58 protein-coding genes, 1 pseudogene and 1 riboswitch (2 of these 60 cut by a window edge) are annotated in these 57,671 nt (G+C 39.7%); of the genes and pseudogenes, 22 read left to right on the forward strand and 37 right to left on the reverse strand.

What is annotated here, in order from left to right; genetic code table 11:
• Window positions 1–1,629 carry the final stretch of an exodeoxyribonuclease V subunit beta gene (recB, locus tag R3X26_RS10035; protein WP_317717168.1) on the forward strand. The gene continues 2,052 nt to the left of window position 1, outside the view, so only the last 1,629 of its 3,681 coding nucleotides appear in the window; its start codon lies off the left edge, out of view; its stop codon occupies window positions 1,627–1,629.
• On the forward strand, window positions 1,619–3,559 hold the full coding sequence (recD, locus tag R3X26_RS10040; RefSeq protein ID WP_317717169.1) for an exodeoxyribonuclease V subunit alpha: 1,941 nt from the start codon (window positions 1,619–1,621) through the stop codon (window positions 3,557–3,559). The genes recB and recD overlap by 11 nt, the downstream gene beginning before the upstream one ends.
• 30 nt (window positions 3,560–3,589) lie before the next feature.
• Here the strand turns inward: recD and R3X26_RS10045 are convergent, their stop codons facing one another.
• Window positions 3,590–3,769 (reverse strand): hypothetical protein, encoded by a 180-nt coding sequence (locus R3X26_RS10045; protein ID WP_317717170.1) that lies wholly within the window; start codon window positions 3,767–3,769, stop codon window positions 3,590–3,592.
• Window positions 3,770–3,948: 179 nt separating this feature from the next.
• A complete protein-coding gene (argA, locus tag R3X26_RS10050; RefSeq protein ID WP_317717171.1) occupies window positions 3,949–5,286 on the reverse strand; it encodes an amino-acid N-acetyltransferase in 1,338 nt (445 codons plus the stop codon).
• 159 nt (window positions 5,287–5,445) lie between these two features.
• Between argA and R3X26_RS10055 the strand changes: the two genes are divergently transcribed.
• The 4 genes from R3X26_RS10055 to csdE all read left to right on the forward strand — a co-directional run bounded on the left by R3X26_RS10055 (window position 5,446) and on the right by csdE (window position 8,611).
• Entirely contained in the window at window positions 5,446–5,889 is a 444-nt protein-coding gene (locus tag R3X26_RS10055; RefSeq protein ID WP_317717172.1) for a DUF2850 domain-containing protein, read from the forward strand.
• Window positions 5,890–6,006: 117 nt separating this feature from the next.
• The gene (mltA, locus tag R3X26_RS10060; protein WP_317717229.1) at window positions 6,007–7,116 is read left to right on the forward strand and encodes a murein transglycosylase A; all 1,110 of its coding nucleotides are present in this window, start codon (window positions 6,007–6,009) and stop codon (window positions 7,114–7,116) included.
• A 141-nt stretch (window positions 7,117–7,257) separates the two neighbouring features.
• Window positions 7,258–8,064 (forward strand): tRNA cyclic N6-threonylcarbamoyladenosine(37) synthase TcdA, encoded by an 807-nt coding sequence (gene tcdA, locus R3X26_RS10065; RefSeq protein WP_317717173.1) that lies wholly within the window; start codon window positions 7,258–7,260, stop codon window positions 8,062–8,064.
• A gap of 115 nt (window positions 8,065–8,179) precedes the next feature.
• Complete coding sequence (csdE, locus tag R3X26_RS10070) at window positions 8,180–8,611, forward strand: cysteine desulfurase sulfur acceptor subunit CsdE (protein WP_317717174.1); 432 nt, start codon at window positions 8,180–8,182, stop codon at window positions 8,609–8,611.
• A 68-nt stretch (window positions 8,612–8,679) separates the two neighbouring features.
• Here the strand turns inward: csdE and csdA are convergent, their stop codons facing one another.
• From csdA to R3X26_RS10110, 8 genes are all read right to left on the reverse strand, one after another.
• Window positions 8,680–9,882, reverse strand: coding sequence for a cysteine desulfurase CsdA (gene csdA / locus R3X26_RS10075; RefSeq protein WP_317717175.1), 1,203 nt, complete (start codon window positions 9,880–9,882; stop codon window positions 8,680–8,682).
• On the reverse strand, window positions 9,875–10,540 hold the full coding sequence (locus R3X26_RS10080) for a DJ-1 family glyoxalase III (protein WP_317717176.1): 666 nt from the start codon (window positions 10,538–10,540) through the stop codon (window positions 9,875–9,877). The genes csdA and R3X26_RS10080 overlap by 8 nt, the downstream gene beginning before the upstream one ends.
• A 2-nt stretch (window positions 10,541–10,542) precedes the next feature.
• Entirely contained in the window at window positions 10,543–11,475 is a 933-nt protein-coding gene (gene panE, locus R3X26_RS10085; RefSeq protein ID WP_317717177.1) for a 2-dehydropantoate 2-reductase, read from the reverse strand.
• Window positions 11,476–11,579: 104 nt separating this feature from the next.
• On the reverse strand, window positions 11,580–12,389 hold the full coding sequence (locus R3X26_RS10090) for an outer membrane protein OmpK (RefSeq protein WP_317717178.1): 810 nt from the start codon (window positions 12,387–12,389) through the stop codon (window positions 11,580–11,582).
• Window positions 12,390–12,947: 558 nt separating this feature from the next.
• Window positions 12,948–14,297, reverse strand: a complete 1,350-nt coding sequence (locus R3X26_RS10095; RefSeq protein WP_317717179.1) for an AmpG family muropeptide MFS transporter — start codon at window positions 14,295–14,297, stop codon at window positions 12,948–12,950.
• Window positions 14,298–14,408: 111 nt separating this feature from the next.
• Window positions 14,409–14,954 (reverse strand): peptidylprolyl isomerase, encoded by a 546-nt coding sequence (locus R3X26_RS10100; RefSeq protein WP_317717180.1) that lies wholly within the window; start codon window positions 14,952–14,954, stop codon window positions 14,409–14,411.
• A complete protein-coding gene (locus tag R3X26_RS10105) occupies window positions 14,954–15,526 on the reverse strand; it encodes a YajG family lipoprotein (RefSeq protein WP_317717181.1) in 573 nt (190 codons plus the stop codon). Before R3X26_RS10105 ends, R3X26_RS10100 begins: the two co-directional genes overlap by 1 nt.
• Before the next feature lie 72 nt (window positions 15,527–15,598).
• Window positions 15,599–16,738, reverse strand: a complete 1,140-nt coding sequence (locus R3X26_RS10110) for a methyltransferase (RefSeq protein ID WP_317717182.1) — start codon at window positions 16,736–16,738, stop codon at window positions 15,599–15,601.
• 457 nt (window positions 16,739–17,195) lie between these two features.
• On the opposite strand from R3X26_RS10110, the gene R3X26_RS10115 reads away from it, so the two are divergent.
• The 13 genes from R3X26_RS10115 (at window position 17,196) to R3X26_RS10175 (ending at window position 31,027) form a co-directional block, all read left to right on the forward strand.
• Window positions 17,196–17,507, forward strand: coding sequence for a BolA/IbaG family iron-sulfur metabolism protein (locus tag R3X26_RS10115; RefSeq protein WP_317717183.1), 312 nt, complete (start codon window positions 17,196–17,198; stop codon window positions 17,505–17,507).
• Between the two features lie 394 nt (window positions 17,508–17,901).
• Window positions 17,902–19,242 (forward strand): Na(+)-translocating NADH-quinone reductase subunit A, encoded by a 1,341-nt coding sequence (locus tag R3X26_RS10120; protein WP_317717230.1) that lies wholly within the window; start codon window positions 17,902–17,904, stop codon window positions 19,240–19,242.
• Window positions 19,243–19,245: 3 nt separating this feature from the next.
• Entirely contained in the window at window positions 19,246–20,487 is a 1,242-nt protein-coding gene (locus R3X26_RS10125) for an NADH:ubiquinone reductase (Na(+)-transporting) subunit B (protein ID WP_317717184.1), read from the forward strand.
• On the forward strand, window positions 20,477–21,250 hold the full coding sequence (locus R3X26_RS10130) for a Na(+)-translocating NADH-quinone reductase subunit C (RefSeq protein ID WP_317717185.1): 774 nt from the start codon (window positions 20,477–20,479) through the stop codon (window positions 21,248–21,250). The genes R3X26_RS10125 and R3X26_RS10130 overlap by 11 nt, the downstream gene beginning before the upstream one ends.
• A gap of 20 nt (window positions 21,251–21,270) precedes the next feature.
• Entirely contained in the window at window positions 21,271–21,885 is a 615-nt protein-coding gene (locus R3X26_RS10135) for an NADH:ubiquinone reductase (Na(+)-transporting) subunit D (RefSeq protein ID WP_411572409.1), read from the forward strand.
• Between the two features lie 7 nt (window positions 21,886–21,892).
• Complete coding sequence (nqrE, locus tag R3X26_RS10140; RefSeq protein ID WP_317717187.1) at window positions 21,893–22,489, forward strand: NADH:ubiquinone reductase (Na(+)-transporting) subunit E; 597 nt, start codon at window positions 21,893–21,895, stop codon at window positions 22,487–22,489.
• A 35-nt stretch (window positions 22,490–22,524) separates the two neighbouring features.
• Window positions 22,525–23,751: an NADH:ubiquinone reductase (Na(+)-transporting) subunit F gene (gene nqrF, locus R3X26_RS10145; protein WP_317717188.1), complete on the forward strand. Its 1,227-nt coding sequence runs from the start codon at window positions 22,525–22,527 to the stop codon at window positions 23,749–23,751.
• A 366-nt stretch (window positions 23,752–24,117) separates the two neighbouring features.
• Window positions 24,118–25,083, forward strand: a complete 966-nt coding sequence (locus R3X26_RS10150) for an FAD:protein FMN transferase (RefSeq protein ID WP_411572410.1) — start codon at window positions 24,118–24,120, stop codon at window positions 25,081–25,083.
• Window positions 25,084–25,103: 20 nt separating this feature from the next.
• Window positions 25,104–25,337, forward strand: a complete 234-nt coding sequence (gene nqrM / locus R3X26_RS10155) for a (Na+)-NQR maturation NqrM (RefSeq protein WP_317717189.1) — start codon at window positions 25,104–25,106, stop codon at window positions 25,335–25,337.
• Window positions 25,338–25,469: 132 nt separating this feature from the next.
• Complete coding sequence (amt, locus tag R3X26_RS10160; protein WP_317717190.1) at window positions 25,470–28,508, forward strand: ammonium transporter; 3,039 nt, start codon at window positions 25,470–25,472, stop codon at window positions 28,506–28,508.
• A gap of 132 nt (window positions 28,509–28,640) precedes the next feature.
• Window positions 28,641–29,729, forward strand: coding sequence for a DNA polymerase IV (gene dinB, locus R3X26_RS10165; protein WP_317717191.1), 1,089 nt, complete (start codon window positions 28,641–28,643; stop codon window positions 29,727–29,729).
• Entirely contained in the window at window positions 29,729–30,211 is a 483-nt protein-coding gene (locus R3X26_RS10170) for a GreA/GreB family elongation factor (protein WP_317717192.1), read from the forward strand. The genes dinB and R3X26_RS10170 overlap by 1 nt, the downstream gene beginning before the upstream one ends.
• Window positions 30,212–30,277: 66 nt before the next feature.
• Entirely contained in the window at window positions 30,278–31,027 is a 750-nt protein-coding gene (locus tag R3X26_RS10175) for a DUF2884 family protein (RefSeq protein ID WP_317717193.1), read from the forward strand.
• A 149-nt stretch (window positions 31,028–31,176) separates the two neighbouring features.
• Here the strand turns inward: R3X26_RS10175 and R3X26_RS10180 are convergent, their stop codons facing one another.
• From R3X26_RS10180 to metN, 12 genes and pseudogenes are all read right to left on the reverse strand, one after another.
• Window positions 31,177–31,368, reverse strand: coding sequence for a DUF4250 domain-containing protein (locus tag R3X26_RS10180; protein ID WP_317717194.1), 192 nt, complete (start codon window positions 31,366–31,368; stop codon window positions 31,177–31,179).
• A gap of 2 nt (window positions 31,369–31,370) precedes the next feature.
• The gene (locus R3X26_RS10185; protein WP_317717195.1) at window positions 31,371–31,574 is read right to left on the reverse strand and encodes a YaeP family protein; all 204 of its coding nucleotides are present in this window, start codon (window positions 31,572–31,574) and stop codon (window positions 31,371–31,373) included.
• A 237-nt stretch (window positions 31,575–31,811) separates the two neighbouring features.
• Window positions 31,812–33,527 carry a proline--tRNA ligase gene (locus R3X26_RS10190; RefSeq protein ID WP_317717196.1) on the reverse strand — a complete coding sequence of 572 codons (1,716 nt, stop codon included), beginning with the start codon at window positions 33,525–33,527 and terminating at the stop codon, window positions 31,812–31,814.
• Window positions 33,528–33,591: 64 nt separating this feature from the next.
• On the reverse strand, window positions 33,592–34,290 hold the full coding sequence (gene tsaA, locus R3X26_RS10195) for a tRNA (N6-threonylcarbamoyladenosine(37)-N6)-methyltransferase TrmO (RefSeq protein ID WP_317717197.1): 699 nt from the start codon (window positions 34,288–34,290) through the stop codon (window positions 33,592–33,594).
• Between the two features lie 166 nt (window positions 34,291–34,456).
• Entirely contained in the window at window positions 34,457–35,116 is a 660-nt protein-coding gene (gene tenA / locus R3X26_RS10200) for a thiaminase II (protein ID WP_317717198.1), read from the reverse strand.
• Between the two features lie 55 nt (window positions 35,117–35,171).
• A complete protein-coding gene (locus tag R3X26_RS10205) occupies window positions 35,172–36,134 on the reverse strand; it encodes an ABC transporter substrate-binding protein (protein ID WP_317717199.1) in 963 nt (320 codons plus the stop codon).
• A 47-nt stretch (window positions 36,135–36,181) separates the two neighbouring features.
• Window positions 36,182–36,883: pseudogene (locus R3X26_RS10210) on the reverse strand (ABC transporter permease); the annotation flags it as partial.
• Between the two features lie 127 nt (window positions 36,884–37,010).
• A complete protein-coding gene (locus R3X26_RS10215; RefSeq protein WP_317717201.1) occupies window positions 37,011–37,763 on the reverse strand; it encodes an ABC transporter ATP-binding protein in 753 nt (250 codons plus the stop codon).
• Entirely contained in the window at window positions 37,756–38,628 is an 873-nt protein-coding gene (gene thiD / locus R3X26_RS10220) for a bifunctional hydroxymethylpyrimidine kinase/phosphomethylpyrimidine kinase (RefSeq protein ID WP_317717202.1), read from the reverse strand. Before thiD ends, R3X26_RS10215 begins: the two co-directional genes overlap by 8 nt.
• Before the next feature lie 84 nt (window positions 38,629–38,712).
• Window positions 38,713–38,823, reverse strand: a riboswitch (TPP riboswitch).
• 233 nt (window positions 38,824–39,056) lie between these two features.
• A complete protein-coding gene (gene metQ / locus R3X26_RS10225; RefSeq protein ID WP_317717203.1) occupies window positions 39,057–39,866 on the reverse strand; it encodes a methionine ABC transporter substrate-binding lipoprotein MetQ in 810 nt (269 codons plus the stop codon).
• A 30-nt stretch (window positions 39,867–39,896) separates the two neighbouring features.
• Entirely contained in the window at window positions 39,897–40,574 is a 678-nt protein-coding gene (locus R3X26_RS10230) for a methionine ABC transporter permease (protein ID WP_317717204.1), read from the reverse strand.
• Window positions 40,564–41,598, reverse strand: coding sequence for a methionine ABC transporter ATP-binding protein MetN (metN, locus tag R3X26_RS10235; protein ID WP_317717205.1), 1,035 nt, complete (start codon window positions 41,596–41,598; stop codon window positions 40,564–40,566). Before metN ends, R3X26_RS10230 begins: the two co-directional genes overlap by 11 nt.
• A 307-nt stretch (window positions 41,599–41,905) precedes the next feature.
• Here metN and gmhB point away from each other — a divergent pair, with 307 nt between their 5' ends.
• On the forward strand, window positions 41,906–42,472 hold the full coding sequence (gene gmhB / locus R3X26_RS10240) for a D-glycero-beta-D-manno-heptose 1,7-bisphosphate 7-phosphatase (protein WP_317717232.1): 567 nt from the start codon (window positions 41,906–41,908) through the stop codon (window positions 42,470–42,472).
• A gap of 80 nt (window positions 42,473–42,552) precedes the next feature.
• Complete coding sequence (locus tag R3X26_RS10245; protein WP_317717206.1) at window positions 42,553–42,852, forward strand: MliC family protein; 300 nt, start codon at window positions 42,553–42,555, stop codon at window positions 42,850–42,852.
• A gap of 43 nt (window positions 42,853–42,895) precedes the next feature.
• Here the strand turns inward: R3X26_RS10245 and R3X26_RS10250 are convergent, their stop codons facing one another.
• Entirely contained in the window at window positions 42,896–44,047 is a 1,152-nt protein-coding gene (locus R3X26_RS10250; RefSeq protein ID WP_317717207.1) for an amidohydrolase, read from the reverse strand.
• 120 nt (window positions 44,048–44,167) lie between these two features.
• Window positions 44,168–44,767, reverse strand: a complete 600-nt coding sequence (locus R3X26_RS10255) for a YitT family protein (protein WP_317717208.1) — start codon at window positions 44,765–44,767, stop codon at window positions 44,168–44,170.
• Between the two features lie 348 nt (window positions 44,768–45,115).
• Here R3X26_RS10255 and glyA point away from each other — a divergent pair, with 348 nt between their 5' ends.
• On the forward strand, window positions 45,116–46,366 hold the full coding sequence (gene glyA, locus R3X26_RS10260) for a serine hydroxymethyltransferase (RefSeq protein ID WP_317717209.1): 1,251 nt from the start codon (window positions 45,116–45,118) through the stop codon (window positions 46,364–46,366).
• A 91-nt stretch (window positions 46,367–46,457) separates the two neighbouring features.
• On the opposite strand, the gene R3X26_RS10265 is transcribed toward glyA, so the two are convergent.
• From R3X26_RS10265 to leuS, 13 genes are all read right to left on the reverse strand, one after another.
• Window positions 46,458–46,784 (reverse strand): hypothetical protein, encoded by a 327-nt coding sequence (locus R3X26_RS10265; RefSeq protein ID WP_317717210.1) that lies wholly within the window; start codon window positions 46,782–46,784, stop codon window positions 46,458–46,460.
• 250 nt (window positions 46,785–47,034) lie between these two features.
• Complete coding sequence (gene lipA, locus R3X26_RS10270; protein ID WP_317717211.1) at window positions 47,035–48,000, reverse strand: lipoyl synthase; 966 nt, start codon at window positions 47,998–48,000, stop codon at window positions 47,035–47,037.
• Entirely contained in the window at window positions 47,997–48,647 is a 651-nt protein-coding gene (lipB, locus tag R3X26_RS10275; RefSeq protein WP_317717233.1) for a lipoyl(octanoyl) transferase LipB, read from the reverse strand. Before lipB ends, lipA begins: the two co-directional genes overlap by 4 nt.
• A 195-nt stretch (window positions 48,648–48,842) precedes the next feature.
• On the reverse strand, window positions 48,843–49,112 hold the full coding sequence (ybeD, locus tag R3X26_RS10280; RefSeq protein WP_317717212.1) for a DUF493 family protein YbeD: 270 nt from the start codon (window positions 49,110–49,112) through the stop codon (window positions 48,843–48,845).
• Window positions 49,113–49,285: 173 nt separating this feature from the next.
• Window positions 49,286–50,452 (reverse strand): serine hydrolase, encoded by a 1,167-nt coding sequence (locus tag R3X26_RS10285; RefSeq protein ID WP_411572411.1) that lies wholly within the window; start codon window positions 50,450–50,452, stop codon window positions 49,286–49,288.
• A 167-nt stretch (window positions 50,453–50,619) separates the two neighbouring features.
• On the reverse strand, window positions 50,620–51,405 hold the full coding sequence (locus R3X26_RS10290; protein ID WP_317717214.1) for a septal ring lytic transglycosylase RlpA family protein: 786 nt from the start codon (window positions 51,403–51,405) through the stop codon (window positions 50,620–50,622).
• Complete coding sequence (gene rodA, locus R3X26_RS10295) at window positions 51,405–52,526, reverse strand: rod shape-determining protein RodA (RefSeq protein WP_317717215.1); 1,122 nt, start codon at window positions 52,524–52,526, stop codon at window positions 51,405–51,407. Before rodA ends, R3X26_RS10290 begins: the two co-directional genes overlap by 1 nt.
• Before the next feature lie 2 nt (window positions 52,527–52,528).
• A complete protein-coding gene (gene mrdA, locus R3X26_RS10300) occupies window positions 52,529–54,412 on the reverse strand; it encodes a penicillin-binding protein 2 (RefSeq protein WP_317717216.1) in 1,884 nt (627 codons plus the stop codon).
• Between the two features lie 6 nt (window positions 54,413–54,418).
• Window positions 54,419–54,889 carry a 23S rRNA (pseudouridine(1915)-N(3))-methyltransferase RlmH gene (gene rlmH / locus R3X26_RS10305; RefSeq protein ID WP_317717234.1) on the reverse strand — a complete coding sequence of 157 codons (471 nt, stop codon included), beginning with the start codon at window positions 54,887–54,889 and terminating at the stop codon, window positions 54,419–54,421.
• 2 nt (window positions 54,890–54,891) lie between these two features.
• A complete protein-coding gene (gene rsfS / locus R3X26_RS10310) occupies window positions 54,892–55,209 on the reverse strand; it encodes a ribosome silencing factor (RefSeq protein ID WP_317717217.1) in 318 nt (105 codons plus the stop codon).
• Between the two features lie 53 nt (window positions 55,210–55,262).
• Window positions 55,263–56,300: a DNA polymerase III subunit delta gene (gene holA / locus R3X26_RS10315; protein ID WP_317717218.1), complete on the reverse strand. Its 1,038-nt coding sequence runs from the start codon at window positions 56,298–56,300 to the stop codon at window positions 55,263–55,265.
• A 43-nt stretch (window positions 56,301–56,343) separates the two neighbouring features.
• Window positions 56,344–56,889: an LPS assembly lipoprotein LptE gene (lptE, locus tag R3X26_RS10320; protein ID WP_317717235.1), complete on the reverse strand. Its 546-nt coding sequence runs from the start codon at window positions 56,887–56,889 to the stop codon at window positions 56,344–56,346.
• Window positions 56,890–57,048: 159 nt separating this feature from the next.
• On the reverse strand, window positions 57,049–57,671 hold the 3' portion of the coding sequence (gene leuS / locus R3X26_RS10325) for a leucine--tRNA ligase (RefSeq protein WP_317717219.1). It continues 1,951 nt past the right edge of the window; only the last 623 of its 2,574 coding nucleotides appear in the window; the start codon falls outside the window, past its right edge; its stop codon occupies window positions 57,049–57,051.

A 57,671-nucleotide genomic window follows, 5' to 3' on the forward strand; every position in this document is an offset into this window, starting at 1 on the left:
GACTTTTTACATCTCGGCGAATTGTTACAACAAGCCAGTCTTACTCTCGATAGCGATCATGCCTTGATTCGTTGGTTTGCCGAAGCCATCCAACAAGGCAAAAGTGGTATTGGGGCGGTTGATGATGAAATCCAAAGATTAGAATCAGAAAGAAATTTAGTACAGATAGTAACTATTCATAAATCCAAAGGGCTTGAATATGATTTAGTTTTCCTGCCTTTTATCTCAACCTATCGGGAATCTAAAAGTGGCCAGTTCTACGATGATTCACAACAGAAAACCGTTCTAGACCTGAAATTAGAGGCGGAATCTATCCGGTTATCGGATGAAGAACGTTTAGCAGAAGACTTACGTTTACTGTATGTCGCCGTGACTCGTGCGGTTTACGGTTGCTTTATTGGCGTAGCGCCTTTGCGAAGAGGGAAAGCTAAAATAGAGCCGACCAGCGCTCATCTGAATTCAGTAGGATACTTGTTGAAAGACGGGCAGTCACTGACTTGTACGCAATTAGAGAGTGAAATAATTAGGCAAGAATCTCAATGTTCTCAAGCAGTAACCGTTAGTTATATTAATGAAGAGAGTACTAATGACGAGAACATGTCAAAGGGTGAGTTTTTGAATAGCAGTGATAATAATATGCCAACAGCAGGGTATTTAGATCATAGTGAGCCAAAAGAACATGATGATCTAAATGCGCGTGATATGACCATTGAGATAGATAAAAACTGGTGGATAACCAGCTATTCAAGCCTCGCGAAGCAGGGGCATGCTGCGACAAGTGCTCACACTGCACTAGACATTGAAATTCAATCGATGGGACTTGATATCGATTCGGCCCAAGATACAGAGCAAGTTGTGGTTGAAGAGCCAGAGCCGAGTATATTCACATTTCCTCGTGGAGCGAGGCCTGGTACGTTTTTACATACTATTTTTGAACAGATTGATTTTACCTTGTCGGCAGGCAGTCCTCAAACCACCCAAATCATTGCTGATTTATTGCAGTCTCATCAATACGAGGATAAGTGGTTACCGATACTGCAACGTTTAGTTGATAATGTACTGTCTACACCATTAGACGGACAGAACTTGATACTTAACAACAAAGATAGTTCATCTAAGTTGGTAGAAATGGAGTTTTTATTGCCTATTGAGCATCTCTCTTCGTTTTTGTTTAATCGTTTAAATAGTCACTATGATCCACTGTCGAAACAAGCAGCCTCGCTTGGTTTTGGTGACGTCAATGGAATGCTTAAAGGTTTCATTGATTTAGTGTTTGAACATCAAGGTAAATACTATGTACTGGATTGGAAATCAAACCATTTAGGTGATGATCCACAACAGTACACTGCTGACGCATTAGAACAGGCAATGATAGAACATCGCTACGATTTCCAGTATCAAATATATGCTTTAGCCTTACATCGGTTCTTACGTAATCGAGTGGTTAATTACCAATATGAGACTCATTTTGGTGGCGTATATTACTTATTTCTTCGTGGTATAGATGGTACTCAAAATCAAAATAAATCCGCTAATGGCATCTTTTTTAACCGACCAGATAAAGCGTTCTTAAATAAGTTTGATCAATTGATAGATGGCAAGTCAGTCGAGGTTAGCAATGCTGAATAAAGTAGAGTGGTTACAAGAAACAAGTGGCATCCGATTGCTTGATGTACAATTTGCTCGTTTTATTGCTTCTATTGAAGCTAATTCACCTAACGACGTTGGTTTCATTGCCGGTTTATTAAGTTATGAGCTGTCTAAAGGGCACATCTGTATCAAACTCAGTGACTTTAATCCAGCTCACATTCTTGGCCTTTACGGACAAACTGCAGACATTTTGTTGGCTGAATGTGCCAAGGTTAACTGGCATCAAATTTTGACTGGTGCCTCTTCTATTGGTGATGAAATAGATAGCCAACAGCCATTGATTTTTGATGGAGAAAGATTGTACCTGCAAAGGTATTGGTACTATGAATGCTTTTTGGCAGACAAACTCAATAACTTAGCAGAACCAATGCCGTTTTCAGTTGAAGAGAAACAAACGCTCGCCGAAACGTTAGATCGCCTTTTTCCAACAGAGGCAGATCAAGTAAAGGAAGTCAATTGGCAAAAGGTTGCGGTTGGGGTGGCATTATCGCGTAAACTTTCGGTTATCTCTGGTGGACCCGGTACAGGCAAAACGACCACCGTAGTAAAATTGCTTTCTGCCTTGATTGAACAAGGTTTGCAAAAAGGACAAATACCTAAAATTAAGCTGGTTGCTCCTACAGGGAAAGCAGCGGCAAGATTAACCGAGTCTATTGGTGGCGCAGTGGATAGTTTAGTCAACAATGAGCAAACCAAATTATTAATGCCCACTAGTGCGAGTACCATCCATCGGTTATTAGGTGCGATGCCAGATCACGCTGAATTTCGTCATAATCAAACTAATCCATTGCATCTTGATTTACTGGTGGTCGATGAGGCATCGATGGTTGATTTACCTCTAATGGCAAAATTACTCGATGCGTTGCCAAAACAAGCTCGGTTGATACTTTTAGGTGACAAAGATCAGTTAGCCTCTGTTGAAGCTGGGGCAGTCTTAGGGGATATATGTGCTTTTATTGATGGTGGATATAGTGCAAAACAAGCTTCTTTATTAGCTGAACTTACTGGATTTGATCCTGCTTGGTTGTCCGCAAAGGCCTCATCTTCTATACAAGACAGTGCTACAAGCAGTCGTTTGTCAGAGTGTTTATGTCTGTTGAGAAAAAGCTATCGTTTCAACGAAAATTCAGGAATAGGCGTGCTTGCTAAAGCTATCAATCAATCTGATATTCCTGCGCTAATATCGGTATTGGACTCTGATTATCAGGATGTGATTCATCATCAGTTAACCACAGATAGTTATCTCGAGATGATTGATTTTCTTGTCGCAGAGTATAGCAACTATCTCACTTGCGTTAACAAGGTGGTAAACGATGATTCTGAACACATTACTCAACATGCTAGAAAGGCATTATCTCTATTTTCTCAATGTCGATTATTGTGTGCCGTTAGAGAAGGTAAGTTTGGTTTATCTGGATTAAACCAACAAATAGAAATCGGTTTGAAGCAAGCTCGACTGATTAATACTAGTGACGAATTATGGTATCTGGGACGGCCTATTATGATTAGCCGCAATGATCATGCGTTAGGGTTATTTAATGGTGATATTGGTATTACCATGTTGGTAACAGAGACTGATAAAATGGGCGAACAACGTCGTTATTTAAAAGTGTTTTTTGAACTCCCTGATGGCAGTGTTAAAGCTGTGTTGCCAAGTCGGATACCAGAACATGATACGGCTTATGCTATGACTATTCATAAGTCTCAAGGGAGTGAGTTTCCTACAACGGTAATGGTTTTGCCTAATCAACATTCTAGTATTTTAAGTAAAGAACTGATTTATACAGGAGTCACTCGGGCAAAAAATAAGCTTATCGTTTTTGCAGATAGTAAAGTAATGATAAAAGGGGCGAAAACAAAAACGCAAAGACTAAGCGGTTTGAAGAGTAGGTTGGCTAAGACCACCTAATGTTATTAGGTGGTCTTTTATTACGCTGTTTTACAAAACAGTTTCTGAAAAAGAAACGTTTTTAATACCATGTCTTCTCTGACAGTGGAAAATCATTTTCTTGACATTGTCGTCTACGGGAAACACACAATGTACATTTAATCCATTAAGAAAATTATTTTCGGCCATATCAATAAAGCTTTGGGCCGAATTACATATGATAGTTTTCATAAAAATACTCAAGTTAGATAATCTTTCAATTTTTAACTATTTTATCGTTAAAAATTGATTCCTTGAGCCATCTGACTAGCGCATAATATCAGCGTTATAAGTAAATGAAAACTAACCACGCTTGAAAAAATACAGAACATTCGACTTTAATTATAAGTTATTGTTTGTCTGAGTGAAATTTATACATCTAATAACAGTATTTTTGAGCGTCTTTGGAAGTTGTACAAATTTTGTTTGCCCATTGGCAACTGCGATACGCCAACTTCTTGAAAGCCTTGTTCTCTAAACCAATGCAAGCTATGGGTTGTAAGGACAAATATTTTTTCTATTCCCACACGGCGAGAGTATTGCTTCATCTGATTGAGTAAATCTAGGCCTCTATTACCATCTCGGTAATCAGGATGTATTGCAACACACGCCATTTCAGCCATTTTTTCTTCAAAATATGGGTAAAGTGCTGCGCATCCTATTACTAGGCCATCTTTTTCGATTAAGGTAAATTGATGAATTTCTTGCTCGAGTTGTTCTCGTGATCGGCGAACGAGGACTCCTTGCTCTTCCAGTGGCCTAATTAGCTCTAAAATTCCGCCAATGTCGTCGATTTCTGCTCTTCTAATTTGTTCAGCACTGGCCATTACCACTTGTGTTCCAATACCATCTAAAGAGAACAGTTCCTGTATCAATGCTCCATCAATGTTGTAACTTATCAAATGGCTTCGATTAACTCCTGCTCGGCATGCCGAAATAGATCCTCGAAGAAAACGCAAAGTACCCGAGCTATTATCGAGCGCATGATTATTGTTTGATTCTAATTGCTGTAAAATATTTTCAGCACTATTTGGAAATAACTCCGCAATGACATTGTCATCTTGGTCTTTGATTCCTTGTTCCGAGCAAAAGCCTATCAATTTATCTGCTTTGAGACGAATCGCTACTTGGGTAGCAACTTCTTCGGATAATAGGTTAAAACACTCGCCAGTAACAGAACTGGCAACCGGCCCCATCAATACAATGGAACCTTGATCGAGTACTTGATTAATCGCTTCTGTATCAATTCTTCTTACTTTGCCACTATGACAGTAATCAATACCATCATCTATGCCAAGAGGTTGTGCAATCACAAAGTTACCGCTAACCACATTAAGTTGAGTACCAGCCATAGGAGTATTGTTTAAGCTCATCGATAAACGAGCCGTAATCGCTAGTTGTAGCTGCCCTGCTGCCTGCATTACTAATCCAAGCGTTGACGTCTCGGTGATCCTTATCCCTTTGTGATAAGGGGTAGTGAGGCTATTAGCGTCGAGAATTCGATTGATTTGAGGTCTTGCACCATGAACAAGCACTATTTTTGCGCCCAGGCTATGAAGCAATGCAATATCATTAATTATATTAGTAAAATTTGCAGCATCTACGGCCTCTCCACCGAGCATTATCACCATCGTTTTACCTCGATGAGCGTTAACATACGGAGTGGATTGTCGGAAACCTTTAACTAAAGCGGTGTTACGCATCTTCATAGTAAAATATTTGTTGAATTATTATATGAATATAATGAATTAAAATTCAAATTTGAGCAAATGTTTTTTCCGGTCATTTGAAATTTTAAGGGTTGTTATCGCCCTTAGCGCGTGTATATGGTTTAATATTTATTATCAGAGCGTAAATTTGTAGGAAGTATGTCTGAGCCAACAAATAAGTCATTGACAAAAGAACAGGTCAGAGTGAAAAGAACCGTAATTGTGGTCGTGGTTCTTTTGTTGTTATTTATCTCCGTAATAGCAAGTGTATTAGTGGCTCGTTCTTTTGAAAATCAACAGTTAATAAGCAAAATATATGGGATTTGGGAGGAGCAGAATGTACCACCCTATGCGCAAGAGATATTTGAAGTTCGAAAAGATGCCATTTATGTTGAGAATAGAATTGTTGATACAAACTATACGTTCGATGGCAATAGATTAAAGTATATATATCAAGGCCAAACGTATGAATATAAAGTTTTAGATAAAAATGTGACCGAAATGAAGAGAATGAGCCCTTCATACTATGACAGTATTTTTTACATTCGTGGTAAGGTCATTCCCAATAAATCAGCTAATGATTCTACTGATTTATATAAATAAGTTATTTTTAAGCACGCTAATGTTAGGTAATAAGCTGTTTATTCAGTGAATATCTTCTCTCAACTAACAACTAATGGAATGTTTTAAGTGCCTTTAAGCAATAAACTCATCAATAATATCCGTACTACTTTGTTCATTTTTTGCTTTTCTATTTTAGTAGGATGTAGCCAATCAACCAGCCTGGCTCAACAATATAACGGCGAGACTTTCACTTCTAATTTAAATCAAGTGGATAGTATTTACTCTAATAAGCCCCGTGATTTTTCTAATTTTTATGAACAAGCAGAACAGGTTATCTCTCATTCTCCTTCAATGGCAAAGCGCTATCAAGGGTTGTATGACCAACTGAACAATTGGGTTATTCAAAGTGGTGAACCAACAGATCTTGCAAATTATGGCATTGAAATAGCACAACTAGGTGGAGGAGATAAAAAAGGCAACGTTCTGTTTACTGGCTATTTTTCTCCAGTGATAGAGTTACGCCATCAAGCAGATAACCGATTTAAATACCCGTTATACGGTTTACCTGAATGCAGTGATGACTGTCCGACTAGAAGCCAAATTTATAACGGTGCTTTAGAGGGGTTAGGTTTAGAGTTAGGTTATGCTGAAAATATGATTGACCCTTTTATCATGGAAGTACAAGGCAGTGGTTTTGTTCATTTTGCAGATGATAATACCTTGCAATATTTTGGCTATGCAGGAAAGAACAACAAAGAATATGTCAGCATAGGACGTTTGCTTATTGAATCGGGACAAGTCAAACGAGAAGATATGTCTTTAAGGGCAATAAAAAATTGGGTTATGCAAAATGATGATGTCAAAGTACAACATTTATTGCAGCAAAATCCTTCGTTTGTGTTCTTTGAGCCGAAACAGGACTTGGCAGTTATGGGAGCCGCTGGTATCCCCTTATTACCAATGGCTTCAGTTGCAGGAGATAAAAACCTATTTCCTATGGGGACGCCTATTTTAGCTGAAGTTCCATTGCTTAATGCTGATGGAACCTGGAGTGGAGCACATGCTTTACGCTTGTTAATTGTGCTAGATACGGGCGGAGCAGTGAAAGAAAATCATTTAGATTTATATCATGGAATGGGACCGAGAGCAGGCACAGAGGCCGGACATTACAAACATTTTGGTCGAGTGTGGAAGCTAGGCTTAACTGGAGAGCCTACCGCGTCACCTTGGCTTACTTCTAGTAATTATCAAGCGACCTCGAATTGACAGTCGCTTCTCAATAATAGCAACTTATAATTAATAGCAATCAAGCGAATTTATTTAACGCTAAATCAATCTAGACTTTTGTTGCAAGAGTGCGTATAAAACGCACTCTTTCATTTTCAATACAGTTTCGGAATCGACATTATGAATGATCTTAATTCTCCAGCGTCAGAAAACTATGAGCAACGTTTTGGCGGGACTCGTCGACTGTACGGCCACCAACAAGTGGAGATTTTGAGAGCGGCGCATGTATGCGTTGTAGGCATTGGTGGCGTTGGTTCGTGGGCTGTAGAAGCATTAGCTCGTACTGGAGTCGGTGAGCTAACATTAATTGATATGGATGATGTGTGTGTCACTAATATCAATCGTCAAATTCACGCGATTTCTGGTACAGTTGGGCAAAGTAAAGTTGAGGTTATGCAGCAACGGGTTAAATTGATTAATCCAGAGTGCAAAGTGAATATTATCGACGATTTTATTACGGTTGGTAATGTAGCAGAACACATCACCAAACAATACGATTATGTCTTGGATGCTATCGATAGCGTTAAACCCAAAACCGCTCTTTTAGCGTATTGTAAAAGTAATAAAATAAAAGTAATTACTACTGGTGGTGCTGGTGGTCAAACTGACCCTACTCAAATACAGGTGGCAGATTTAGCTCGGACAATTCAAGATCCTCTAGCTAAGAAGATCAAAGACAATTTGCGTCGCTTTTATAATTACAGTAAGAATCCACAAAGAAAATTTGGAATAGACTGCGTATTTTCGACCGAACAACTAAAATACCCTCAAGTGGATGGTAGTGTTTGTACAACAAAAGCAACAGCAGAAGGCCCTAAACGTATGGATTGTGCGACAGGATTTGGCGCTGCAACGGTCGTGACTGCTACTTTTGGTTTTGTTGCTGTGTCTAGAATTATTGAAAAACTGATTGCTAAACACAGCTAACCATACTGACATTTATTATCTGCTAGCTACCGTAATACAAGCCTATTTATTTTTAGTGATAAACCCCTATTTATTTATAAAAATATAAAGTTACCGAGTGCAAAAAAGGAAGCATATGAATTTCCCCAGTTCGCCATTTACTAATGAAATAACAACCGTTGATATCATTGCAACCATGCAAGATTGTAAAGGCTGGGAAGATAAATATCGTCAGGTTATTCAATGGGGTAAAGCATTACCTAAAATGCCAGATGACTTAAAAAGTAATCAAGTGTTAGTGACCGGTTGTGAGAGTGAAGTATGGCTGCTTGGTGAGAAAATAGACGGTAAATGGTTTTTTTGTGCCGATTCTGATGCGCGTATTGTTCGAGGGCTTATCGCGTTAGTCATGGCTGTGTTTGATGGTTGTTCTAGCGAAGAGATTACCGCTTTTGATGTTGATACTTATTTTGAGCAACTCGGTTTAGTTCAGCACTTAAGCCCTTCACGAGGAAATGGCTTAAAAGCGATTATTGACACGATTAAACAGCGAGTATTAATTAATTAAATTAGGCTGCTTTAGCCTAATTTATCGTTTTTAATCTGATTGACGGATAGCTTCAACTTACTTATCGCTTACAAGATACTCACTGCTTTATTGACTGCATCGACCAGTCTTTTTACATCGTCTAATGTATTGTAAATTGCGAAAGAGACTCTTATTGTTCCCTTCACTTTCAACGCATCCATGAATGGGTGAGCACAGTGATGTCCTGCTCGAACGGCTATACCTTGTTGGTCAAGTAAGGTCGCGATATCTTGATGATGCACACCGGGCATGACAAAGCTGATTAAGTTACTGTTTTTTTGAAAACCAACTATTTGAATACCCTCTATGTCAATGAGTGCGTTATAAGCGGTTTGTTGTAACAAATGTAGATGCTGTTCTACTTCTTCATTACAAAATTGAGTTAACCACTTGATTGCGTAGGCAAGCGCAATTGCGCCAGAGATATTGGGGGTTCCGGCTTCAAATTTCCCCGGTAATTCCGCATAACTGGTGCCAGAAAAAGAGACTTTGTTAACCATTTTTCCACCACCGTGCCAAGGTGGCATCATATTGAGTAGATCTAATTTTCCGTACAGTACACCAATTCCAGTTGGAGCATAAAGCTTGTGTCCCGAAAATAAGTAAAAATCGGCATCTAACTGCTTCATATCAACAGGTTCATGAACAATGCCTTGTGCGCCGTCGATGACGACTACTGAGTCAAATTTATGTGCTGATGCGATAATATGTTCAATAGGATTGCGTGTACCAGTGACGTTACTAATATGGGCGACGGCGACAATTTTTACTCTGTTATTCAGTAATTGATGAAACGCCTGCATATCGAGAGTGCAGTCCTTTTTCATCGGAATTTTAATGACTTCCGCACCGGTTTGTTCAGCGACGATTTGCCATGGAACAATATTAGCGTGATGCTCCATTTCGCTGACCAGTATTTGGTCTCCGGCTTGTAGAACGGATTTTGCGTAAGTTTGTGCAATAAGATTAATGGCTTCGGTTGCACCGCGTGTCCATATGATTTCTTTTTGACAAGATGCATTGATAAAGTGCTTGACCGTTTCTCGTGCGGTTTCAAATTCACTAGTGGCGTTAGCAGTGAGGCTATGGCTGCCTCTATGCACGTTGGCATTCTGTTTTTGATAATAATGTTGAATGCAGTCGATAACCGCTTGGGGTTTTTGTGTGGTTGCAGCACTATCTAAATACACCAGTGAACTATCTGTATTAAGAGCGGGAAATTGCTGTTTTACTTGTTGTGCATTAAACATCGTTTTTACCCAATATCGAATAGTGAAGGGTGGGTAATGTTACCATTGGTTCAGCGACCGTCCATGCATGAGCTTTACCTGATATTTGAATAATGATTTCCATGGCAAATTCAAGTGCAGAGCCCGGACCTTGGCTGGTAATGAGCTTATTATTTATGTCTATGGTGACTCTTTTTTCGCGCCAATTTTGGGCTGGTATCTGATCTTTAAATGCAGGGTGACCGGTCATTATCGCTTCTGGATAAATCTGATGAGTTTGTAAGACCAGTGCCGGAGCCGCACAAATAGCCGCCATCCATCTGCCGTCATATTTTTGTTGTTTAATCATTTCTATTAACACGGTGCTCTGCTTAAATACTTCACTCCCTTCAACGCCACCTGGCACTGCTATTACATCAAACTCTTCATCTGCAATATCAACTAATCTACAATCTGCGGTTAAGGTTACGCCTCTAGAAGCTTGCATTGTTAAATTACCTGCAAAATCCGCGCTAGCAACGGTTACTTGATAGCCCGCTCTAACCATCATATCAATGATAGTCACAGCCTCCATCTCTTCGGAACCCGGAGCAATAGGGACTAACACTTTATGTTTTAAGGTGTTTTTTTGCAAACCTGTCTGTTGCAAAGAATTTGTGTCTAAAGTATTCGAGGGCATAGTTAACTCCACGATTGTTCGATGGTTTTGATTCTACTGTATAGATCTTGGTTTGCTGGTACGTTGATCTGGTGTTGCCGAGCAGTTCGGCACAGATAACCGTTAATATAGTCGATTTCTGTTCTACGTTGGTGAACAATATCTTGCTGCATGGAAGAATGATTATTAGCGGTTGCTTTTACAACGTTTATTACGCGATCAAATAAATTTTGTTCTGTCATAACGATTTTTTCTGCCTGCATTACTGCACATAGTTCCGCTACGATGGTTTGGATTTGCGCTGTATATTGATAGTTCAGTAAAGCACCATTTAGACACTGATGTAATGCGGTTAGTGGGTTAATAACGCAATTTATAGCGAGTTTATGCCATAAGGCAGTTTGAATCGAGCCTGTCCATGACGCAGACGCTAAAGCGTGATCAAATACATCGGCTAAAAAATGACATTGCTTACCTAATAAGTTATTTCCTCCCAACATCGTCATACCTACCCCTGTATGGAGTACTTGATCGTTTGAAGGCTTATAAGCCCCGTGAGTGGTGGTTGCAACAACAATAGGGTGTCTATCGACTTGTTCAGGGAGTTCATCAACTGCTCCCATGCCATTATGCATAAATACTAAAATGGTTTCTGGTATTAAATGGTCAAGTATAGGCGTTAAAGCTTGTTCTACCTGCCATGCTTTAACGGTGATCAAAATTAAGTCAGACGCTTTTAGCTGAGCAAGGTTGTTGGTAAAAAACTCATTACATGCCTGCTTATTCTTTTCGAGGTATTTACTGGTACTGGCTATTTCATTGTCTTCAAACAAAGTGAGCGTTAATGATGATGTGTTTGAATGGCGTAGCCACAGTGAAACATTATGCCCTGCATTAGCTAAATGATGAGCCCATAACGAGCCAATGGCTCCCGCACCTAGTATCGTAATATTCAAAGCAGCCACATTAAAATGAAAGTTTGGCTAAGAATAGCGATAGTCGTTAATGATTCCAAATAAAAAAGGCGCAAAAGTGCCTTTTGAAAGTTAAACTGGTTACATTAAAACTTGTATGTAGCCGAAATGTAATGACCAGCACCAGTTGATTTAAAAGAACTGGTGTCTTTAATGCCATAAATATCTTTGTATAGTTTTAGTCCGTAGCCTATTGCATAGCGATCAGAATGCCAATAGATACCATTGAACATTGCTCCACCATTGCTTGCCGTTGAGCCAAATTTATTTCCATCAGCATCATCCATAGCAAATTGATAGTCAATATAACCTTGATATGAAATAAATGAACCATTTTCAAAGAAGTGGAACGGTTTAAACCAGTTAGTAGAAATCTGGAAGCCATTCCAATCTTTTGCGTTATTGTTATAGTATCCGTAAAGGTTTAAGCCTATTTTTCCAAGCCATGGAACCATCACATCAGAGCCAATACCGACCTTGCTATTGTTCACGCCAAAAGTACTTTCGGCATCACCTGACCATTCAAACAAGGTAGCAAAGTAAAGCTCTTGTACTGGGCCAAAAGAAAGATCTTTTTCTAATAAGCCGTCTAAAGACATACGAGGAGCTAGTTTCATAAATGATTTAGCAGCACCCGCTTTGTCACTATCAGAACTTGTGGTTAAGTTGAAAATATCAACGTATCCGTAGAGATCGAAGATTCCTGAACGTCCGCCAAACTCCATCTCTAAATAGTCATGAGTGGATTCTCCTGGCAGTTCTTCGAATGCTCCCATTAGATTAAATTGCATCCATTTGTAATCATTTTTGTGTGTATCGCCATCTGTATAATCGGCAGCGATTGAAGGTGTAGATGTTGCTGCCAGTAATGCAAGAGTAATAAGTGATTTACGCATAAGTAGACTCTCTGTTGTAAAATAAATTAGTTGGTTTATTTGTATTGGTTGTTGTTCTACAGAAAATACTAGCGACAATGCTCGCAATAAAATATGGGGCATAATGCAAGGCGACATATTTAATGTGATCTAGTTCTCATTTATGATTGATTTTTTTAATTGATGTTATCTTTTTGTTTTTATTTCATTATTTTTTCATTTTTATGTGATTCGTATCACTATAAATTTTTTGTTTTCGTTTATTCGATTGTGCTCACTATATTAATATGAATTATTATTTTGTTTATAAACAAGTACTAATTTTGATAGTATTGTCATTAATGGTTTTTAGAATTTATTTATAAGTTATTGTAATATATTGAATATCAAGTTTTATTTTTATAATTTTGATGTGGATAGAGGGTTAATGGCTTATGTACTTTGAATGAAAAATTAGAAAAACCGTCTTTTACTCTAAAATCAAAGTATGGCTGTCTAGAAGTACAAACGCCCGATGGAGTTCATCGAGCGTTTAATCAAAGCTAAAATTTATAGTGGAGTTGTCCCAATCTCGATTAATTAATCAGTTCGGTTTTTAGCTTTCTCTAAAAGTCGATTGAAATAATGTCGTAGTGAATAAAGCATGATTAGACTTGGGATAACCATGAGTGCGGTAATTACAAAGAACAGTGACCAATTATCTAAATAGTCAACCAATTCTCCGCTAAAAGAGGCGAGCGTAGTTCGACCAAAGTTACCTAGAGATGCTAATAAAGCGTATTGTGTGGCAGAAAAAGCTTGACCAGTTAATACTGTTAGAAAAGAGACAAAAGCAACAGTTGAAAAAGCAGTGGTGAAGTTGTCTACAATAATGGTGGCTAAGAAGAGGTGTTCGCTAGGACCAACACTGGCGATCCAAGCAAACATTAAATTACTCGATGCCATTGCGACTCCACCAATCATTAAGCCACGTACAATACCGAACTTAACGTTGAACATACTACCAACAAGGGTGAAGAAAATAGTTACCCACCATCCTATGAGCTTTGAATATTGGCCTATTTGTTCGTTACTGAATCCAACTTCTTTATAGAACGTAATTGACATCCTGCCTAGAAATGCTTCACCTATTTTAAAAAGAAACACAAATAATAGAAGTGTAATAGCAACTTGCACACCATTACGTTTGAAGAAATCTGCAAATGGTTCAATAACCGTTACACTTATCCAAGTAGCTAAATGGGATTTGACGACTTTGTTGTATTTATGTTCGGCAATTTGTTGAAGTTCATCTCGGCGAGTAACAGGTTCGCCGACCAGAAGAGTAAATATAATTAGAATAGCCATAATTCCAGCCATGCCATAATACACACCGTTCCAACCAATCGAGTCTGCATTAATAAAGGCTAAGTAACCCGGTAAAGAGTAACCTGTCCACCATCCAATCACTGCCATTGCAGAGGCTTGTGGAAGTTTGTGTGCTTCGGATTTTGGAAAAGTATCAATTCTGTAAGCGTCAATGGCAATATCTTGTGTTGCCGAAGCGGTAGCAATACCTAACGCTACCATAGAGGTAAACACCAAGTCAGTTGCAGGGTTTACTCCTGCAATGATAACAGTACCGATCAGAATGATACATTGGCATAAAAAAATCCAACTGCGTCGCTGACCTAGCTGATTATGCAGTAGCGGTAATTTAACTCTATCGATTAATGGGGCCCACAAAAAATTAATGGCATATACCGCAAATACAGAACCAAAGTAACCGATTGCCGCACGAGTTAGCCCTGCATCTTTTAACCATCCGGACATGTTAGAGCCAATTAATACCCAAGGAAAACCACTTGAGCAACCTAACATCATCACCCATAACAGCCGTCTATCTAAGTAGCTTTTGAGTGTTTTAGCCCAAGTCATTTGATTGTCCATGTAACTATCCTTGTTAGCCAAAAAAGAAGGGAATACCTTGTTAGTCTAAAATAACGGAACGCATCGTTGGTTTAAAAATTAGACCAGAGGGATTTGTTCCGTTTTTATAGGTTATTCTTGTACCGTCATTTTATTGATCACGATAGCCGTCACAGGTACATCATGATAACTTCCTAGCGATGCAGTTTGCTGTGTTGCCATTTTTTCAACAATGTCAAAACCTTGTGTTACTTTGCCAAATACAGCATAGCCTGCATTCTCTTGGGTTTTGTTCAGAAAATCGTTGTTAGCATAATTGATGAAAAATTGACGAGTAGCAGAATCAGGGTTTTGTGTTCTTGCCATAGCAATCGTTGCTTTGTTGTTTTTTAGGCCGTTGTAGGCTTCATTTTTAATCGGTGCAACGGTTGAGACTCTATTCATGTTAGTATCAAAACCACCACCTTGAGCCATAAAACCAGGGATCACACGATGGAAAACGGTTCCTTCGTAACTACCATCTTGTACATAGTTTAAAAAATTGTCTGTTGTAATTGGAGCATTGTCTGAATCTAATTCGATAGTAAAGTTACCCAGAGACGTTTCTACTTTCACGTTTGGGGCCGCAAATACAGTAAAGCTGGCTAAGCAGAGTAGGCTATATATAATTTTTCGCATTAAAAATGCTCCTTCATATAATTTTTGAGTTCATTGTCATTGGCAATTTCATTTAATACTAAGTTAGTTACATCGTTGGCAATTTGTTCTATTTGAGCATCAGAAGCACTAAAGGTACCCGTTTTGGTTGCTGAGCCGTTAAATGTTTTTACCAGTTTTCCTGTCGGGGTTTCAGCGCTAATTTCAAGCCGAATATTGGCATCCATTTCATAAGAAGTAACGCTGTGTTTTACGTTGACCAATAAGTGCTGGATCTCAAGTTTTACACTGTTATCACTATTGATTGTATTACGATAACCTTGGGAGCTTAATTGCTCTAATAGCGCATTTTCTAGTGTTATTCTAACGTTTTGTTTCGCGTGAATAGGTTGGATATTATTTCTACCACTATCAACTAACGCAACGTACTGCGCAGACCGAACATCTTTACTGTCTAATGAATACATTAGATTATCGACAATTCTATTTTGGCTAGTTGTGGTGTGAGGTTCGAAGTTAATTTGAGGTTCTTTTGGAGTAGAAGAACAGGCAGCCAATAGTAGTATTGATGCAGTGAAAAACAGTTTTTTCATAAATAATGTCCCTTTAAATGCTATGCAATTGAAGATAGTGGTTACAATACGCCATTTCACCATCTTAAGTAATTACTTAGTTGCTTGTAAAATAACAAATTTGTTATTTCTGGCTATTTGGGTAACTTTTGAACGACCAAATAGTCTTGATAGTTTCTCATCGTAGCCTAGGTGACTATTTCCGATAACTATTAATTTTCCATTTGGCCAGAGAACATGCTTTGCATCACAAAACATTTGCCATGCTATGTGGTCAGTAATGGCGTTGTTTTGATGAAAGGGTGGATTACAAACAACCAAATCGGCACTGTCGTTGGTAAAACCATCTAAACAGTTATTGGCAATAAATTGACAATTTTCAATGTTAGAGCGTTCTCTAGTGACATTAATTTTTGCTGATTCTAGAGCCATATAACTTTCATCAACGCAAGTCAGTTTCGCTGAAGGATTAAGCTGAGATAGCTTGACTGATAACACGCCATTGCCACAACCCAAGTCAATAACATGTTGATAACTATCATCGCCTGGTAGGTGACGTAACATAAATCGCGCGCCAAGATCGAGACTTTCTCCAGAGTAAGTATTAGGGTGATTTTTGAGAAAGAAATTTTCTCCCTCTACTGGCCACTCTTTAATTGGGTCAATCGAAGCTATTTCAGTACTGTTTGGTTCGCTAAACACTAAACGGTGTTTTTTCCACGCTAACGAGGTCTTGGTGCCACCGAGATACTTAGTAAACAGTTTTAATGTTGAAGTATGAATTTCTTTCGCCTTATTGACCCCAACAACAGGACAATTCGCCGTTAACTGATTCCTTAATTGATGTAACTGCCATATTAGTAAACGGTTATTTTTAGGCAACTTAAGTAAGACGAGATCGATGTTATTGGGGAATTGATCCGTTGCGTTGATAAGAGTAATGTTTTCAACTTTATTTTCTATGGCATTTTGTAGAGTGGCTTGATGAGAAATGAAAGAGTCACTGATCATAGTTACGTTATGACGAGCAGAAAACCAACAGGATAACGCACCAAAGCTATCATTAATTATGAGGATGTTTTTTCCTGCTTCTAGCATTAAATCCTCTACGTAATTAATAACATATTCATCACCTGCGTCCCATGCTTGTAGGGTCTCATTTGCGCGTTTTGGAAATCGGTGTAGTGATAACTTTCTATCTCTCAGAGATAAGCAACTATTAACTTCGTTCATTAGGGTATTAACCAATTGTTTGCCAGTACTTGTTGTTGGTGAGTTCTTTGTTTATCAGTCGAATTTTGGCAACTACGCTGTTTTCAGTATAGACTTTACAACTATGACTTATAAGAATACAGTTCAATAAGTTGTGCCAAAATAGTCCAATCAACGACCACTTAGCAAGTGGTGTGGTGATTGATGAATTTCTGATTTGAATGAAGTAATATTATCGCAGATGGCGAGATAAGTTGCTATTATTCAGGCTTATAATAATTATGTTACACCTTATCTTTGGTCTAAATTTAACCTTTGTTATTTTAGAACGATTAAGTTGGCAGCAATCTAATCGTTTTTTGTGAGCTTGAGGTTAGGATATAACTCCTATTAGGTATTAATGTATCACTGGCAGATAAAGTATTATGGAAGTCCTTACTGGGCTTGCTAACTTAATTAGAGCACCAAGAGAACCACTATGCTTCAAGAATCAATCGAAACTAAATTGCATAACGCTTTTTCTCCGAAACATTTGCAAGTGCTTAATGAAAGCTATATGCATAATGTTCCTCCCGGATCTGAAAGCCATTTTAAAGTCGTGATTGTCAGCCAAGAATTTGAAGGGTTACGTCTAATTGCAAGACATCGAAAAGTTAATCAAATCTTAGCGGAAGAATTGCAAGGCAATTTGCACGCTTTATCTATTCATACTTATACGGAATCTGAATGGTCTGCGGAAAACGGTTTTGTTCCTGCTACTCCAGACTGTTTAGGCGGTAACAAAAAATAGTATAAGTAACGTGAGACAATGAATTTTTTCAATGGTTTATTTCATTATTTGTCATACTAAATGTTATCAAATGATTAAAAATGACAGATGAAATTGAATATTTGATGTTAACAATATTGACAACTGTGCTTGAGTTCAAATTTATTGATATTGGATCGAATACCTACTAAGTATGAGAAAAAAATAGCGGTTATTAGGGCTCTAGGCGATGGCATCCTGTCTTGAAAAAATGCTAAACTGTCGCACCTGATAAACTTTTCGATAAAAACTGTGAAAAGTTAATTAACAAAATGTTGCAGTTTCGATGTTTATGATCGGAACTAGATGCATGGGCAACGTGCTCATGTGTCATGCAAAACAGAATCTTTTTCCCGATAAAATAGTGCAAGTGCGTATGATTACAATAAAGAAGGGTTTAGATCTTCCGATTTCGGGAGCTCCTACCCAGGTGATTAATGATGGTAAATCCATCAAAAAAGTCGCCTTGCTAGGCGAAGAGTACGTTGGTATGCGTCCTACTATGCATGCTCGCGTTGGAGATGAAGTGAAAAAAGGCCAAGTTCTTTTTGTTGATAAAAAGAATCCGGGTGTTTTATTCACAGCTCCTGCAAGTGGTAAAGTTATCGAAGTAAACCGTGGTGCGAAGCGTGTACTTCAATCTGTTGTGATTGAAGTGTCAGGTAATGAGCAAATCACATTTGATAGCTATGATTCCAAAGCGTTAGCAAATCTTGACCAAGATGCGGTTAAGAAGCAACTAATAGACTCAGGAATGTGGACTGCATTGCGTACTCGTCCGTTCAGCAAGGTTCCAGCGGTTGATTCAAACACTAAGGCGATTTTTGTTACAGCAATGGATACTAACCCCTTAGCTGCTGATCCCGAAGTGATTATCAAAGAACAACCGGAAGCGTTTGTGGCAGGTTTAGATCTGTTAGCAAATTTAACTGATGGTAAGGTGTTCGTTTGTAAGAAAGGCAGCAGCCTTCCTAGCAGCCAACAACCGAATGTTGAAGAGCATGTTTTTGATGGTCCGCATCCAGCAGGGCTAACAGGAACTCATATGCATTATTTGTATCCTGTAAATACAGAAAATGTAGCCTGGAGCATTAATTATCAAGATGTTATCGCAATTGGTAAGTTGTTCTTAACTGGCGAAATTTACACTGATCGTGTTATAGCTTTAGCTGGCCCTGTTGTAAACAATCCTCGTTTAATTCGCACTCGTATAGGTGCATGTACAGAGGATATGGTTGACAACGAATTGATGCCGGGTGAAGTTCGAGTTATTTCTGGCTCGGTACTTTCTGGTGTCCAAGCGAGTGGTCCACATGCTTACCTAGGTCGTTATCACACCCAAGTTTCTGTATTGCGTGAAGGTCGTGATAAAGAGTTGTTCGGTTGGGCTATGCCTGGCAAGAATAAATTCTCTGTAACTAAATCTTTCCTTGGTCATCTATTTAAAGATCAGCTGTTTAATATGACCACGTCAACAAATGGCGGTGACCGTGCAATGGTTCCTATTGGTAATTATGAAAAAGTAATGCCATTGGATATGGAGCCAACTTTGCTTCTTCGTGATCTATGTGCTGGAGATACAGATAGTGCACAACGTCTAGGTTGTTTAGAACTGGATGAAGAAGATTTAGCATTGTGTACCTATGTATGTCCTGGCAAATATGAATATGGCGAAATGCTTCGCGATTGCCTAGATACAATAGTGAAGGAAGGGTAATCCATGCTTAAAAAGTTTATTGAGGATATCGAACCGCATTTTGATGCGGGCGGTAAATATGAAAAGTGGTACCCGCTTTATGAAGCTGCTGCGACACTTTTTTATACTCCAGGTCTAGTAACCCAACGTAGTTCTCATGTCCGTGATAGTGTTGATCTAAAACGTATCATGATTATGGTTTGGTTTGCGGTATTCCCTGCAATGTTTTGGGGGATGTATAATTCTGGGCATCAGGCGCTTATTGCGCTTAACCATATGTATGAAGGCGCTCAATTAGCAGAAGTTATTTCTGGGAATTGGCACTACTGGTTTACAGAAGCGATTGCAGGGAGTCTTGGTCCCGATGCAGGGTGGCTGACTAAAATGCTGCTTGGTGCGTCCTATTTCTTACCTATTTACGCGGTGGTGTTTGCGGTAGGTGGTTTTTGGGAAGTACTTTTCTGTGTTGTACGCAAACATGAGGTAAACGAAGGTTTCTTTGTTACTTCTATTTTGTTTGCCTTGATTGTTCCGCCAACCTTGCCACTTTGGCAAGCAGCAATGGGTATTACCTTTGGTGTAGTTGTCGCGAAAGAAATCTTTGGCGGTACAGGTCGTAACTTCTTGAACCCAGCGCTTGCTGGTCGTGCTTTCCTATTTTTTGCTTATCCTGCTCAAATTTCAGGTGATGCAGTATGGACAGCCGCTGACGGTTTTTCAGGTGCAACAGCATTAAGCCAATGGGCACATGGCGGTTCAGGTGCGCTAATACATAATGTTACTGGTGAGCCTATCTCGTGGATGAATGCCTTCTTAGGTAATATCCCTGGTTCTATCGGTGAGGTATCAACCTTAGCATTATTGATCGGTGCAGCATTGATTGTGTATATGGGCATCGCTTCATGGCGTATTATTGCGGGAGTGATGATTGGCATGATTGCCACATCGTTTCTATTTAACGTGATTGGCTCTGATACTAACCCTATGTTTGCTATGCCTTGGCATTGGCACCTTGTTCTTGGTGGCTTTGCATTTGGTATGTTCTTCATGGCAACAGATCCAGTTTCAGCTTCATTCACCTCAAAAGGTAAATGGGCTTACGGCATTCTTATCGGCTTGATGTGTGTACTTGTTCGCGTAGTCAACCCAGCGTACCCAGAAGGGATGATGTTGGCTATCTTATTCGCTAACTTGTTTGCACCTTTATTCGATTATTTTGTCATCGAGAAAAACGTTAAGCGGAGGCAAGCACGCTATGGCAAGTAATAACGATAGCATTAAGAAAACGCTGTTTGTTGTTATCGCAATAAGTTTGGTTTGCTCAGTAGTTGTTTCTGCTGCAGCGGTATTCTTACGCGACAAACAACAAGCTAACGCGCTTCTTGATAAACAAAAGAACATCGTAGCTGTTGCAGGCTTAGACGGTAAAGAAGGCTCAATCCCTGAACTTTTTGCTCAATATATTGAACCTCGTTTGGTGGATTTTAGTTCTGGTGAATTTGTAAATGGTGAAGATGCTGCTCTATACGATCAACGTCAAGCTGCAAAAGATCCTGCGCAATCGACTAAGCTAACAGCAGATGAAGACAAAGCCAAAATTATGCGTCGAGCAAATACTGGCGTTGTGTACTTAGTTAAAGATGGTGACGAATTTTCCAGAGTTATTTTGCCAATACATGGTAATGGTCTTTGGTCTATGATGTACGCATTTATCGCAGTGGAAACTGATGGTAACACGGTTGCAGGTATTACTTACTACGAGCAAGGTGAAACACCAGGGCTTGGTGGTGAAGTAGAAAACCCACGCTGGCGTAACCAATTTGTTGGTAAAGAACTATTTGATGAAAATAGTCAACCAGCAATTAAGATTGTCAAAGGTGGCGCTCCTGAAGGAAGTGTTCACGGAGTTGATGGTCTTTCCGGTGCAACTTTAACGTCAAATGGTGTTCAGAATACATTTGATTTTTGGTTAGGTGATATGGGCTTTGGTCCTTTCTTAACTAATGTACGCGATGGAGGTCTGAAATAATGTCTATTGATGTTAAAGAGATGAAATCGAATCTTTTCGCTCCTGTCATGGACAATAACCCAATAGCCCTTCAGGTTCTTGGTGTGTGTTCGGCACTTGCAGTTACAACTAAACTTGAAACGGCATTTGTAATGACGATAGCGGTAATGTTTGTTACAGCGTTCTCAAACTTTTTTGTCTCGCTAATTCGCAACCATATTCCAAATAGTGTACGTATCATCGTTCAGATGGCTATTATCGCTTCTTTGGTTATCGTAGTAGACCAAATTCTTAAAGCTTACTTGTATGATATTTCAAAGCAGCTTTCAGTTTTCGTTGGTTTGATCATTACAAACTGTATTGTAATGGGCCGAGCAGAAGCTTATGCGATGAAATCGAATCCTATTCCTTCTTTTATTGATGGTTTAGGTAACGGTCTTGGTTACGGCTTTGTTCTTATTACGGTCGGTTTTTTCCGCGAATTATTTGGTTCTGGTAAGCTTTTTGGTATGGAGGTGCTTCCTCTTATATCTGAAGGTGGTTGGTATCAACCAAATGGTATGATGCTGTTAGCACCATCGGCGTTCTTCTTGATTGGCTTTATGATTTGGATCATCCGAACCATAAAACCAGAACAAATAGAATCGAAGGAGTAAGATCGTAATGGAACATTATATTAGTTTGCTTGTTCGTTCGATCTTTATCGAGAACTTAGCACTTTCGTTCTTCTTGGGTATGTGTACCTTTTTGGCGGTATCTAAGAAAGTTAAGACCTCTTTTGGTTTGGGTGTCGCTGTTGTTGTTGTGCTTACCATTGCGGTACCAGCAAATAACTTGCTCTATAACCTAGTTCTAAAAGAAAGCGCGCTTGTGGAAGGTGTGGATTTAAGCTTCCTTAACTTTATTACCTTTATCGGTGTTATTGCTGCGTTGGTACAAATATTAGAAATGGTATTAGACCGCTTCTTCCCACCTTTGTATAACGCGTTAGGTATCTTCTTACCTCTTATTACAGTGAACTGTGCCATCTTTGGTGGCGTGTCGTTTATGGTTCAACGTGAATATAATTTTGCTGAGTCAGTTGTATATGGCTTTGGTTCGGGTATCGGTTGGATGTTGGCTATTGTGGCATTGGCAGGTATTCGTGAAAAAATGAAGTATTCAGACGTGCCTCCGGGTCTGCGCGGCTTGGGTATTACTTTTATTAGTGCTGGCTTAATGGCGTTAGGCTTTATGTCTTTCTCTGGTGTTCAACTGTAAGTCGGGTAAACGACACAATTAATAAGGAATAGTAAATGCAAAGCATTATTCTTGGTGTAGTGATGTTTACCGTGATCGTACTTGCACTCGTTTTAATCATTTTAATGGCTAAATCGAAGTTAGTACCATCAGGTGATGTTACCATTACCGTAAATGGCGATCCTGAGAAAAGTTTCGTTACCTCTCCGGGGGATAAGCTTTTAAGCGCAATGGCAGGCAGTGGCATCTTTGTATCTTCAGCTTGTGGTGGCGGTGGTTCATGTGGCCAATGCCGAGTTAAAATCAAGTCTGGTGGTGGCGACATTCTTCCTACCGAACTGGATCATATATCTAAAGGTGAAGCACGTGAAGGCGAGCGTTTAGCTTGTCAGGTAGCGATTAAAACCGATATGGATATTGAGCTACCTGAAGAAATCTTTGGGGTTAAAAAGTGGGAATGTGAAGTTCTTTCTAATGACAACGAAGCAACCTTTATCAAAGAATTGGTTCTTAAGATCCCAGAAGGTGAAGAAGTTCCATTCCGTGCTGGTGGTTATATTCAGATTGAAGCAGAACCGCATCATATTAAATACTCTGATTTTGATGTGCCGGAAGAATATCGTGGCGATTGGGATAAGTTTAATCTGTTCCGTTATGAGTCTATTGTTAAAGAGCATTCAATTCGTGCTTATTCAATGGCTTCCTATCCTGAAGAGGAAGGGCTGATCAAACTTAACGTACGTATCGCAACGCCTCCGCCAAACAACCCTGATGTACCGCCAGGTATTATGTCTTCGTATATCTGGTCATTAAAACCTGGGGATAAATGTACTATTTCCGGTCCATTTGGTGAGTTTTTTGCTAAAGATACTGACAACGAAATGGTCTTTATTGGTGGTGGTGCAGGTATGGCTCCTATGCGTTCGCATATCTTCGACCAACTCTTACGCTTAAAATCTAAACGTAAGATGACCTATTGGTATGGTGCTCGTTCTAAGCGCGAAATGTTCTACATTGAAGATTTCGACAAGCTTGCCGATGAAAACGAGAACTTTGAATGGCATGTTGCCCTTTCTGATCCATTAGAAGAAGATAATTGGGATGGTTATACCGGCTTTATTCACAACGTGATATATGAGAACTATTTGAAAGATCACGATGCCCCAGAAGATTGTGAATATTACATGTGTGGGCCTCCAATGATGAATGCAGCAGTTATTGGCATGTTGAAAGACTTAGGTGTTGAAGATGAAAACATCTTGCTTGATGACTTCGGTGGATAAGTTTTAGTTTTAATGATAAATAATGGCTGACTCAATTGAGTCAGCCATTTTTTTTATTTTTTAGAGCAAACTTTAAATAAACCTCCTCTCGGCTATTGATTCATTTATCGTCCATGTAATGGTGTTTTGTTTATCTGATACTTCGTAATTAATCAATTGCTTGCTTAACAACTTGTTGGCTATTTTTCAGTAGATATATTGTCTAAGTTGTTTTTAGTGATGCGACCTTTGCCAAAAATAGTTATATACTATTGCCTCTCAAAATCCCATTTTCTAAATTATAAGGAGAAGGCAATGCAGCCTAGCTCTGTAAAAATGTTCAATCAGATGAAATTTTTACTCCTGTTGATCGGTTCTATATTTGTAATGGTTGGTTGTAGTGAAACTAGAGAACAAATACACCTTAGTGGACCAACAATGGGAACAACTTATAACATCAAGTTTATCAATGGTGACAAGGTTCCATCTAAAGAATCATTAAAAAAGGAAATTGATCGGTTACTAGAACAAGTCAATGACCAAATGTCGACTTACCGCAAAACGTCAGAATTGAGTCGATTTAACCAGTATAAAGAAGCGAATTTCTTCCCTGTATCAGCAGAAACAGCGTTGGTAACCAAAGAAGCAATACGTCTAAATGAATTAACTCTGGGCGCGTTAGATGTCACAGTGGGGCCATTAGTTAATTTGTGGGGTTTCGGCCCAGAGGCGAGACCAGATGTTGTACCAACTGATGAAGAGTTGGCGGTACGCAGAGCAAATGTAGGTATTCAACATCTTACTGTTCAAGATAACAACTTGAAGAAAGATATCCCTAACTTATATGTTGATTTATCCACTATAGCAAAAGGGTGGGGAGTAGACGTTGTTGCCGACTACATTGAATCGGTAGGAATTATAGATTACATGGTTGAAATTGGCGGTGAGATGCGTCTTAAAGGTAACAATCATGATAATGTTGGATGGCGAATAGCCATCGAAAAGCCAGACGTTAATGAGAGATCCGTTCAAGAAATTATTTCGCCGGGGGACATGGCATTAGCGACTTCTGGTGATTATAGAAACTATTTTGAACGAGATGGGGTTCGATATTCGCATATCATTAATCCAGAAACAGGTAAGCCGATTGATCATAAAGTGGTGTCCGTGACCGCATTGCACCCCTCGTGCATGACTGCTGATGGGTTGGCCACTGGTTTGATGGTTCTGGGAGATAAAGAAGGTATGAGAATTGCCAATGAGAACAATTTCGCTGTATTCATGGTAGTGAAAACCGATAACGGCTTTAAAGAAGTTTACTCAGACGCATTTGCTCAGTATTTGCGAAAATAAATCAGAAATAAGGTGATACAGTGGAAACTTTTTTGATAACGTTTGCTGTTTTTCTCGTTGTCATCGCAGCAATGGCGATTGGTTATATTTTTCAAAAAAAATCGGTGGCAGGAAGCTGTGGCGGACTGGATGCGGTTGGAATAGACAAAGTCTGTAATTGCCCAGAACCCTGCGACGCCAGAAAAAAACGCGAAGCTAAGGAAGCCGCGAGAGCAAAAAAAATGGCAGAATGGGAAAAAAACCGACTGCTATAAATAGTAAGTGATCGGCTAGAACACATAGCTAATACGAATGAATTGGATAGTTGGATATCTGTTCGCTATCTATTTATATTACCCAGTGTTACATTTAAGTAATGCGCATTCTTATAATAAAATACAACGGTTATGGATGATTACTTCTGGCTGATCGTCAGTGCTCTTCTGGTTTTTATGATGCAAGCAGGCTTTTTATGTTTGGAAAGTGGGCGTATACGCAGTAAAAACAGTATAAATGTCGCGGCAAAAAACATTTTTGATTTTGTCATCTCCGTTGTGATTTTTTGGACATTTGGCTTTGCGCTTATGTTCGGTCAGTCAATGTTCGGATTAGTTGGCGTTTCTGAATTTGTTTTTGATTCAGCAAGCTCTCCTTGGAATATTAGCTTCTTCCTATTTCAATTAATGTTTTGTGGTACGGCAACCACTATTGTCTCGGGAGCAGTTTCTGAACGCATGTCATTTAAAGGCTACTTGCTAGCCGCTGCAATTCTTAGTGGGTTCATCTATCCTATTGTTGGCCATTGGGCATGGGCGAGTGCGTTCAACCCTGGCAATATAGGTTGGTTAGAGCAATTAGGTTTTGTCGACTTTGCCGGTTCTATGATCGTTCATGGTGTAGGTGGTTGTGTCGCTTTGGTTGCTGTTATCATTATTGGTCCTCGAATAGGACGGTTCCAAAAAAACATCACTTTGCCGCAAGGTAGCAATCTACCATTATCTGCATTAGGTACATTGTTACTTTGGTTTGGTTGGTTCGGATTTAATGGTGGAAGTAGTTTAATCTTCAATCAACAAGTACCAGTAGTGCTATTAAATACCTGTATTTCAGCAGCATGGGGCGGTATTTGTGCCTCTGCTATCTACTATTCTTATCATAAATTTGTTGATGTTACCGTATTGCTAAATGGCATTATTGGAGGATTGGTTGGTATCACCGCGGGTTGCCATGCTTTGACTTCATTAGAAGCAATGTTCGTCGGAATCATTTCCGGAATGATCATTGTTTTTGGTGAGTCTTGGATGGAGAAACTAAAAATAGATGATGCGTTAGGCGTGGTTCCTGCTCATTTGTTTGCTGGTATTTGGGGGGTATTGGCGGTAGGTCTGTTTGGTGATTTAGATATTCTAGCTACTGGAAACACCCGCAGTGAACAGGTATTAGCCCAAGTTATTGGTATTGGATCCATCGTATTTTGGTCGGTATCAATTAGTTATGTATTGCTCTCAATATTGAATAAATTTGTTCCTTTACGAGTGTCTAAACAAGCCGAAGAAGACGGACTTAATGTATCTGAACATAACGCGGCTACGGAACTTAAAGATCTTCTGGTATCAATGGCTAAACAAAAAGAGAAAGGAGATTTCTCAGATTTAGTTCCGGAGCATTCTTTTACTGAAGTTGGGTTGGTAGCGCGTGAATACAACCAAGTGATCCAAAAAGTCCAAACAGAAATTTCTGCGAGAGATGGGGCGATAAGAAACTTTCAGTCCAGTGAAAGGCGGAAAAGTGCCATTTTAGACTCGTCAATGGATTGTATTGTAACTCTGGATATTAAAGGGCGGATATTAGAATTTAATCCAGCAGCGGAAAGAACATTTGATACCAGCAAGCAAAGAGTAAAAAATTCGCAGTTTATCGACTTATTTGTGCCTATTGATGCTCGTTTGTATGTAGAGAATAGTTTAAAAGATGGCTTTGCAAATTCCGAAGGATTATTGTTAAACCGGCGCAATCGTCTTAATTTAATGCGTTATAACGGGGCAGTTTTTCCAGCCGAAATATCGATTACTTTTTCTCATTTAATTAACAATACGCTCGGTGAGTATGTTTTGAATATTCGAGACGTAACTCGACAAACCAAACTTGAAGATAGACTAAAAAATCTTGCCTATAGTGACTCATTAACAGGCTTATATAACCGAGCTTATTTAATCGACAATATGACTAAGGCGTTGCGAGAAATTACGCTTCAAGATGAAACGGTAGCAATATTTTTCTTAGATTTGGACAAATTTAAGCGCATAAACGACACTTTGGGACATAAAGCTGGCGATCTATTGCTCTGTGAAGTGGCTAATCGTTTAACCACCGTTACCAGAGAAAGTGACGTAATAACCCGTTGGGGAGGCGATGAATTTATCATTCTGATGCGCGGCAACTTGAATAAAATGGTGGTGTGCCGTAAAGCAGAAGAAATACTGTCGGTAATGCGAGAACCTGTCGATATAGAAGGTAAGTCATTAAATATTCCAACGAGTATTGGCGTTCATTTAGTTATGGATGATGATGCGGATGTAGATGCTAACAAAGTGATTCAGTATGCTGACATTGCAATGTATCAAGCCAAGTTAAAAGGTCGAGATAACTATCAATTTTTTGAAACGAAAATGGCGCAAAACGCCAATCGTAATTTTAGGTTTGAACAAGATTTAAAAGATGATATTTATTCAGATCGTTTTTTCTTAGTCTATCAACCAAAAGTGGAAAAGTGCGGACGAGTGATTGGCTTGGAAGCTTTATGTCGCTGGGTGCATAAAGACGATGGATTTATTTCCCCTACCGACTTTATCCCAGTTGCAGAAGAATCAAATTTAATTATTTCATTAGGTGAACGAGTTATTGAATTGGTATTTAGCCAATTGAATACTTGGCGAAGTAAACAACTTAACGTTGTTCCTGTTTCTATTAATATTTCTGGTAAACATTTAATTTCACCTGACTTTATTCCGTACTTAGTTGATATGTTAGATAAATATTCAATTCCGGGAGAGTTAGTTGAAGTTGAGATCACTGAGTGGGTCTTAGTCTCGGATATAAACCATTGCATTAAAGTCCTTTCACAATTGAAAAAGTTAGGAATTTCAATATCAGTGGATGATTTTGGTACCGGTTATTCATCCCTCAACTATCTTAAACGCTTACCGATTGATGTTATAAAAATAGATAAGTCTTTTGTTGATGAGTGCCATACCGTAAAAGAAGATGCCAAAATTTGCACTGCCATTATCAGTTTGGCTCAAAACTTGGAATTATCAACAGTGGCTGAAGGCGTTGAATATAGTGAGCAATTAGCGTTTTTGGTCGAAAGTGGTTGTGATCTATTTCAAGGGTACCACTTCTTTAAACCTATGCCCGCTGAACAGATAGAGAAATCTGTGCTGTAAAGTGTTATAGCAACAGAGTGACTAAATAGAGTATGTTTTGATGCTCTATTTTCGACATATTAATATCACACGATGTTTTTGGTTGAAAGTACGTTATACTGTGTTTTTATACAGATTTTATTGTTAGTTGCTATGCCAAAAATTGATGTTACTCCTGCGGTTAAACAGAGAAAAATAATCCACATTGATATGGATTGTTTTTATGCCGCAGTAGAAATGCGTGATTTCCCTGAGTTTAAAGACGTTGCCTTAGCCGTGGGTGGCAATGAGAGGCAGCGTGGAGTGATCAGTGCTTGTAACTATGAAGCAAGAAAATTTGGCGTGCGTTCCGCTATGCCCACTGGACAGGCCTTAAAGCTCTGTCCGCACCTCACGGTTGTGCCTGGACGAATGTCAGTCTATAAGCAGGTTTCTCAAACTATCCATTCAATTTTTGCCCGATATACTACTTTGATTGAGCCTTTATCTCTGGATGAAGCTTATTTAGATGTTACAGATTGTACAATGCTGCGTGGTTCTGCAACGCTGATTGCACAAGCTATTCGTTCGGATATTTGGGATGAACTGTATTTAACGGCATCGGCAGGGGTTGCGCCGTTGAAGTTTTTAGCCAAAGTGGCTTCCGATATGAATAAGCCAAATGGTCAGTTTGTTATTCCACCAGAAGATGTACAGAATGTGGTTGATAAGTTACCTCTAGAGAAAATTCCCGGGGTTGGAAAAGTCAGCTTAGAAAAACTTCACCAAGCCGGTTTTTTCATTTGCGAAGATATTAAAAATAGCGATTATCGGCAGTTGTTACTCACTTTTGGTAAACTCGGTGCTTCATTGTGGAATCGAAGCCATGGTATCGATAATCGAATGGTCGAGCCGGAAAGGGAAAGAAAATCAGTTGGCGTCGAGCGGACTTTCACGAGAAATATTAAAAGTTATCAACAGTGTTGGGACCTTATTGAAAATAAACTTTATCCCGAATTAGAACAAAGAGTACGGAAAGTTACGCCTACTGGTGAAATCACTAAGCAGGGTATAAAACTGAAGTTTGCCGATTTTCAGCAGACGACCATTGAGCATGTGCATAATCAACTTGAGTTGGACTATTTTAAACAATTACTACAAGAAATTATGCAACGGCAAAATGGTCGAGAAATACGACTTCTCGGGCTAAATGTGATGTTAAGGCCAGAAGAACAAACAAAACAGCTAAGTTTGGAATTATAGTGGATAAACAATCACTCATTGATGTCATTATTAAAAAGCTCGAAGCCATACATCAAGTTGCTATTAGTGCTACCCAGAGTGCAATAGAAGCGGCAACCAATGAAGAGACCGTACCGGAAAACAAATATGATACCTTAGCACTGGAGGCGGCTTATCTTGCTCATGGACAAGCTCGTAGAGTACAAGAATGCGAAGCAGATATTCAGCGTTTTAAAGCGTTGTCCACAGTGTCGTTTGATCTAATGTCAGCGGTTGGTTTAACGGCTATTATTCAATTGATAGATGAGAATGATCAAGAGAATCTTTTTTTTATGGGACCTTGTGCTGGTGGGATTAATGTTACCTATCAAAACCAACAAGTGACGATTATTACCCCTGAAGCTCCTTTAGGCAAAGCTATGTTAGGCCAACGAGTAGGGGATGAGGTCGTATTAAAAATAGCGGGAAAACAAGTCGGTTATGAAATAATAAGTATAACCTGACCTAATATTGACCTGATAATAATAGTTTTTTGTTATGTTAATGAGCTGATTAAAGGAGTCGAGAAAATGATGAAAAAAGTAGGATTAGCTCTCTTGTTCTGTTTTAGTTTGAATGCCCATGCAATCGAACAGTGTAGTGTCGACATAAAAAATGAAGTTCATTTAGATGGTCAAAAAGTAGAGATAGTGCAAAAAGACACGTCTAAAGTGGTAATTGATCAAGATAATAATGTTTATATCAATGGCGAAAAGCTGGATTTAAATACAATGCAGCAGCAAGCGGTTGAAAGTTATAGACAAAATATGAATACATACGTCCCGAAAGTGGTAGATATCGCTCGGGATGGGCTAACTTTAGCGCAAAATACATTAGACGATCTTGCACAGAGTTTTAATAATTCCGAAGCATTTAACAATGTGAAACAAGCGTTAGAAGAATTTTTTAATAGCATTGAACAACGTTATCAAAAAGACGACCAATTTGTGCTTCAAGAAGCAGCTTTTAGTGATGCAATAAGTAATTGGAGACAAGATTTTTCGGCCGCAAGAGAAACCTTTAATTCTGAATTCTTTTCAAGTGCGTTTAACGCCATATCTGAGCAAATGAAAGCAGAAGATGGTTTAAATCTGACTGAACTAAAAGATAAATTAGGTGAGCTGCAAGCCAGTCTTAGAACGAAATTAGAGGCAGAATCTAAAACGATACAACAAGATGCAACTCAGTATTGTGGAGATTTAGAGAAAGTAGCAGAAGAAGAACAAATGCTGCATGAAAAAATTCCTGAACTGAAAGATTATCAAGTGTTTCTAATATGATTTTTAATTGAGTTTGAATCGTATTTACGTCAAATCAAAACGGAGCCGTATAGTTTGAAGTGACTCTTTAAAGTATATACGGTTCCTTTTTCGTTTTAAGTACGCAAAGTGTGAATTTCTTACCTTTGGTCTGATAGTGTGATTATTTTTTACCTGAATTGTTTTGCTTCAGGTAAAAATTCGAATCCCGCGGTAGCAAGTTTTGTTTCTAATTTTTCACGACTAATATCAAAGAATTTTACGAGTTCATCCAAATCGCCATCAAAGTCATCTCGCAGTTTTAAATTGATGATGCTCATTAACATAATAGTGTCCATGCTTTCAAATTTTGATAGATCCATAATTAATCCTCGAAGTCTGAAATAAGTAGGTTAGCTGCGGCAAAAGCCGCCCTTTCTCTTGCTTCTTTAGGCATTGATTCGTCTGCCGCAATATCATTAAGGGTTTTAAGTGCGCAAGTAATCGCTTGTGGGATATAACCTTGGTCACCGCTACCGATTTGAGCATACAGTTCGCGAACCAGATCGCAACAATCGTATATTTTCATTTTTATCCAAATTTCATATTAATTTTCATGCTTAACAATATACACAGCAGCACAACAGATGACAAAGGTTGCAGTGATTTGATATGAATTGTGGGGACATTTTTTGTCGTTCGTCTGCTAGCGTGATTGTTCTTCTATGAGGAAAATGCATGGTTCTTATTAATTAGTGAGCAATAAAAAGGCTGCAAAATTTGCAGCCCTTAGTCATTATTTAGCCATTGTTATGAAACCGCCGAACTAGCTCATCTGAGCTTTGATATGTTCGATTATATTGTCCATTGCAACGGCGATTTTTTCACCGCTACGTCGGTTTTTATATTCGAAGTTGCCTTCATCCATGCTACGGTCGCCAATAACGACAGTATGCGGGATGCCGATCAGTTCCATGTCTTTAAACATTACTCCTGGTCGTTCTTTACGGTCATCAAATAGTACATCAATACCTTGAGCAGTTAAGTCTGCGTAGAGCTTTTCTGCTGCATCTTTCACTGCAGCCGATTTGTGCATATTCATTGGTACGATAACCACTTGGTAAGGAGCAATCGCATCTGGCCAAATTATGCCATATTTATCATGGTTTTGTTCGATAGCGGCAGCGACAACACGGGTACAGCCAATACCGTAACAGCCCATTTCCATTATCTGATTTTTGCCATCAGGCCCAAGTACACCAGCATTCATTGATTTAGAATAATTGTTGCCGAGCTGGAAAATATGGCCTACTTCGATGCCGCGTTTTAGCAATATTTTGCCTTTTCCACAAGGGCTTGGGTCACCTTCAACAACATTACGTAGATCTTCCACTTGTCCAAGTTCGACATCACGTCCCCAGTTAATGCCAAAGTAATGCTTGTCGTCTACATTTGCGCCGGCAGCAAAGTCACTCATAACGGCAACAGTACGATCAACGATAAATGGCAGTTTGAGGCCTACAGGACCAAGTGAACCAGGCCCAGCGCCAATTAATGCGCGAATTTCAGCTTCTTCAGCAAATTCTAATGGCGAAGCAACTTCGGTTAAATTTTCTGCTTTTACTTCATTTAGCTCGTGATCGCCACGAATTAATAGAGCAACTAAATCGGCGTCAATTTCATCCGATGCTTTTACAAACAGGGTTTTAACGGTTTGTTCTATTGGTAAGTCAAATTGTTCGACAAGCTCGGCAATTGTTTTTGCATTTGGCGTATCTATTAATTCCAGTTCTTGGCTTGGTGCAGCAAGTTCTATGTCTGGCGCTAGAGCCTCTGCTTTTTCAATGTTGGCGGCAAAATCTGAGCCATCAGAGAAAGCGATGAGATCTTCGCCACTTTCTGCTAATACATGAAACTCGTGTGATCCGCTACCACCAATAGAGCCAGTGTCGGCAAGAACTGGACGGAAATTTAAGCCCATACGACTGAATACATTGCAGTAAGCTTTATGCATTTCTGCGTAAGTTTCCACTAAACTTTCTTTATCGATATGGAAAGAATAGGCGTCTTTCATGGTGAATTCGCGCGAGCGCATGACACCAAAGCGAGGTCTGACTTCGTCGCGGAATTTAGTTTGAATTTGGAAAAGGTTCAAGGGAAGTTGTTTATAAGACTTCACTTCGTTACGAACCATATCTGTGATGACTTCTTCATGAGTCGGGCCCAATACAAAAGAACGATTATGTCGGTCAGCTATTCTTAGCAATTCTGGACCAAATTTATCCCAACGTCCGGTCTCTTCCCATAAATCAGCGGGCTGAACCACGGGCATGATCATTTCTACAGAACCGGCATTGTTCATTTCTTCACGAACAATATTTTCGACTTTACGCAGTACACGCAGACCGGTAGGCAGCCAAGTATATAAACCTGAAGCTAGCTTGCGGATCATACCTGCACGTAGCATTAGCTGGTGGCTAACGATTTCAGCGTCGTTTGGAGTTTCCTTCAGAGTTGAAAGAAGCGTTTTACTGGTACGCATTATGGGTATCCGTTCATCATGGTTATCAAAATTAGCTGAATATGATATCAGCCATTTGCTTTTGTCAAAAGCGTTCTATAGCTGTGACCGTCACTAATTGCTCGTTAACCTTAAATTTAACGTTCAAATCGAATAAGTTGACTGCATATTCTTTATTATCAGTACTGTTTTTCTTGTAAGCGGGTCTTGGATCTTGTGCTAGAACTTCGTAAATAACGGCGCGCACTTGCTCTTTGTTGGCATGAAATCGAAGTTGTTGCTCCGCAATAGTAGAAAAGGTGACATTAAGTAGTTTGGGCTCGGTTTGTGCGAAGCCTCCGTTAGCATCAAAGATAGCGTCTGAATACGGAATGTAAGGTTTAATATCAATAATGGGTGTTCCGTCGACTAGATCGACACTGCCTAATTCAAGCCAAACCTGACCTTCGGTTTGCTTTACTTGTTTGAGTTCAACTGCAGACATACCAATGCCATTCGGCCTAAAAGGTGAGCGAGTGGAGAGTACACCGATACGCTCATTGCCACCTAGTCTCGGTGGACGAACTGTGGGAGTCCAACCTGCTTGTAGATTTTGGTCGAAAAGAAACAGTAACCAAAGGTGGCTGAATTGTTCAATTCCTCGAATCGCCTCGGGTGAGTTTGCGTTATCAATTAATTGGAGTTTTGCAGTGGCACTAGGCGCTAATCTTGGCTGCCTTGGGACGGCAAACTTCTCTTTGTATGGAGTATGTATCACTCCAATCGGTTCTATCGTGTGATCCATCGGCTTATTATCTAGTGAGTCTGTGGTGTTAAGGTATCACAAATCCGCTCAAATGAGGGCGATTAGCTATCGTTTGCGTGAGAATAGTTTGACCTAAAATGGCTTGGACTAGAACGATTTTTAAGTAAAAAGGGACGCTTTAATATCGCGTCCCTTTTGCTTCAGTCTAGGTGTTTAGACTTTGCTGCCAAAATGCAATTTCCATTCGAGTGGCCGTTTTAAAAACCTCACATAATTGTTGACCGCGTTGACTATCAATTGCGATATCTGCGAGCAACTCGTTTAAGTAATCTCCAGCAGTATTGATCGAGGATTGGTATTCTTCTCCGCCGTAAAGTTCTATCCAACTTTGATACGGATTATTTTGCTTATTATTGGTAGTCGATGAGAGTAAGTTTCGACCTATTTCGGCGTAACCTAAAGCACACGGAGCGAGCGCGGTATAAAGGTCGACAAGGTCGCCAGACATACCAGTATCCAGTACATATCGAGTGTATGCGATGGTGCCAAATGCTTCTGGTTCGGCTTCCATGTCGTGTTCACTTAACCCCCATTGTTGGCAATAAGTTAAGTGATGGGATATTTCAGTCGATAGCAACGCTTGTACAGTGGGCAGAGCCATACGCATTTCACTTAATGTCTTGGCCTTATATATCGCCATAGCGTAAGCGCGTGCATACTGTTTTAGAAACAAAAAATCTTGTTTCAAATAATGTAGGTAGGCACTGTTATTCAGTTTGCCAAGAGCCAATTGCTGAACAAATTCATGCTCAGTATAAGTTTGCCACTCTTGCTTGCAGGCATTAATTAGGTCGTTGTAGTTCATTAGGAGTGTTTATTCCATGTTGATTTGCAATGTTTCTTGTGAAAGAGCGCTGTACTTAAAGTGTTGGCACAAAATCAGCTGCTTTTGGTTGTGTAGCGATGATCTTGTTTTTAAACAAAAAGGCACTGAATTCATCGTAACGTTGAAGATCAATGGCTGATGGGCGAAGATCAAATCGAGTAAGTGTATCGTTCCATGCTCGTTGGTTCAGTTCATTGTTTAACGTGTCTGGTGCGTAAGCTACAAATTCTTTCCATGCTTGTTGTGGATGGTTAACAATGTAAGTGGTGGCTTGTTCAATTGCTTTGTTAAAACGTCGAATGGCATCAGCGTCATAGTTGTCTGCGTTGGCGACGACAACCAATTCATCATACGTTGGCACGCCATGTTCTTCAGGATAAAATGCTTTAGAAGGATAGCCTTCGATGGCGAGTTGATTGGACTCAAAGTTACGTAATCCACCCCAAATGGCATCGACTTTACCGGAGGCCAGAGAGGCTGATAAGGCCCAACCTACGTTAATAATTTCAATGTCAGTAAATTTAAGTCCTGCTGATTTAAGCATGGTACCTATGGTTGCTTCTTCGTTTCCTGCGATAGCAATACCAACTTTTTTTCCTTTCAGGTCGGCTAAGGTGTTTATTTTACCGTTGTCTAAAACCATTAATGTATTTAGCGGGGTTGAGATTAACGTCGACGCTCTAATAAGAGGTAACTTGGCAGCCACATCAATGGTTAAACTGGTTTGGTATGAAATAGCCATGTCTACTTTTCCGGCTGCGACTAATTTAGCAGGTAAACTTGGATCGGCAGGCTCTTGGAGTGTCACATTGAGCCCTTGCTCATTAAAGTAATCTCGTTGTTGAGCAATAACAATCGGACCATGATTTGGGTTGACGAACCAATCCAGCATTAGCGTGATGTTTTTATTTTCAGTGGTATTTTGTTGGGCGAAAGTAGTAACAGAAATAACGCTAAGTACCAGAGCCGTGAGTCCTTTTTTGATGCAACTGTACATTTTTTTTCCTTAAATATAAGTAAGTTTAGGTTTTATCTAGGGTTGAGTTAAAGCGACCAATGAATCGCTCGTTTTAGTAATTTGTCAGTAATGAAATAGAGTGAAATGGAGCACAAGGCTAAAATAAACAGCGCAGCGAACATTTCGTCTATCATCATTCGTGCGTTCGCTTGTAGCATCAAATAGCCTAATCCAGCACTTGAACCAACCCATTCACCCACTACCGCACCTATTGGAGCGACAACAACGGCCACTCGAATACCAGAGGCAAGAGAAGGGAGTGCAGCCGGCAAGCGAATTTTGGTTAAGGTTTGCCATTTGGAAGCGGACATGGTTTTAGCTAAGTCAAGAAAGCCTGTTGGAGTAGAACGAAGACCGTCGTAGCAACAAGTGGTTACTGGGAAAAAGATAATTAGCGCGGCCATGACGATTTTAGATGCGATCCCATAGCCAAGCCAGAGCATTAAAATAGGGGCAATGGCAAAAACAGGGATAGCCTGGCTGGCAATTAAAATCGGCAGTAACCAACGCTTTATTGGTTGAAAAAGCAACATCTGCAGGGCAAAAAATAGTCCCATTGCAAGGCCTAAAATCAACCCCAATAGGATTTCTTGCATTGTGATCCAACTGTGGAATAACAGTATATCGAACCGTTTTATTAGAGTGTTAAACACTGCTTGTGGAGAGGGTAAGATAAAAGAAGGTAACTTGAAAATAACAACAATGAAGTGCCATAGTCCTAAGATAAGCAACACAGTAGTTGCCGCTTGAACTAATTTACTCGTGCTTTTTTTTTGCGCCGATTTGAGCCGCTGATCGTTCGCTGGATTTTGACTCGCTTTATTCTCACTAATTTTACTAGTAACAATATTCATATTAGACATGATCTTTCTCCAATTGCTCGATCAGTTTTTGTTGTAATGCAGCAATTTCGCCATTCAGCATTCGTGGTGGGGGATTACTTGGCGTTGGAAAAGTGCAAGCAGAAGCTGGTTTTCCTTGCATGAGAGCAATGTGATCGCCTAGGCGTAGGGCTTCTTGTGGATCGTGAGTTATGAGCAGAACGGTTTTATTTTTAAGCATATGGGCGGCTAGGTTTTGTAGCTGATAACGAGTGACCGCATCTAATGCTGAAAAGGGCTCGTCCATTAAAACTAATGGTTTGTCTTGCATGAGTGTTCTTGCTAGCGCAACGCGTTGACGCATTCCACCGGAAAGTTGATCAGGAAATTGATGAATATGATCAAGTAAACCGACTTGTTCGATCAGTTTGATGGCTTTTTGTTTGGTTGATTGGCTAAGTTGTCTATTAGCAAATTGAAAACTAAGGCAGACATTATCGACAACATTAAGCCAAGGTAATAGCAAATCTTGTTGCGCCATATAAGCGACATGTTGGCTTATATGGCCTGAAAGGTTGGTGTGCATAGTGCCGGACCAATTAATCTGGTCATCTAGTAATCCTGCTAAAAAACGCAGTAAAGATGTTTTGCCACAGCCACTTTTTCCTAAAATGCAAGTCCATTGGTTTTGTGTAATGGGCATATTCAATTCAGAAAAAACAAGCTGTTGTTCATTTTTATAATTTAGGCTTATGTTGGATAAGTTGATGAGTGTGTTGTCATCCATTTTGCTCTCCTTGTAGCAAGGCAGATGTTATTTGTTGCGAAGATGACGTAATGTGTTTCGAGAAAAAATGGTCTACAGGCCCATGACCCTGGCCAATGTGTAAATTATCAGCATGTAAGATTGCTTGAGTTATGTAATGCTTAGCTAGTGTTACAGCATGCAGTAGCTCGTTACCTTGTGCTAGATAGCTCGCGATAGCAGAAGATAAAGTGCAGCCGGTACCATGAGTATTGTTGGTTGGTATTCTTGTAGCAGGGATGGCCGTGACGGTATCACTACTGATCAACAGATCGGTGCTGTTTTTGCTGTTGGTTAAATGGCCACCTTTAAGTAAAACCGTGTCAGTATTTAATGCTCTGAGTTTATCGATAAGCGCATTCATTTGTTGCTCTGTGGTGGGAACGGCTTCTCCAGTTAAGGCTGCGGCTTCTGGAAGGTTAGGGGTAATGATATTCGCCAAAGGAAGTAATTGTGATTTAAGCGTGCTAATTGCTGATTTTTTTAATAATAAATCACCACTAGTTGCCACCATTACCGGATCGACAATCAAAAATTTAGGTTGATACTGTTTGAGTTTTGTAACCACTGTTTTGATGACGTTTACGTCACTTAACATGCCGATTTTTACTGCTTGAATATTGAGATCGGTAAATACAGCATCGAGTTGCTGAGCGACAAATTCTGGATCAATCGGATAAATACCACTTACGCCTTGGGTATTTTGGGCGGTCAGAGCAGTGATAACTGAACACGCATAGCTACCAGTCGCAGAAATAGCTTTGATATCTGCTTGAATACCGGCACCACCGCCACTATCTGAACCGGCAATCGTCAAAACAATAGGCGTTGTATTTTTCGCTGTCATATAGGATTCCTAAACTTGCACGTATAGGAATAACAGCCGCTAACGGAAGGTGGGTATGCGAGCAGAAAATACCAGCATAACATTTCGGTATGGCTACTAGTTCCCTACGGCAGTGTTAACTGCATCAGGTTCAACGGGTCCCATCGAAATGGTCTCAGCTTAGGCCTATGGCCGTTAGCTCCCCGACTAATATCTAAATTTTATTTGCCGCCAGAGTGTAACAAAACAATGCCTTAAGTCAAAGAAGTTAAAATTGATATAAAAAATGGTCGGGGAAATTGAATGGTATTGGTTATGAAATGGTGAATAGTTAAGGAATATTAAAAATACCAAAGCCGGATGATTTTACTCATCCGGCTTTGGAGTGGTGTTGCTTAGTTAGCGTGTCGTTTAAGTTTATTAAACAACTATGTCGTTAATAATAAACCTTACCAGCCTTTTACTACGCCACCTTTGAAGATTTCTGAGGCTGCGTTGAATACTTCGTCAGTTTGGTATGCTTTAACAAAGTTTTTCACTTTTTCAGATTCAACATTGTCAGTACGAGCGACGATTAGGTTAACGTATGGAGACTCTTTGTCTTCAACAAAAATGCCGTCTTTTTCTGGAGTAAGATCGATGCTGCTTGCATAAGTTGTATTGATGATAGAGAGCGTTACATCATCTAGTGAGCGCGGTAATTGAGCGGCATCAAGTTCGACAATAGTAATGTTTTTAGGGTTTTCTACGATATCACGAACCGTACCTGAAAGACCGACATCTGCACGCAGTTTAAGTAAGCCTTGTTGTTCTAGTAATAGTAGAGAACGGCCGAGGTTTGTTGGGTCATTTGGTACTGCAATACGTGCACCATCGGTAATTTGTTCAACAGAAGTCACTTGTTTTGAATAGCCAGCAATTGGATAAACAAAAGAGTTACCCGCTATTGCTAATTTGTAATCACGATCAGCAATTTGTTGATCAAGATATGGCTTGTGTTGGAAGGCATTAATGTCTACAGAACCATCGTCTAATGCAGCGTTTGGCGTGACATAATCGGTAAACGTAACAAGTTCAACGTCAAGGTCATATTTTTCTTTGGCTACTTTTGCTGCAACTTCGGCAACTTGAGCTTCCGCACCAGCTATTACACCAATTTTGATTTTGTTAGCATCGACTTCATTATCACCACAGCCAGCAAGGACAAGTGTTGATGCTGCCGTCGCGGCAATAAGGATATTTTTTAGACTAAATTTCATGTTACATCTCCTACAATATTATGATTTTTATTATCTATGATCTACTCGGCTAACAACAGCGTCGCCAATGGATTGAATGATTTGGACCAGTACAATTAGCATTACAACAGTGACAGCCATGATCACCACGTCATAGCGATGAAACCCGTAGCGGATGGCAACATCACCTAGCCCGCCACCGCCAACAGTGCCTGCCATGGCAGAATAACTTACCAATGTGACCAATGTAATAGTGACCGAATTCACGATGGTTGGTAGTGCTTCTGGAAGCAGTACTTTAGTAATGATTTGGGTTGGCGTTGCCCCCATTGATTGTGCGGCTTCTACTAAGCCACTCGGTACTTCAAGCAGAGCACCTTCAATAAGGCGAGCAACAAAAGGAATAGCACCAATAGTTAATGGAACAATAGCGGCTGTAGTGCCGATAAACGTACCTACTAATATTTTCGTGACAGGAATAATTGCAACCATTAGAACTAAAAACGGCACAGAGCGACCAATGTTGACGATAGCACCAAGAGCTGAATTTAACTTGGTATTCTCAGCCAAACCGCCTTTTTTACTGATATGTAGAATAACGCCGAGTGGAATACCAATAGCGAACCCAACGACACCAGAAACAGCGACCATATAGAGTGTGTCCCATGTGGCTCCAATGAGTAGATTACTATTGAGACTTAACCATTGTGCAATTAAATCAAAGGACATAACCAAGTACCTCTACTTTTACTTTGTGTTCTTTCAAAAATTCGATTGCCGCATTATCGTTTTCTTCTGAGCCATAAAACTCGGCCACCATCATGCCGAACTTAACACCACCTGCATAATCGAGATCGGAACTTAAAATGCTGACATCAATATCGAATTGGCGTGCGATTTGGCTCATAACCGGCGCATCAACAGTTTCCCCTGTAAATTCTAAGCGAATCAGTGGATGGCTACCTTGAATACGTGTTCGGTTTAATCTGGCTTGATAATCTTCCGGAATGGTTAAATCGAGAGTTGAACGAATGAACTCATGTGCCAACTCTGTTTTTGGGTGAGCAAAAATTTCGCCAACTGTGCCTTTTTCTACTAACTCACCATCACCAATAATAGCCACTTGATGGCAAATGCCTTTTACTACGTCCATTTCATGGGTAATCAACAGCATCGTGATATTAAGCTTGCGGTTTATTTCTTTAAGTAACTCCAATATAGACTGAGTGGTGGCAGGATCTAAAGCACTGGTTGCTTCATCACAGAGTAACACTTTTGGATCAGAAGCTAAGGCTCGTGCGATAGCAACACGTTGCTTTTGACCGCCACTTAAATTGGCTGGGTAGGTGTCTCGTTTGTCAGCGAGTCCAACTAATGACAAAAGTTCAGTTACTTTGTTCGAGATTGTTTGTTTGTCCATTCCTGCTAATTCGAGTGGTAAAGCAACGTTGTTAAAAACAGAGCGAGAAGAAAGCAAGTTAAAATGTTGAAAAATCATGCCTATATTGCGGCGAGCTTTACTGAGCTCCGATTTAGATAACAATGTTAAATCTACGCCATCTACGACAACATTACCTTGAGTCGGTGCTTCTAACATGTTTACACAACGTATGAGTGTACTTTTACCTGCACCAGAAGAACCTATAACGCCAAAAATAGTGCCTTGAGGTATGGATAAGTTGATATTTCTTAAGGCATGGATCTCTTTTGTGCCTTGATAGAAAACTTTGTTAACATTGCTGATTTCAATCATTTAGTAAAACCTAAGCAGAATAGTCGGAATAAAGTTCTTGTTAACTTTGTATAATAGAGACGATGCTATGGTGATCACGTTTTTATGTCAATAGGTATTTTTACGTCTAGACGTCTAAAATATTTTTTACTGTGTCTGGTTTAGGCTAGCTTATGTGGGTTGCTAGTGCTGTTCTATAATCACTTGTGCCAGTGAGTTATTAATATTAACCGTCAATCGAACAGACAAACCTAGTCAAGGATAATTAGTGCTTAGCAAGTTAAAGCGTGCAATAATTTCGATAGATATACATTTTGAGGACGATATTTTGGCTAAACCAGCAGTATTTTTAGATCGCGACGGTGTCATTAATGTAGACCATGGTTATGTGCATGATGAACATGACTTTGAGTTTATCGATGGTGTTTTTGAGGCGACCAAGAAACTGCAACAAATGGGGTATTTGTTGGTTTTAGTGACCAATCAATCAGGTGTTGCCCGTGGTCTTTTCAGTGAAGAAAGGTTTCTTTCGTTAACCGAATGGATGGATTGGAATTTTGTTGATAATGGCGTGGAACTTGATGGCATCTATTATTGTTTGCATCATCCAGAGCATGGTATTGGTGAATATAAACAAGATTGCGATTGCCGCAAACCTAAGCCTGGAATGTTTATTTCGGCACGTGATTTCTTGAAAATTGATATGGAAAAATCAATTATGGTTGGTGATAAAGCGGAAGATATGATGGCTGCTGAAGCTGCTGGTGTCGGCACTAAAATTTTGGTACGTTCAGGCAAACCGGTTACAGAACAAGGTGAAACGCTTGCAACCACGGTTGTTGACAGTATTAAATATGTACCCGAGTATTTAGAGGGGAAATCATATCTTGGATAGTCGCAGTCGGTAGCCAACTAATAAGTAAATTTCAATTTGAAATAAACAAAGACAACGGAAATAAAGGATAATTTGTAAAGATGAAATATTATGGTTTTGGTTTAGTCGCGTTCTTACTTCTTTCTGGTTGTAGTGCTAAAAAGCCTGAAACTCCTTTGTATCTTTGCGATAACGGCTCTCAATTCAGTTTTTCACAGACTGGTGAGCTCACTGCAGAAATGCTGATGTCGAAAAAGCGTATTCCATTGCAGCAGATACCGGCGGCATCTGGTAGTAAATATAAAAGCACAGATCAGGCATTGCAACTTTGGCTAAAAGGTTCAGATGCAATGTTAACGCTTGGCTCGGAAGCCTTTGTTAATTGCACAACAGATTATTAAAATCTTAACTCATTTACACAGTGTAATTAGTATTGTGAGTAATTTATCGTGAGCCATTGTGTAACGCATTGATAAGAGATAAATATAATTGACTGGCTGTCTTTAATAGTTGGTCAGGAAAATCATAATCTGGATTATGCAGTTCTGGGTGAGATTCACCACTTCCTATGCAAAATAGCGCGCCATTCCATCGTTGCAAAAATTCAGCGAAATCTTCCGACCAACGCATTGGTTGCTCTAAGCGTTGTACCGACATTCCGATGTTTTTTGCCTGTTGTTCAATAAGTTGTGAATGCCGATTTGAATTAACCGCAGCGTTAAAAGGTTCATCCCAGTTTAAACTCACTTTGATGCCGTGAGCATGACTCAGTTCATACAGTTTTTTGTTTAGATTGATTTTCATTTTAGCAAAGGTTTGGTTGCAATCACTACGTATGGTCGCCATCACTTTTGCCTCGCCTGGTGATACCCCAAATGCTTGTTCGCCAAGTTGCGCATGTACGATCGTAACTAAAGTGAAAGCTTGAGAATAACTTTCAGGCATTGTTTGTAGGTAGTCGATTATGTCCACCATTGCAGCGCATGGACTGATACCATTTTCTGGCCGTGCCGCGTGAGATGTTTTACCTTCTAGTTTGATTAGTACACCAGTAGATGCGCAAGCAAAGGTGTCGTTTTTGACTAAAATTTGGCCGAGAGGATAGCCAGGAAGATTGTGGTATGCAAAAACATTATCTATCTTCAAATCTTTCAAGTTGTTATCAAGTAGCATGGCTGCTGCTCCGGTACCTATTTCTTCTGCTGGCTGAAAAAGTAAGATTACCTTACCGGCTTTGGGTGGGTGAGTTGAGAGCTTTTCCGCTACTATGAGCAGGGAAGTAGTATGGCCGTCATGGCCACATGCGTGCATTACCCCCGGGTTCTGCGATATATGATCGTGATGGTTATTTTCACAAATAGGTAACGCATCGAAATCGGCTCGTAACAGTGTCGTTTCGCCTTTGATACCACTGTCAATTATACAGATAATACCGTATCCACCGATATGCTCTATTGGTGATAAACCAAATGTTTTTAATTGGATGGCAATCTGTGTGGATGTTTGCTGTTCTTGCTCAGATAATTCTGGCTCACGATGCAGTTTTTTTCTAAATTCAATTGGATCGAAACAAACAGAGGTTAATACGCTATCCATGCGGTTAATCCTAGTAACATTTAGATATAATGGTTTACTTTACCTTGAAAAAATAACAGCACAATGATTATTGTGCTGTTATTTTTTCAATATAGTAGGCTATGTTACGAACTGATGACCTTAGTTATACGTCACAATGTAGCGAGACGGTTTGTGATTCATACCCAAAACCGAATTAATGATTATTGCACCTAGTACTGATAGAGCAATTATCCATGGTGAGACAAAAAAGAAAGAAGCGACGACGATTACAGAGTCAATAACGACTTGTGTTTTTCCTACCGATATTCCCGCTTTATCTTGGATTAATAAGCATAAAATGTTGAAGCCGCCAAGACTAGAACGATGTCGGAATAGCACTAGCATGCCCAAGCCGATAAGAACGCCGCCTGCAACCGCACAGTAAATTTCGTTAACCGATTCTATAACCATCACCATATCGAGGTGATCTACAAATACAGACACCAATGCGCTGGAAATAACACTGTTTAATGCAAATTGGTAACCATAACGTTGCCAAGCAAGCAGGAAGAAAGGAATATTGATGGTGAAATAAAGAAAGCCAAATGAATATGAAGTGACTTGAGATAGCAATAGCGATAATCCGGCGGTTCCTCCTGTTATAAGTCCTGCAGACTTAAGCAAGTAAACGCCTTGCGCGGTTAGAAACGTACCAACTAGTATTGCGACCCAGTCTTCCTTGATTGAGTGTTTTTGCATCACTTGCCTATTTAAGTTGTATTAATTAGTTAGGATAGTAGATAAAAATTGTTCATTTCGATAGTTTGGAGTGAAAATTAACTGCTAATGGGTGTAATCTACAATTTACACATTGTAAATTTTTTCTTCATTTTAAGGGTTTTCGTTCTCAAGGTTAAGCCGAAGGTTTGTTATTAATTCTGTTCAGGTACAACATGAAAAATTTACATGATTATTTTACTGAAGTTACTTTCTGATATAGATCAAATTAGGTAGAATGTGGCAACTTAGAATACCAACGAAAACGTTTGTGTTAGTTGGTAGTGTGGTTTTTTTGCAAATTCAGATTATCTGAGTCAGGAGATACAGATGCTAAAGCGTGACATGAACATCGCTGATTATGATGCAGAGCTATATGCTGCAATACAGGAAGAGACTCTTCGTCAAGAAGAGCATATCGAGCTAATCGCTTCAGAAAACTACACCAGCCCACGAGTCATGGAAGCTCAAGGTTCTCAGCTAACGAATAAATATGCCGAAGGTTATCCGGGTAAACGTTACTATGGTGGATGTGAGTATGTCGATAAAGCCGAATCACTTGCCATAGATCGCGCGTGTCAGCTATTTGAATGCGAATACGCAAATGTTCAACCACACTCAGGCTCTCAAGCAAATAGTGCTGTTTATATGGCTCTACTTAAGCCTGGTGATACAGTTTTAGGTATGAGCTTGGCTCATGGTGGACATCTTACTCACGGTTCACCTGTGAATTTTTCTGGTAAGCACTACAATGTTATTCCTTACGGTATTGATGAAGCTGGTCAGATCAATTATGACGAGATGGAACAACTGGCTTTAGAACATAAACCAAAAATGATCATAGGTGGTTTTTCAGCCTATTCTCAGATCGTTGATTGGGCACGTATGCGCGAAATTGCAGATAAAGTGGACGCTTACTTGTTTGTAGATATGGCTCACGTTGCGGGTCTTATTGCAGCCGGTGTTTATCCAACCCCGCTTCCTTATGCACACGTTGTAACTACAACGACACATAAAACACTTGCAGGCCCTCGTGGTGGTTTGATTTTATCAAACGCAGGTGAAGATATGTATAAGAAATTAAATTCTGCAGTATTCCCGGGTGGCCAAGGTGGTCCCTTAATGCATGTTATTGCTGGTAAAGCGGTTGCATTTAAAGAAGCAATGGAACCAGAATTCAAAGAGTATCAAGCACAAGTAGTCGCAAATGCAAAAGCGATGGTGGCTGAATTTATTGCTCGTGGATATAACATTGTTTCTGGTTCAACAGAGAACCACTTGTTCCTTGTTGATTTGATTGACAAAGATATTACAGGTAAAGAGGCGGATGCCGCGTTAGGTGCAGCTAATATTACCGTTAATAAAAACTCAGTGCCAAACGATCCTCGTAGCCCATTTGTTACTTCTGGTATTCGTGTTGGTTCACCTGCAATTACTCGCCGTGGCTTCACTCAACAAGATGCTAAAGAATTGGCAGGTTGGATGTGTGATGTTTTAGATGATGTGAATAACGAAGCAACAATTGAAGCAACTAAACAAAAAGTATTAGAAATCTGCAAGCGTTTACCTGTTTACGCGTAGGTTTTAATTATCGTGCAAATAAAAACGCGAACTGAATCAGTTCGCGTTTTTTTGTTTTTGTGCTTTTTACTACAGGTGACTTTTCAACTCATTATTTATTGATGCTCAATGTCGTACCTGATTTACACTGAAATGAGTAATAACGATTACTTTCGTTAAACTTCGATAAACCTTCACCAGTACAATAGTCAATATTAATATCGCGCATAATCTCAAGAGTTTCTTCACTGTTCATTGTGAACTTAGAATCATCAGCACAAATTATTCTAACACGACCATCATCGCTTACAGAATAGGTGCTAACTTCAGTGTTGCACAACTCGAATGAGGCATCTAAATAGTTGTCTTGTTGCGTGTTTTGTGAAGAACAGCCTACAAGGATTAGTGAGAAAAAACCTAATAAACTTATTTTTTGCATACCGTCATTCCTTTTTCTATTTTCGGTGCTATATAGTGTTAATCGTTAAGCCTAGTATAAAATAGTTTATTTTTACAGTGACTTATTCTTAACTGCGCTTTAATAATCTTTTGTTTAAGTACAATTTGACTTAAGTGCGATTTCGCTTAAGAGCTATTTCGCTTAAGAGCTATGATGCCATAATACAATGTACTTGCTGAAGTCGAAAAAGACTACTCTTTAAGTCAGTCTTTTTCAGATAATGTTTCAGTTACTTGACTTCTTCACCTTTCGCTTGCATATCTGCATGATAAGAAGAACGAACAAATGGTCCGCAGGCTGCATGTGTAAATCCAAGATCTAGGGCAATGTCTTTCAATTCATCGAACTCTGCAGGTGGTACATAACGTTCAACAGGTAAATGATGACGGCTAGGGGCTAAATATTGGCCTAGTGTTAGCATCGTTACACCGTGAGCACGAAGATCTTTAAGAACCTCGATAATTTCTTCTTTAGTTTCACCTAGGCCCATCATTACACCCGATTTGGTTGGTACATCTGGATGCAGTTCTTTAAATTTTTTCAGCAGTGTTAATGACCATTTATAATTTGCGCCAGGACGTGCTTTTCTGTAAAGGCGAGGTGCTGTCTCTAAATTATGGTTAAACACATCTGGTGGATTGTCCTTTAATATATCAAGTGCGGTATCCATGCGGCCACGGAAATCGGGAACAAGAGTTTCTATTTTTATTCCCGGATTTTTCGCTCTAATTTCACGAGTACAATCGGCAAAGTGCTGAGCTCCACCATCACGTAAATCATCACGATCCACTGACGTAACAACAACATATTTCAGCCTCATGTCGCTTATTGTTTGAGCGAGGTGTTGCGGTTCATTACTATCTGGAGTAATAGGTCTTCCATGGGCAACATCACAAAATGGACAACGACGAGTACAGATAGCACCGAGAATCATAAAAGTCGCGGTTCCGTGATTAAAGCATTCTGCGAGATTAGGGCAAGAGGCTTCTTCGCATACGGAATGCAGCTTATTTTTACGCATAGCTGACTTTATTTCTTGAATACGTTGGCTATCAGAAGGGAGTTTAATTTTCATCCATTCTGGCTTACGTAACACTTCTTGTTTCTCAACTGGCATTGTTTTAGTTGGTATCAGTGCCATTTTATCAGCATCTCTATATTTGACGCCTTTTTCCATTTGAATTGGTTTGCTCATGATAGTTTGCTTTCTTTTATTATATCGACATGCTCATAGTTAAGCAGAAGAGTAAGTTCTTTTAGGAGTGAGTTACTAACGGTATTTATACTGCTAGGCCCTCCTAATTCACTCACTTGTACCATCTCCATTCCTTGATAGCCACAAGGGTTTATGCGTAAAAATGGCGATAGGTCCATGTTTATATTTAATGCTAGGCCATGAAAGGAACAGCCTTTACGTATCCTTAAGCCAAGCGAACATATTTTTTTTCCGTCAGTATAAACTCCTGGAGCATCAGACCGTGCGGAAGATTCAATGTTGAAATTTGATAATGTGTTGATAACTAAATTTTCAATATGAGTAACCAACTCTCGGACACCGATTTTTTTTCTGCGCAGATTAATCAAAAAGTAGGCAACTAATTGACCTGGACCGTGGTAAGTAACTTGCCCGCCACGATCACTTTTTACTACAGGAATATTCCCTGTATTTAAAAGGTGTTCGGCTTTTCCGGCTTGCCCCTGTGTGAAAACAGGGTTGTGTTCAACTAGCCATATTTCGTCTACTGTATCTGTATCACGACGGTCAGTAAATGCGTGCATTGCTTTCCATACTGGTTCATAGTCTTGAAGGCCAAGATCTCGTACAACTAATTGATCTTCTATTTTCGACAAACTGGTATCTCGTTAAGCAATTAATAAAGTAAATGGATTATAAACTTCTTTTGTCGCTTCTACTATTATATTTTGTGGTCAGAGGAATGTACAAACAGCGGCATTTGCCGCTGTTGTAGAGTTCTTTTTGTTTAAAAGTGATGTCCGTTTTTATTCAAAAAGTGTCGTTTTAAATAATGAATAACCTTAAAGCACCATACGAACAATTTCTATGTCACCGAGTTCTTTATAAAGTGTTTCTACTTGCTCTATTGATGTTGCGGTAATAGTGATAGAGATAGCATTGTAGGTCCCTTTACCACTCGGTTTTATGCTAGGGCTATAGTCACCCGGAGCATGTTTTTGAATCACTTGTAAAACCAATTCCGGTAGTTCAGGCTTCGCATAACCCATCACTTTATAAGTGAATTGACAAGGAAACTCTAACAGGTCTTTAAGTTTTGGTTGTTCTTGCATGAAATACTCCAGAGGATTTAATTAGGCAGCGCATATTACGCCCAATAACGATCAATCTCAACTAAAACAAAGGCCACATAAGTGGCCTTTGTTTATCGGTTAAATGTATAGGTGTAGGTAATTAATGGCACTATTTTTACCCTAAACCAATATATTTAAATAGTAGGATGAGATTAGAAAAAACTCTTAAATAATAAAATAAAGTAGTCGACTAAACGACTAAATACTCCGCCTTCTTGTACGTCTTCTAACGCAAGCAGTGGATATTGTGCAATATCTTCACCGTCAACTTGATAGTAAAGAGTACCCACTTCATCACCTTGGCTTATTGGTGCTCTTAGTTCTTTTTCAAGCACAAAGCTGGCTTTTAGGTTTTTCGCTTGTCCACGCGGCAGTGTTACGTAAGTGTCTTGTGCGACGCCAAGTGCTAAATTCTCTTGTGAACCCATCCAAATGCGTTCACTCACAAAGGTTTCACCTGCTTTATGAGGTGCAACCGTTTCAAAGAAACGGAATCCATAGTTTAATAATTTTTTACTTTCCGCTTTACGCGCATTTTCACTATTTGTGCCCATTACAACAGCAACAAGACGCATTTTCCCTTCAGTTGCAGAGCTAACTAAGCTGTACCCTGCTTTGCTAGTGTGGCCAGTTTTAATACCGTCCACATTCATGCTTTTATCCCACAGTAGACCATTACGGTTGTACTGAGTTATGCCGTTATACGTAAATTGTTTTTCTGAATAAATTGCATATTCATCGGGAACATCTCGGATAAGCGCGCGACCAAGCAGAGCCATATCATAAGGTGTTGAATAAAGTTCATCATGGTCTAAACCATGCACGTTGGCAAAATGCGTACGAGTCATGCCAATAGAGTTTGCCCATGCGTTCATTAGGTCAACAAAAGCGTCTTCTGAGCCGGCGACGTGTTCCGCCATTGCAACACAAGCATCGTTACCCGATTGGATAATAATGCCTCTATTTAGATCCTCAACTTTTACGGTTGTACCAACTTCAATAAACATCTTTGAAGAATCTGGATAATTTTTAGCCCAAGCATTTTTACTGATCACAACATCGTCTTGTAAAGATATGTTGCCACGCGCTAACTCTTGTCCGATAACATAACTGGTCATCATTTTGGTCAAGCTAGCAGGTGAAAGTTTGGTATCTTTTTCTTTCTCAGCGAGAACTTTCCCTGAGTTAAAGTCTATAAGTACATAGCCTTTGGCCGCGATTTGAGGTGCATCAGGAACAACGATGGGTGCTGCATAAGAAAAAGATGCAGAAAGTGCAGCAGTTGAGATAATCAGTGTTCTAAAAATATTGTTTGGCATTTTCATCTATTTTTCAGTTTTATGAGTTATAACTATGTTTACCTCGAAGACAACGTTTAACTCGAGGACAATGTTTAAGTCGAGGGCAATGATTTATGTCATCGGCATCAGCTGAGCAAGCACTATGACAAAAATTCAACAAAATCGCTAGTCTTGAATGACATACATTAGTGATTGATTTTTCTTATGAAGGCTTGCGGGTAACCGTGTTGCTTCAATTTTTGTAATATTTGTACAGTTTCATTGTAGTCAGTAAATGGTCCAACAAGGATCCTATAGATATTATCCGACGGTTCTAAATATGTATCTAGCTGCATGGTTTTACTAATATTTTCCGCTAAAGTTTGGCTTCGTTCAGCATTATTTGATGAAGCGGTTTGAATGCTGTAACTGGGTTGTTGTTTTGCGGTGTAAGACTGAGGTTCTGGCGGTGTTGTCGTTATGTATTCAATGGTAACATTTGCTGTGCCAGTTTTTATTACGCCGAGTTTGTATGCAGCAGCATAGCTGAGGTCAATTATTCTATTCTCATGGAATGGCCCACGGTCATTTACTCTCACAATGGTCGTTTTGCCATTATCCGTATTGGTGACTTTAACGTAGCTTGGTATGGGTAACGTTTTATGAGCCGCTGTCATTGAATACATGTCGTAGATTTCACCGTTTGAAGTGAGATGGCCATGAAACTTTTGACCGTACCATGATGCTAAGCCACTTTGCTTAAAACCTTGTGGATTTTTTATAATTTTATACGAACCTCCTCGTAGATTGTAATCTCGATTACCCCCACGACTGAATGGCTCGTACTTTGGATGTGCGTCTTCGATATGGTCAAGTTGAATTGCTTGTTCTGGCCCTACATCGTTTTTAATAGAGTAACGGCTGTCGGAGCTTGAACAGGCGGTAAGTAATAGAGCGAAAATCACGCAGATGATGTTTTTTTTAGTTGTCATTAGGTCGCTTTTGATAGCATGCTTTTATGAGTATGGATTGACATTAAAATGCCAAAACCGGCCATTAGAGTTACCATTGAGGTTCCACCATAACTGATGAGTGGTAAAGGAACACCCACTACGGGTAATATGCCACTAACCATTCCAATGTTAACAAATATATAAACAAAGAAACTCAACATTACACTACCAGCCATCATTCGACCAAAAGCAGTGTGCGCTTGGCTGGCAAGATACAACCCTCGTCCAATAATAAATAAATATAAAGTTAATAGTCCAAGTATTCCTAGCATTCCCCATTCTTCGGCAATAACGGCAAAGATAAAGTCGGTATGTCGTTCTGGTAGAAATTCCAGTTGTGATTGAGTGCCATGTAACCAACCTTTACCGGCAATACCACCCGAGCCAATCGCTATTTTACTTTGAATAATATGGTATCCCGCACCCAGTGGATCTGACTCGGGATTAAATAATGTCCTGACTCTGACTTTTTGATACTCCTGCATGAGGAAAAACCAAAGTATTGGAGCAAATGCGCTAATTGCAACGACAGCTGAAAAAATATAACGCCAGCTAATGCCTGCCAGAAAAATAACAAAAATACCAGAAGCAGCAATAAGTATCGAAGTGCCTAAATCGGGTTGTTTGGCGATGAGTATGGTTGGCACACATACTAATAGTAATGAGATGAATAGCGTTTTAAATGTGGGTGGAAGAGGTTGTTTACCAATGAATCTTGCGACAATTAATGGGACAGCCAGTTTAAGTAACTCCGATGGTTGGAATCGAACTATGCCTAGGTTAAGCCAACGTTGTGCGCCTTTAGATACTTCACCGAAGAATAGAACGCCTAACAATAACCCCACTCCAGCAACAAATAGAAACGGAGCAAATGCTTCATAAGTTCGTGGTGATATTTGAGCAAGACCAATCATTACGCCTATAGCGAGAAGCATGCGCATTGCTTGACGGTCCATCATGGCTAAATTTTGTCCGCTAGCACTGTACATTACAACTAGTCCAAATAGCATAACGGCAATCAAACCAAGTAATAACGGCAGGTCAATATGAAATTTTTCGAAGAACAGACGGCTTTTCCCTGTTGATGGATCAACTTTCATTTCTACTCCGTTACATCATCTTTATTGAGGATAACTTTATCAAATATCTTACGAACCACAGGTGCTCCGTTGGTAGAGCCTCCCCCTGCATTTTCTAATACGATGGTTGCGACTACTTGAGGGTTGTCGAGTGGTGCGAAACCAGTGAACAGTGCATGGTCACGTAAACGTTCATCTAAGTCTTCTGCGTTATACTCTTCATCCTCTTTTAAACCAAAAACTTGAGCGGTACCTGATTTTCCGCCACTTTGATAACCTAGGTTAGTAAATGCTCGGCGTGCCGTGCCTTTTTTACCATGGTTAACTAAATTCATACCTTGTATTGCAATGTCCCAATATTTATCTGGTACTCCCGTGATCGGTGGGTACGCATCAATAGGTTCAGGTATGATAGTGTTCTCTGGCGAACTGTTTTCTATGGTTGCTTTGAGTAAGTGTGGTGGTATCACAACGCCTTTGTGGATAAGCACCGACGTTGCTTTGGCTATCTGCATAGGTGTTGCGGTCCAGTAACCTTGACCGATTCCGACAGGAATAGTATCCCCTTGGTACCAAGGGGTTCTATGGCGTGCCATTTTCCATTCTCGGCTCGGCATGTTGGCTTTGCTTTCTTCGTGAATATCTATACCAGTATAGTCACCAAAACCGAATTTCATCATCCAAGTAGATAACCTATCTATTCCTAGATCATAAGCAATTTGATAGAAAAAGGTATCGACCGACTCTTCGATCGATTGAGTGATGTTGACTCGGCCATGTCCCCAACGTAACCAATCTCGGAATGGTTTGGTCTTTGAGTTAGGTATTTTCCAAAAGCCAGGGTCATTTCGAGTCGTATAAGGCGTTAACACTTCTTCTTGTAGAGCGGCTACAGCAATAAACGGTTTGACAGTTGATGCTGGAGGATAGATTCCCAACGTTGCTCTATTGACTAGCGGTCGATCTTTATTATTGAGAAGCTTGTTGTAGGCCGTACTTGATATACCGTGAACAAACGCGTTTGGATCATAGCTGGGTGTGGACACCATCGCTAAAATACCATTATCTTTAGGATCAAGTACTACTGCTGAACCTCGGCGGCGGTCTAATAATTTGTACACATAAAGTTGTAAATCGATATCTAGGTTTAAAATCAGATCTTTACCCGGTACTGGTGCGACATATTTTAATGTTCTGATCACTCTACCACGGCTGTTTACTTCAACTTCTTGATAGCCAGCAGTACCGTGCAATACTTCTTCATAATAACGTTCAATACCCAGTTTGCCGATATCATGAGTCGCTAGATAATTGCTTTCTTTGCCTTCACGGGCAAGCTTTAACACGTCTTTGTCATTTATTCTTGATACATATCCCAACACATGAGTTAGTGCCGAGCCGTAAGGATAGTGACGCTTTAACGTAGCAGAGACTTCTACTCCGGGAAAACGATATTGATTAACTGAAAATACAGCGACTTGTTTTTCAGTTAATTGAGTCAACAAGGGTACCGACTTAAAGCGACGAACACGACGACGTTCTTTTTCGAAATTCGCAATTTTTTCTGGAGGGATCTCCAAAATTTGCTGAAGGCGATGGATAGTGTCATCAATATTATCAATTTTTTCAGGGGTTAATTCTAAATTGAAGACCGGTCGGTTTTCGGCTAATAACTTGCCGTTTCGGTCATAAATTAGACCCCTGTTAGGTGCAATAGGAACGACTTTAATTCGGTTATCATTCGAGCGGGTTTCATAATCTTGATATTGGTTTACTTGAATATGATATAGATTGCCAAGGAGCAAAGCGATCATGGCAATGATGCCCAAAAAAGAGATAATTGCTCTGCTGGTAAATAGCCTTGCTTCTACTTGATGATCACGAATTTGAGTGCGTCTAAGTCTCATGTCGCATTATTCTCGATGATAAGGATGGTTGGTTGTGATGCTCCAAGCTCGGTATAAACTTTCAGCCATTATCACTCTTACTAGTGGGTGTGGGAGTGTTAAAGGAGATAGAGACCAACTTTGTTCGGCTGCGGATTTACATGCCGGTGCTAACCCTTCTGGCCCACCAATTAATATAGAGACGTCTCTCGCGTCGAGTTTCCAGTTTTCTAACTGTTGCGCTAGTTGTTCGGTATTCCAAGGTTTTCCTGGAATATCTAAAGTAACAATTCTATTTCCCTTGGGGACAGCAGCAAGCATGGCTTCGCCTTCTTTTTGCAAAATTCTTGCAATATCGGCATTTTTTCCTCTTTTACCCGCTGTAATTTCGACTAGTTCTAACGGCATATCATGAGGAAAACGTCGTTTATATTCGTTAAAACCTTCTTCTACCCATTTGGGCATTTTAGTGCCAACAGCGATGAGTTGAATCTTCAACATTAGCTCCAGAGTTTTTCAAGCTGATAAAGTTCACGATGTTCTTGTTGCATAACATGAACCATTACACTGCCCATATCAACGACAACCCATTCGCCTTCATCTTCGCCATCAATACCTAATGGTGTTAACCCTATGTTTTTTGCTTCGTTGGCAATATTGTCAGCAATGGAAGATACATGACGCTTTGAGTTACCAGTACAAATCACCATATAATCGGTTACACTGGATTTGTCGATAACATTGATGGTTACAATATTCTCGGCTTTCATATCGTCGGCTTTATCGACCAAAAATGCTTTTAATTTGCTGTCTAACAAATTAGTACCTCATTATGTTGTTTTGAGTTATTTACAGGTAATTGTACCATTTTTTAGCTTTCAAATGGCAGTTCTGAAAGTGTTGAAGAGCTTACAGAGCTGAATTCTAAAGCAAGCTGGCCAATCAGTGGCCAAACAGAATGTTCATATTGGGTTTTACTTGAGATCTCTGCGGCAGCCAGACCTTTATATAGTCTTTGAATTTGAGATACCGTTAATCTTTGCAATGCTGCGTTATAGAGAGGGCGTTTGCTTTGCCAGATTCGATGTCTATCGAAAACCGTACCTATTGGTGTCTGTATCGATTCGGCTTTTAATTGGGCTACTAAATTTAATTCTCTTTGAAAAGTTCGTAACAAAACGACCGGCTCGACGGCTTCTTGCTCTAGTTGTTGTAAAATGCGCCAAGCTCGTTTGGCTTTACCTGCTAACACCGAGTCCATCCAGAGAAATGGCGTAAAATGATTATGTTTGCTTAGCGACTCTTCCAACCGAACTAAGTTTAGTTCTCCATCCGGATACAATAGTGCTAGTTTTTCAAGGCTTTGAGAAAGCGCGAGCAAGTTTCCTTCATGCCATTGAGCCAACATTTGTATGGCTTGTGCGTCAGCCTTCAAATTCAGTTTTTGGCAGCGTTGTTGTACGAACTGTGGAAGTCTTTGTATATCGGGAGATAAACAGCTTACCCAAACACCAGTTTGGTTTAATGTTTTAAACCACTTAGTGTTTTCTTGTTGTTTAGTTAGTTTGCTGCCAACGATCAGTAATAGCACGTCATTGTGCAGCCCTTGGCTAAGTTGCAATAACTCTTTTGCTGCCGCTGCATTAACGCCTGATTCTGGCACTTCTAATTCAATAATCTGACGAGAAGAAAACAAGCTAAGGGCTTGACAGCAGTCGTACACATCATCCCAATTTATATGATTGTCGAGTACAAAATGGCGTTTCTCGTCGAATCCGGCCACTTTCGCTGCTGAGATAATCGCCTGCCTGCTTTCTAGAATAAGCAGAGGCTCATTACCGAAAACCAAGTAACAGTTGTGCAGTTGTCGGCTTAATTGCAGTGGTAATTTATCAGCAAATATGCGCATTTAAACATTACTCGCTAAATAGACACGACTCGTTAAATAAACACTATTCATTAGACGGTGTAGTTTGTGTGGAGACTGGTTCTTCATCATCGAACTGATTGTTTAATCTTGCTAACTGTCTCATGATTTGTCTAGCTGCTTGTAGGCTCATTTCATCTTCAATTAAATCACGTTCAACTGATTTTGCGAGGGCAGTATTCGAGTTACTTAAATAGCTTCGCGTTACTGAAGTGGAGTAAGTTTGGGTTTCTTGGCCAGGAATCGTTACGCGATACGATGTTTTATATTGCAACTGCTTTTCTGCTGCTTTGCTATTTTGGTACAGCGATAATGTTGTTTCGCTGACACTTTCATTAAGCAGATGTAAATTAGGCACTGTTGCAGAAGGGGAGACTACTTTTATATCGTTAAGTCTTAATTGGGCATCAACATTTCGAGTTAGCTGGTTGTATTTGTCAAAACTGGTTAAAGACAGCTCAGACACTTCATCAGGAACAGAGTATTCGCCCCTAAGGTGAAAACCGCAGGCAGATAAGACGGTTGTTAGTAGCATGACATTGATGAATTTGAAGGATAATGATGAGGTCATTGGATTCACAAGGGTACTCTCTGCGTTTTGGGTTATCTAAATTCAAATTATTTATCTAATCAGAATCGTAAAATTAATTCTGATTAGATAAATAATAGACAGGATGTGGGTGGCATCCTGTCTACAGACAATAATGAACTAGTTTAGTTCGAAATCATGTTAGTTAGCTACAATATTAAGTAGTTTTCCTGGGACGTAAATAACTTTGCGTATCGTTTTGCCATCGGTGAACTTCGCGACGTGCTCGTTCTCTAGGCCAAGTTTTTCTACTTCATCTTTGCTTATGTCGGCTGGAACAGTTAGTTTTGCGCGTAACTTGCCATTTACTTGTACAACAATCAGCTTTTCGTCTTCGATCATTGCTTTTTGGTCAGTTACTGGCCAGCTGGCAGTATCAATATTTGATTCACCTAAAGCTTCCCATAGTTCGTATGAAATATGAGGAGTAATAGGATAAAGCATAGTAACAACTGCTTTTAACGCTTCATCAAGAATTGCACTGTCTTGCTCTGTTTTCTGAGGCGCTTTAGTTAGTTTATTCATCAATTCCATAATTGCGGCGATAGCCGTGTTATAGGTTTGACGACGATCTATATCATCGGTGACTTTTGCGATGGTTTTGTGCACATCACGACGAAGTGCTTTTTGGTCGTTAGTTAACGAGTTCAAATCGATTTCAGTCGTTACTTGCTTAGATGTGTGCTCTTTAACCAGTTTCCAAACTCTTCTTAAGAAGCGGTTAGCACCTTCAACACCTGATTCTTGCCATTCTAGGGTCATAT

It is taken from the genome of Vibrio sp. TH_r3 (assembly GCF_033101115.1).
GTDB lineage: Bacteria > Pseudomonadota > Gammaproteobacteria > Enterobacterales > Vibrionaceae > Vibrio.

Bases quoted from the DNA above. Each gene is read 5' to 3' on its own strand.
- R3X26_RS10105 (WP_317717181.1), bottom strand. From the start codon at position 15,526: ATGAAAAAACTGTTTTTCACTGCATCAATACTACTATTGGCTGCCTGT.
- metN (WP_317717205.1), bottom strand. From the start codon at position 41,598: ATGATTGAAATCAGCAATGTTAACAAAGTTTTCTATCAAGGCACAAAA.
- tenA (WP_317717198.1), bottom strand. From the start codon at position 35,116: ATGAACTACAACGACCTAATTAATGCCTGCAAGCAAGAGTGGCAAACT.
- recD (WP_317717169.1), top strand. From the start codon at position 1,619: ATGCTGAATAAAGTAGAGTGGTTACAAGAAACAAGTGGCATCCGATTG.
- amt (WP_317717190.1), top strand. From the start codon at position 25,470: ATGGATGATTACTTCTGGCTGATCGTCAGTGCTCTTCTGGTTTTTATG.
- tsaA (WP_317717197.1), bottom strand. From the start codon at position 34,290: ATGGATCACACGATAGAACCGATTGGAGTGATACATACTCCATACAAA.
- R3X26_RS10100 (WP_317717180.1), bottom strand. From the start codon at position 14,954: ATGCGAAAAATTATATATAGCCTACTCTGCTTAGCCAGCTTTACTGTA.
- R3X26_RS10125 (WP_317717184.1), top strand. From the start codon at position 19,246: ATGCTTAAAAAGTTTATTGAGGATATCGAACCGCATTTTGATGCGGGC.
- lipA (WP_317717211.1), bottom strand. From the start codon at position 48,000: ATGAGCAAACCAATTCAAATGGAAAAAGGCGTCAAATATAGAGATGCT.
- thiD (WP_317717202.1), bottom strand. From the start codon at position 38,628: ATGACAGCGAAAAATACAACGCCTATTGTTTTGACGATTGCCGGTTCA.
- ybeD (WP_317717212.1), bottom strand. From the start codon at position 49,112: ATGCAAGAACAACCAAAACTTAAAGACCTGTTAGAGTTTCCTTGTCAA.
- R3X26_RS10180 (WP_317717194.1), bottom strand. From the start codon at position 31,368: ATGGATCTATCAAAATTTGAAAGCATGGACACTATTATGTTAATGAGC.
- metQ (WP_317717203.1), bottom strand. From the start codon at position 39,866: ATGAAATTTAGTCTAAAAAATATCCTTATTGCCGCGACGGCAGCATCA.
- lptE (WP_317717235.1), bottom strand. From the start codon at position 56,889: ATGACCTCATCATTATCCTTCAAATTCATCAATGTCATGCTACTAACA.
- R3X26_RS10090 (WP_317717178.1), bottom strand. From the start codon at position 12,389: ATGCGTAAATCACTTATTACTCTTGCATTACTGGCAGCAACATCTACA.
- R3X26_RS10190 (WP_317717196.1), bottom strand. From the start codon at position 33,527: ATGCGTACCAGTAAAACGCTTCTTTCAACTCTGAAGGAAACTCCAAAC.
- R3X26_RS10205 (WP_317717199.1), bottom strand. From the start codon at position 36,134: ATGTACAGTTGCATCAAAAAAGGACTCACGGCTCTGGTACTTAGCGTT.
- mrdA (WP_317717216.1), bottom strand. From the start codon at position 54,412: ATGAGACTTAGACGCACTCAAATTCGTGATCATCAAGTAGAAGCAAGG.
- rodA (WP_317717215.1), bottom strand. From the start codon at position 52,526: ATGAAAGTTGATCCATCAACAGGGAAAAGCCGTCTGTTCTTCGAAAAA.
- R3X26_RS10115 (WP_317717183.1), top strand. From the start codon at position 17,196: ATGCTTCAAGAATCAATCGAAACTAAATTGCATAACGCTTTTTCTCCG.
- R3X26_RS10265 (WP_317717210.1), bottom strand. From the start codon at position 46,784: ATGCAAAAAATAAGTTTATTAGGTTTTTTCTCACTAATCCTTGTAGGC.
- R3X26_RS10255 (WP_317717208.1), bottom strand. From the start codon at position 44,767: ATGCAAAAACACTCAATCAAGGAAGACTGGGTCGCAATACTAGTTGGT.
- R3X26_RS10185 (WP_317717195.1), bottom strand. From the start codon at position 31,574: ATGAAAATATACGATTGTTGCGATCTGGTTCGCGAACTGTATGCTCAA.
- R3X26_RS10135 (WP_411572409.1), top strand. From the start codon at position 21,271: ATGAAATCGAATCTTTTCGCTCCTGTCATGGACAATAACCCAATAGCC.
- R3X26_RS10130 (WP_317717185.1), top strand. From the start codon at position 20,477: ATGGCAAGTAATAACGATAGCATTAAGAAAACGCTGTTTGTTGTTATC.
- dinB (WP_317717191.1), top strand. From the start codon at position 28,641: ATGCCAAAAATTGATGTTACTCCTGCGGTTAAACAGAGAAAAATAATC.
- R3X26_RS10290 (WP_317717214.1), bottom strand. From the start codon at position 51,405: ATGACAACTAAAAAAAACATCATCTGCGTGATTTTCGCTCTATTACTT.
- R3X26_RS10095 (WP_317717179.1), bottom strand. From the start codon at position 14,297: ATGGACAATCAAATGACTTGGGCTAAAACACTCAAAAGCTACTTAGAT.
- R3X26_RS10215 (WP_317717201.1), bottom strand. From the start codon at position 37,763: ATGGATGACAACACACTCATCAACTTATCCAACATAAGCCTAAATTAT.
- argA (WP_317717171.1), bottom strand. From the start codon at position 5,286: ATGAAGATGCGTAACACCGCTTTAGTTAAAGGTTTCCGACAATCCACT.
- csdE (WP_317717174.1), top strand. From the start codon at position 8,180: ATGAATTTCCCCAGTTCGCCATTTACTAATGAAATAACAACCGTTGAT.
- R3X26_RS10110 (WP_317717182.1), bottom strand. From the start codon at position 16,738: ATGAACGAAGTTAATAGTTGCTTATCTCTGAGAGATAGAAAGTTATCA.
- R3X26_RS10175 (WP_317717193.1), top strand. From the start codon at position 30,278: ATGATGAAAAAAGTAGGATTAGCTCTCTTGTTCTGTTTTAGTTTGAAT.
- nqrF (WP_317717188.1), top strand. From the start codon at position 22,525: ATGCAAAGCATTATTCTTGGTGTAGTGATGTTTACCGTGATCGTACTT.
- R3X26_RS10120 (WP_317717230.1), top strand. From the start codon at position 17,902: ATGATTACAATAAAGAAGGGTTTAGATCTTCCGATTTCGGGAGCTCCT.
- csdA (WP_317717175.1), bottom strand. From the start codon at position 9,882: ATGTTTAATGCACAACAAGTAAAACAGCAATTTCCCGCTCTTAATACA.
- glyA (WP_317717209.1), top strand. From the start codon at position 45,116: ATGCTAAAGCGTGACATGAACATCGCTGATTATGATGCAGAGCTATAT.
- R3X26_RS10055 (WP_317717172.1), top strand. From the start codon at position 5,446: ATGTCTGAGCCAACAAATAAGTCATTGACAAAAGAACAGGTCAGAGTG.
- R3X26_RS10150 (WP_411572410.1), top strand. From the start codon at position 24,118: ATGGTTGGTTGTAGTGAAACTAGAGAACAAATACACCTTAGTGGACCA.
- holA (WP_317717218.1), bottom strand. From the start codon at position 56,300: ATGCGCATATTTGCTGATAAATTACCACTGCAATTAAGCCGACAACTG.
- R3X26_RS10245 (WP_317717206.1), top strand. From the start codon at position 42,553: ATGAAATATTATGGTTTTGGTTTAGTCGCGTTCTTACTTCTTTCTGGT.
- R3X26_RS10250 (WP_317717207.1), bottom strand. From the start codon at position 44,047: ATGGATAGCGTATTAACCTCTGTTTGTTTCGATCCAATTGAATTTAGA.
- nqrE (WP_317717187.1), top strand. From the start codon at position 21,893: ATGGAACATTATATTAGTTTGCTTGTTCGTTCGATCTTTATCGAGAAC.
- R3X26_RS10045 (WP_317717170.1), bottom strand. From the start codon at position 3,769: ATGAAAACTATCATATGTAATTCGGCCCAAAGCTTTATTGATATGGCC.
- R3X26_RS10230 (WP_317717204.1), bottom strand. From the start codon at position 40,574: ATGTCCTTTGATTTAATTGCACAATGGTTAAGTCTCAATAGTAATCTA.
- tcdA (WP_317717173.1), top strand. From the start codon at position 7,258: ATGAATGATCTTAATTCTCCAGCGTCAGAAAACTATGAGCAACGTTTT.
- R3X26_RS10285 (WP_411572411.1), bottom strand. From the start codon at position 50,452: ATGCCAAACAATATTTTTAGAACACTGATTATCTCAACTGCTGCACTT.
- R3X26_RS10080 (WP_317717176.1), bottom strand. From the start codon at position 10,540: ATGCCCTCGAATACTTTAGACACAAATTCTTTGCAACAGACAGGTTTG.